Origin of the sequence: Streptomyces sp. NPDC050856 (genome assembly GCF_040653855.1) — a bacterium.
Taxonomy (GTDB): Bacteria; Actinomycetota; Actinomycetes; order Streptomycetales; family Streptomycetaceae; genus Streptomyces.
The window spans coordinates 227,173-284,621 of sequence record NZ_JBFAGV010000001.1; the positions used below are offsets into that span (position 1 = coordinate 227,173).

Genomic DNA, 57,449 nt, shown 5'->3' on the forward strand with positions numbered 1-57,449 from the left:
CGGGATGGACGGGCAGAAGCGGCTGAAGAACGCCCGTGTTCTCTGTGTGGGCGCCGGCGGGCTGGGCTCGCCCGCGCTGATGTATCTGGCCGCGGCGGGCGTGGGCACGCTCGGCATCGTGGAGTTCGACGAGGTCGACGAGTCGAACCTGCAGCGCCAGATCATCCACAGCCAGTCGGACATCGGCCGCTCCAAGGCGGAGTCCGCGCGCGACAGCGTCCTGGGCATCAACCCGTACGTGAACGTGATCCTCCACGAAGAGCGGCTCGAGGCCGAGAACGTGATGGACATCTTCCGCCAGTACGACCTGATCGTGGACGGTACGGACAACTTCGCCACCCGCTACCTCGTCAACGACGCCTGCGTGCTGCTGGACAAGCCGTACGTATGGGGCTCGATCTACCGCTTCGACGGCCAGGCGTCCGTCTTCTGGTCCGAGCACGGCCCCTGCTACCGCTGCCTGTACCCGGAGCCACCGCCGCCGGGCATGGTGCCCTCCTGCGCCGAGGGCGGCGTGCTGGGTGTGCTCTGCGCGTCCATCGGCTCCATCCAGGTGACCGAGGCCATCAAGCTGCTGGCCGGCGTGGGGGACCCGCTGGTCGGCCGCCTGATGATCTACGACGCCCTGGAGATGCAGTACCGCCAGGTCAAGGTCCGCAAGGACCCCGACTGCGCGGTCTGCGGCGCGAACCCGACCGTCACCGAGCTCATCGACTACGAGGCCTTCTGCGGCGTCGTCTCCGAGGAGGCCCAGCAGGCGGCGCTCGGCTCCACGATCACTCCCAAGCAGCTCAAGGAGTGGATCGACGCGGACGAGAAGATCGACATCATCGATGTCCGTGAGCAGAACGAGTACGAGATCGTCTCCATCCCGGGCGCCCGCCTGATCCCGAAGAACGAGTTCCTGATGGGCAGCGCCCTCCAGGACCTCCCGCAGGACAAGCGGATCGTCCTGCACTGCAAGACGGGTGTCCGCAGTGCGGAAGTCCTCGCGGTGCTGAAGTCGGCTGGCTTCGCCGACGCGGTCCACGTCGGTGGCGGCGTCATCGGCTGGGTCAACCAGGTCGAGCCGGAGAAGCCGATCTACTAGGCGTCCCGGTACGGCGAAGTACGGTGCTCGGGCCGGGCCCGGAAGGGGTCCGGCCCTTCCGTGTGCCCGGCCCCGCGCCTCAGCGTGCGCAGGTCGTGCCGTCGGCCGGCACCTCGCCCTTGAGCAGGTAGTCGTCGACGGTCCGCGTCACACAGGACGAGGTGCCGTAGGCCCCGTGCCCCTCACCCTTGTTGGTGACCAGGACGCCCACGCCCGCGCCCAGTTCGTCCGCCATCCTCCGGGCGCCCTCGTACGGCGTGGCCGGGTCGCCCGTGGTGCCCACCACCAGGACCGGGCCCGCGCCCGGCGCGCTCGCCTCCCAGGTGGCCGCCTCGCCCTTCACCGGCCACCGCGCGCACCAGCCGGCCGTGTCCCACGCCAGGAACTCGCCGAAGACCGGGGATATCCGCCGGAACTCCGGCAGCAGCGCCTTCGCCTGGGCGGCGGTCGGCCGCTGGCTGCTGTCGGCGCAGGAGATCGCCCGCTGCGCGTGCTGCTCGGTGCCGTAGTGCCCCCGCTCGTCACGGTTGTTGTAGAGGTCGGCGAGGCGCAGCAGCCCGTCGCCCCTGCCGTTCTCGGCCTCCTCCAGGGCGTCGGTCAGCCGCGGCCACATGCTCTGCCCGTACAGCGGATAGACGATGCCGGTGACGGCGAGGCTCTGGGTGAGCTCACGGCCGCCGCCGGCCGGCAGCGGCTCGCGGTCCAGCCGCCGCAGCAGCCGGGCCACGCGCGCGGTACCCGCCTCGGCGCCCTCGCCGGTCGACTCGAAGTAGTTGTTCAGCGCCCGCTGGAACCCGGTGGTCTGGTTGCGGGCGTGGCCGATCGCGTCGGCCGTCGGGTCGGTGACGGCGTCCAGCACGGTCCGCCCGACGTTCCCGGGGAACAGGTGCGCGTACGTGCCGCCCAGCTGGGTGCCGTAGGAGATCCCGAAGTAGTTCAGCTTCCGGTCGCCCAGCACGTGACGGACGACATCCATGTCCCGGGCGGCGTTGGCCGTGGTGACATGGGCGATCAGCTCGCCGGCCCGGGTGGCGCAGCCCCTGCCGAACTCGGCGCCGTCCCGCAGGAAGGCGGCCGTCTCGGCGTCGGTGTCCGGTGTGAGGTCGATCCGCGCCTCGGCGGCTGCCTGGTCCTCGTCGTCGCGGCACACCACCCCGGAGCTGCGGGCGACGCCGCGCGGGTCGAAACCGACCAGGTCGTAACGGCTGTTGAGGTCGTGGTACTGGTCGGCGAACGAGGGCAGCATGCCGACGCCGGACGCGCCGGGGCCGCCGAAGTTGAACAGCAGCGAGCCGATGCGGCGGTCCTGGTCGCGGGCCTCCTTGCGGATCAGCGCGATCGCGACCGGGTCCCCGGCCGAGGGCCGTTCGTAGTCCAGCGGGACCTCGACACTGGCGCACCGCCACTGTCCGCCGGGCGGCTCCTCGCCCTCGGGCGCCTCGCACGCGCGCCACTCGGGCCGCTGCGCGGTGAACGCGGCGGGCAGCGAGGCCGCCTGGCCCGTCGGGGGCAGGGCCGCGCCGCCGTGGTCGTCGGGCGCGCTGTCGCAGCCCGCGACCGGCCCGGCCACCAGCACCGCCGCGACGGCCAGGACCCCCGCCCGTACCCGCATGGACATGTGTTGCCCCCCAAACGTCCGTTCGCCGAACGGCCATCCTAGGCGCCGCCACCGACAGCGAGCGGCGCTACGGGCAGACCGTTCCGGCGGCCGGGACCCTGCCGTCCAGCAGATAGGCGTTCACGGCCCGCTGGACGCACCGGTCACCGCTGTTGTACGCGCCGTGCCCCTGACCCCGGTACGTCAGCTCCACCCCGACACCCTTGCCGAGCGCGGCCGCCATCGCCCTGGCGCCCTCGTACGGCGTGGCCGGGTCACCGGTGTTGCCGATGACGACGACGGGGGCCGCGCCGGGGGCGCTGACGTCGGGGTGCTCCGAGGCGCCGGGGACCGGCCACCGGGAGCAGGTCAGCAGGCCCCAGGCGAGGAAGTCGCCGAAGACCGGGGAGGCCGCCCGGAACCGGGGGAGCGCCGCCCTGGTCCGCGCCGGCGAGAAGCGGGCCTTGTCGTCGGCGCAGTTGATGGCCGCGTTGGCGGCCTGGACGTTGCTGTAGTCACCGTTCTGGTCGCGCCCGTTCATGGAGTCGGACAGGGCCAGGAGCAGGGCTCCGTCGCCGCCGTCCGCCTCGTCCAGACCCTGTTCCAGGTACGGCCAGTACTCCTTGGAGTACAGCGCCTGGGCGATGCCGTTGGTGGCCTGGGACTGGGTGAGCCGGCGGTCGCCGATACCGGGGACGGGCTTCTTGTCGAGTTCGGCGAGCAGCCCGGTGATGAAACGCTCGATCTCCCCGGGATCGCGGCCGGGCAGCTTGCACGCGTCGCCCCGGCGTACGCAGTCCCGGGCGAAGTTGTCCAGCGCGAGCTGGAACCCCTTGGCCTGGCCGAGCGCCCCCTGCTCGGCCGTCCCGGTGGGGTCCACGACGGCGTCGAAGACGGCCCGGCCGACGTTCCCGGGGAACAGGTGCGCGTAGACGCCGCCGAGTTCGGTGCCGTAGGAGATGCCGAAGTAGTACAGCTTCCGGTCGCCGAGGACCTGGCGCATCAGGTCCATGTCGCGGGCCGCGCTGGTGGTGCCGACGTGGGGGAGCAGGGGGCCGGAGTTCTTCTCGCACGCCTCGGTGAACTTCTCCAGGCCCTCCTGGTACGCCCTCTCCTCACCGGCGTCGTCCGGTGAGGAGTCCAGCGCGTAGAACGCGTCGAGCTCCTGGTCGTCCTGGCACTCCACGCCCTGGCTGCGGCCGACCCCGCGCGGATCGAAGCTGACCAGGTCGTAACGCGCGCGCAGCGGCTCGTAGTCCTTGGCGAAGGACGGCAGGGCGGTGATGCCGGAGCCGCCGGGGCCGCCGAAGTTGAAGACGAGGGAGCCGATCCGCCTGCTCCGGTCGCGGGCCTTGGCGCGGATCAGGGCGAGCTCGATCGTCTCGCCGCCGGGGTCGGCGTAGTCGAGCGGGGCGTCCATGAAGGCGCACTCCCACTGGGCGCCGCCGGGCAGCGGGGAGGGCGCGGTGCCCCCGCCCTCGTCGACGGAGGGCGCGGGGCACTTCGACCACTCCAGCTTCTGGGCGGCCAGGTCCTCGGGCCGGTCCGGGTCCCGCCCGCCCCGGTCCGTGCCGTTGTCGGAGCAGCCTGCGGCGATCAGCACGGCGGCGGTCGCGGCGGCGACAGCGGCGGCCCGCCGGGGGCGGCGGGCGGAGGCACGCCGGGGAGCGCGGATGGTCGGCATGCCTTCATCGTGCGCCCCCCGCCCGCCCCCCGCCCGCGCCGGCGGTCCATGCGGGCGACCCGCCCGGGGCGCCGCTCCCGGGGCGCCCGCCGGGGTCCGCCGGGCCTCTGCTGCCGACCGGTGCGCCCGACCGGCGCGTACCGCTCACCGGGTGCGGCGCTCCGGGTCCGCCCGGCGCGCCGCTACAGGGGTACGACCGTGATCTCCGTCGCCTTCACGCTCGCCCACACCTCCGTGCCCTCCGCCAGGCCCAGTTCCGCGGCCGCCGCCGGGGTGACCTCCGCCACCACCTCAGGGACCGGCCGCTCCTCCCCGGCCGGGGCTCCGGTGACCAGGACGCGCAGCCGGCCGCCCTGGGCGGTCAGCTCGCGGACGGTTCCCCGCCACACGTTGCGCGGGCTGCCCGAGGGCCGGGCACGGTGCAGCGAGACCGCCTCGGGGGCGACCACCGCGAGCGCGGGTCCGGCCACCGCCGCGTCGCTGGCCGTCACCAGCCGCGCGCCGCCGGCCAGCTCCAGGGCGGTGCCGCGCGCCGTGCCCGGCCACGCGTTGCGGCCGAGCATCCGCGCCACCCACGGCGAGCGCGGGTGCCGGGCCACCTCGGCGGGCTCGGCGAACTGCACGGGCCGGCCCTCCTCCAGCACCAGGACCCGGTCGGCCAGCGAGACCGCCTCCACCGGGTCGTGCGTCACGATCAGGCACACGCCCGGGAACCCGGCCAGATGCCGGCGCAGTGTGTGCCGTACCCGCGCCCGGGTCGTCTGGTCCAGCGCCGCCAGCGGCTCGTCCAGCAGCAGCAGCCGGGGCCGGGCCGCCAGCGCCCTGGCCAGCGCCACCCGCTGGGCCTGGCCGCCGGAGAGCTGCCCGGGCCTGCGGTCCGCGAGGGCGCCCACGCCCAGCCGCTCCAGCCAGCCCCGCGCCTCCCGGCGCGCCCGCGCGGCCGGCACGCCCTGGGCGCGCAACCCGTACGCGGTGTTGGCCAGTGCCGACAGGTGCGGGAACAGCGCGCCGTCCTGCGGCACCCAGGCGATCCCGCGCCGGTGCGGGGCCAGCCCCGCCACCTCGTGGCCGCCCAGCCGCAGCGATTCCGCCGTGGCCCGTGGCGTCAGTCCCAGCAGGGCCCGCAGCAGGGTGGTCTTGCCGGCCCCGTTGGGCCCGACCACGGCGACCGTCGTCCCGGCCGGGACGTCCAGTGACAGGGCGGTGAATCCGGTGACCCCGGCGTCCAGCGGCCACCTCTCGGAGCCGTACCCCCTCGCCCCGGTGTCCTCGGCGGCCGGGTCCCGCGCGGCGTCCGGCTCCGGGTCGTCCCGTTCCCCCGAGGCGGGCCGGGCCTCGCGCACCCCGCCGCCGAGCCACCGGCCGCGCAGCGCCACCAGGACCGCCGTGGCGACCACCAGCAGCAGCAGCGACACGGCGACCGCCCCGTCCGGGTCGTTCTGGAGCAGCAGGTACACCTGGAGGGGCAGGGTCTGGGTGGTGCCGGGCAGGTTGCCGGCGAAAGTGATCGTCGCGCCGAACTCGCCGAGCGCCCGCGCCCAGCTCAGCGCGGCCCCGGCGACCAGCCCGGGCCCCACCATGGGCAGGGTCACGGTGCGGAACGTACGCAGCGGGGAGGCGCCCAGGGACGCGGCGGTCTCCTCGTAGCGGGGGTGCAGCCCGGCCAGCGCGCCCTCCAGGCTGATCACCAGGAACGGCATCGACACGAACGCCGAGGCCACCACGGCGCCCGAGGTGGAGAACGGCAGGGTCACGCCGAACCACTCGTCCAGCGCCCCGCCCAGCAGCCCGCGCCGCCCGAAGCCCTGCAGCAGGGCCACACCCGCCACCGTCGGCGGCAGCACCATGGGCAGCATCACCAGGCACCGCACCAGGGCCTTGCCCGGGAACTCCAGCCGCGCCAGCACCCAGGCCAGGGGCACCCCGATGAGCAACGACAGCAACAGGGCCCAGCCCGAGACGACCAGTGAGAGGGTGAGCGCCTCGCGCACCTCGGGGGCGGTCAGCCGGCGGGGCAGGCTGCCCCAGGGGGCGTGCGCGAGGACCCCGGCGAGCGGCAGCATCAGGAAGACCACCGCCAGGGCGGCGGGCAGGACGAGGGCCAGGGGCGCCCGGCGCGACGGCGTCACGCCGGCCTCACGGCGTCCGGAAACCGGCGTCGCGCAGCAGTGCCCGCGCCTGGGCGGAGCCGAGCCACTTCACGAAGTCACCGGCCGCCCGCCGGTCGTCGGAGGAGTCGAGCGTCGCCGCCGGGTAGGAGGCCACGGCGTTCCGCGCGTCCGGCAGGGCGACCGTGCCGACCTTCCCGGCGGCGGCCTTGGCGTCCGTCTCGTACACCAGACCGGCGTCCGCCTCGCCGACCTCGACCTTGCTGAGGACGGCCCGCACGTTCGGCTCCTGGGAGACCGGCTTCACCGTCACCCCGGCGGCGTCCAGGATCTTCTTGCTGTAGCGCCCCACGGGCACCTCGGGGGCGGCGAGCACCACTTTCAGTCCGCTCCTGGAGAGGTCCTCCAGGCCGGTGATGCGTTCCGGGTTGCCCTTGGCGGTGGCGATGGTGAGCCGGTTGCGGGCGATGACGACCGGGTCGCCGGTCTCACCCCTGAGCCCGTCCATGGTGGCGGTGTCGGCGGTGACCAGGACGTCGGCCGGGACGCCCTGGCGTACCTGCGAGGCCAGCTCCTGGGACCCGGCGAACGAGAAGGTCACCTCGGTGCCGGGGTGGGACTTCTCGTACGCCGCGCCCGCCACCGTGAAGGCCTCGGTGAGCGAGGTGGCGGCGAGCACGGTCAGTCCGGTCCGCCCGGCCGCACCGGCGGGCGCGCTCCCGGCCCTGTCACCGGCCTCGGGAGAGGCCGGGCCGCCGCAGCCGGCGAGCGGAACCAGCACGGCGGCGGCGAGCACGGAGGCAGCGATACGGCGCATGGGACCCACCCTCAAGACGTCACGCACGGTCGATATGGACATTCGTGGACTTCACCCGGGCCACCGCCTCCATGCCGACCTCCAGGCCCAGCTCCTCGACGGCCTCCCGGGTCAGCAGCGACACCAGCCGGTGCGGGCCGGCCTGGATCTCGACCTGCGCGGCGACATCGCCGAGCTTCACGGCGGTGATGATCCCGGCGAAGGCGTTGCGCGCGGTCGTGTAGGGCACCTCGCCGTGCTCGTCGGTCTGCTGGGCGAGCTCCACCGCGAAGGCCGCCAGGTCGGGTCCGTCGACGAGCCGCCTGCCCGTCTCGTCCCGCCGGGTGGGCAGCCGGCCGGCGTCGGCCCAGCGGCGCACGGTGTCGGCGCTGACCCCGAGGAGCCGCGCCGCCCGCTGAGTGGTGTAGGACCGCATGTGCGGCAATCTAGGCCGTCAGTGCTCGCATGTGCAAGGAAGAATGGATGTTCCTCCTGGCAGGTGCGGGCCCTCTCATGGGAACGCGCATCCGCCCGGCACGGCAGGCGCCCGTCCCGCGCGGGCGCCCAGCCGTTCCGTACGGCAGGACACCCGCCCGGTGCGCGCCACGCCCGTCCTTCCCGGCGCCCGGCGGGCACGCCCGTCCTGCGGGGCCGATGGGCGGGCGCCGGGCTAGAGGGCTTCCCGGCGGGTCAGGAAGTTGAACGACAGCCAGCCCGGCAGCACCGGCAGCCACAGCGTCAGCAGCCGGTAGAGCAGTACGGCCGGCGTCGCGACCTCCAGCGGCAACCCCACCGCCACCAGGCCGAACGTCAGCGCCGTCTCGACCGCGCCGACCCCGCCCGGTGTCGGCGCCGCCGACCCCAGGGCGTTGCCCGCCAGGAACACCACGGCCAGGCTGGCGTAGCTCAGCGGCTGGTCGCCGCCGTCGAAGGCCCGGATCGAGGCGTCCAGGCAGAGCACGAACGCGGCGGTCAGCAGCAGCATCCCGCCGATGCCCGTGATCAGCTTCACCGGCCGCTGGAGCACGTCCAGCATGCGCGGCACCACGCCGGCGAACAGCGAGCGCAACCGGGTCGAGACGAACTTGCGCAGCGCCGGGATCGCCGTGACCACCAGCACCAGCACCGCGACCGTCAGCAGGCCCGCGATGACGGTCCTGGACGGCGTGAAGTCCTGGGTCTTCTCGGTACCCGTCAGATAGCCGAACGCCAGCAGCAGCAGGATGTGCGCGCCGAGCCCGAAGAGCTGGGACGCGCCGACACTGGCGACGGCCAGGCCGGGGCGCACCCCGGAGCGCTGGAGGAAGCGGGTGTTCAGCGCGACCCCGCCGACCGCCGCCGGGGCGACGATCTTGACGAACGACCCGGCGACCTGCGCCACCACCGTGCGCAGGAACGACACCCGCTCGGGCACGAAACCGAGCAGGCTCATCGCGGCCGCCACATAGCTGAGCGCGGAGAAGAGCACGGCGGCCGACACCCAGCCCCAGTGCGCCTGGCCGATGGTCGACAGGGGGGTCCGGGCGATCTGGGAGAGCAGGAAGTACGCGGCGATGGCGCCGGCGATGAGGCTGATGAGCGTACGGGGCCTGATCCGCTCCAGCCGGACCGGCTCGACCGGCGCCTGCGGGCGGATCAGCAGCACCTGCTGGCGGATCTGGGCCAGCAGGTCCTCCTCGCGGGCCTCGTCCAGCGCCTCGTCCAGGGCCCGTTTCTCGGCCTGTTTCTCCGCCCGCGCCGTCCTGCGGTCGGCCTTCTGGCCCGCCTGGCCCTCCTGGGCTTCCTGGAGCCGGGCGTGCCGGGCGGCCTCCGACGCCGCGAGGACCGCCTCGCGCTCGCGCTGCGAGCGCTCCCGGGCCAGCCTGCGCAGCGTCGCGCGGGTGGACCGGCTCAGCGCGATCGGCTGGAGCAGCGGCAGGCAGTCGGCCACCTTGTCGGGGCCGAGCACCCCGACCGCGGCGGCCACCGCGCGCTCGGCGCCGACGCGCAGGCCCAGCGTGGTGAGGAGCTGCGCGATGTCCATCCGCAGCACCAGATCGCCGGCGGCGATCTCGCCACCCCGCAGATCTGTGATGATCACTCTGCCGGAACGATCCACCAGGAGGGCGTCACCGGTCAGCCTGCGGTGGGCGATCCGCCGCGACTGGAGCGCCTTGACCTGCTTCCAGGCGCCCCTGACCACCTGGTCGGTGATCTCCTCGTCGGTCATCGCGTCCAGGGAACGGGCACCCAGGTGCTCGTACACCAGCATCACGGCGTCCGGCCCCAGCTCCGAGGTGGCGATCAGCTTCGGCGCGTTGGCGCCGGCGGCGATCGCCGCGTACGCCAGCAGCGCCTCCTGCTCCAGGGCCTGGCGCAGCGACTGGATGGAGCGGCGGGTGGTGATGCCGCGCAGTGTCAGCCGGCGCCACACCCGGTAGAAGAACCCCTGCGCCTGCTGCTCGCGGTCCACCACCGTGACGTCGAGCGGCGGGCCCTCCTCCAGGGTGACCAGGTAGCGCCGGCCCCGCTCGCCCTGCTCGGCGGAGTCGGGCACGTCCTCGGCGCGCATCGCGCTGACCGGGCGGAACCCCACATGGCGCAGACCCGCCAGCAGCGTCTGGCCGGTGGGGCGGACGTTCGGCGAGCCGACCGCGTACAGCGTGCCGTACGCGACCGTCCAGCCGATCAGCACGGTGAGGATGATCGAGAACGGGGTGGTGTAGCCGGCCACCAGCATCGCGAACGCGTCCAGCAGCAGCACCATCCACAGCACCACCCGCCAGCGCGGCCTGCGGGCCATGCCGACGGCGGACATGTAGGCGATGACGGGCGCGAGGTAACCGTGCACCGGGTCGGTCAGCCCGCCGCCGGACTGCGGCTGGGTCAGCGCGTCCTGGATGGTGCCGGGCGCCGCCCTGGCCACCCACAGGTCGGTGGCGAGGGTGACACCGTGCGCCAGCACGGCGGCGAGGACACCGTCGGCGATGCGCAGCCCGTCCCGCTTGATCAGCCGCTCGATCGCGAAGGCGACCGGGACGAGCAGCACGGCGATGCTGGAGACCAGGCCGGCGAGCTTGACGAACACGTCGGGCGCCTGGCCGGTGCCCTTGTTGATGTCCTGCTCAAGGCCCGACGTGGTGCCGTGGGCGAAGGCCGCGATGGCGATGACGACGGCGATCGCCAGCAGGCCGATGAGCAGCCGCAGCAGGTCGGACGGACGGTGCACCCGGGCGGCGAGCAGCGGCTCGTCCCCGGAGACGCCGTCGACACGCCCCTGCGCGTTCACCCCTGCCGGCTCCTTCTGCGCGCGCTGCTGGTGCTGCCGGTGCTGGTCGTGCCGCTCGTCGCGCACACCCGGCCCGTGCCGCCCATCGTGCCCGCTCGGGCCGTCCGGCGACTCGGCGGCGGCCGCCGAGGAGGCCGGTGGCACGCTCGCCGCTCCGGGAGGCCGCACATCCTGCCCCTTCGTCGTCTCTGTCTCTTCTTGGTCTCGTATCACCAGTCACCGCCCGGAAGATGGTGGCATGACCGGGTGGCGCCACGGTCCGGCAGGGTGTGCCGGGCCCGTTGTCGGTGCCGTGGTGCAGGATGGACCGGATGAGTGCGCAGGAGCTTCCCGAGTACGCGGAACGGGTGCTTGAAGTCGCCGAGCTGATCCCGCCCGGCCGGGTGATGACGTACGGGGACGTCGCCGAATGGCTGGGCGAGGGCGGGCCGCGCCAGGTCGGCCGGGTCATGGCGCTGTACGGCGGCGCCGCGCCCTGGTGGCGGGTCGTGCGCGCCGACGGCCGGCTGCTCCCCGGCCACGAGCCGCGCGCCCTGGACCACTACCGCCGGGAGGCCACCCCGCTGCGCGGGGCCACCGGCCCGACCGGGGGCCACCTGCCCCGCCTCGACATGAGGCGGGCCCGGTGGGACGGCGGCGCGGGCCCGGCGTCCGGCGGGGCCGCCGGGCCGGCGGCGAGTGCGGTGGCTCACACGTGACAGCTTCGTCCATCCGGGGGCGCGGCGGACAGTCCGAAAACCGTACGGAGTACGCGTAGCGTGCTCTCCGGGCGGTGCCACCATCCGCTCCCCCATCATCAGCACACCCACCAGGACCGGCGATCCACGTGAGCTCCTCCTCCACCACTCGGCGTACGCCGCACCAGGAGCCGTACCCGAACCAGGCACGGCCGGGGGCCCCCGCACGCCCGTACGGGCGCAGGGCGGGGACTCCGGGCGCGTACCGGCTGGTGCGTACCGAGCCGGCCCCGGTGAACCCCCCTCTGCTTGACGCCGCGCAGCGCGCGGTGGTTGACCACCCGGGCGGACCACTCCTGGTCCTGGCCGGTCCCGGCACCGGCAAGACGACCACCCTGGTGGAGGCGGTCGCCGCCCGGATCGCCCGGGGCACCGATCCCGAGCGCATCCTGGTCCTCACCTTCAGCCGCAAGGCGGCGGTGGAACTGCGCGACCGGATGGCGACGCGGCTGGGCGGCGCCCGGGGGCCCTGGGCCACCACCTTCCACTCCTTCTGCTACGCGCTGATCCGCGCCCACCAGGACGCCGACCTCTTCTCCGAACCGCTGCGGCTGCTGTCCGGCCCGGAGCAGGACCTCGCCGTGCGCGAGCTGCTGGCCGGCCAGCTCGACCTGGAGCGCGAGGGCCTGAGCCGGGTCCACTGGCCCGACGAACTGCGCGCCTGTCTGACCACCCGCGGTTTCGCGGACGAGGTACGGGCGGTGCTCGCCCGCTCCCGCGAGCTGGGCCTCGGGCCGCGCGCCCTGGCCGACTTCGCGGCGCGCACCGGGCGCCCCGACTGGTCGGCGGCGGCCGAGTTCCTGGCCGAGTACCTGGACGTGCTCGACATGCAGGGGGTGCTCGACTACGCGGAGCTGGTGCACCGGGCCGTGCTCCTGGCCCGTGGCGCGGCGCTGCCCCAGTACGACGCGGTCTTCGTCGACGAGTACCAGGACACCGACCCGGCCCAGGTGCGGCTGCTGCGGGCGCTGGCGGGCGGTGGCCGGACGCTGTACGCGTTCGGCGACCCCGACCAGTCGATCTACGCGTTCCGGGGCGCCGACGTGGGCGGCATCCTCGACTTCCCCGACACCTTCCGCCGCGCGGACGGCTCCCCGGCGCCGGTCGCCGTCCTGACCACCTCCCGCCGGTCGGGCGCCGCCCTGCTGTCCGCCACCCGCCTGCTCACCGCCCGGATGCCGCTGCCACGCCTGCCGGCCGACAAGGCGCGGGCCCACCGCGACCTGGCGGCCGTCCGCGGCGGCGGCCGGGTCGAGACGTACACCTTCCCCACGCCGTCCACCGAGCTGGACAACATCGCGGACATCCTGCGGCGCGCCCACCTGGAGGACGGCGTGCCGTGGCGGGAGATGGCCGTCCTGGTCCGCGCGGGCGGCCGGACGATCCCGGTCCTGCGCCGCGCCCTGACGTCCGCCGGCGTCCCCGTGGAGGTCGACGGCAACGACGTACCCCTGCGCCACGAGCCCGCCGTCACCCCGCTCCTCACCGCCCTGCGGGCCGCCGCCGCCCCGGCGTCGCCCACCGTGTCGCCCGACGCGACCCGACCCCCGCGCGCCGGGGTCCCCTCGCCCCGCGCGCCCGGGGGCACCGAGCACGCCCCCGGCGGGGCCGGGGCGCCGGCGCTGCGCGAGCCCACCGAGGGCGCGGCGTTCGCGGTCCCGACGCCGGAAGCCGCGGCGCCGGAGGTGCCCGGGCCGCAGGCCGCGGCCCCGCAAGCGCCGGGGCCGCAAGCCGCCCCGCCCGGCGCGGACGCCCCCGTCGGGGCGGCCGCGCCCACCGCGGACGCCGACGGCACCACCGACCCCACCGACCCCGGCGCCACCACCGACCCCGACGACCCCGGCGCCACCACCGACCCCGACGGCACCACCGACGCCGCCGGGTCGTGGATCGACACCGAGACGGCGATCAGCCTGCTCACCTCACCCCTCGGCGGCATGGACGCCGCCGACCTGCGCCGCCTGGGACGGGCGCTGCGCGACGAGGAGCGGGCCGGCGGCAACACGGTCCCGCCGCCCTCCGACGTCCTGCTCGCCCGCGCCCTCGCCGAACCCGAGCGGCTCGTCGTGCACGACCCCACCTACGCGCGCGGCGCCCAGCGCCTGGGCGAGCTGCTCCGCGACACCCGCGAGCTGCTCGACGGCGGCGGCACCGCCGAGGAGGCGCTCTGGCTGCTGTGGGACGGCACGCCGTGGCCGGCCCGTCTGCAACGAGCGGCGCTCCGCGGCGGCGCGGGAGGCCGCAACGCCGACCGGGACCTGGACGCCGTGTGCGCCCTGTTCGAGACCGCCGCCCGGGCCGAGGCCCGCACCGGCGGCCGGGGCGCCCTGAACTTCCTGGAGGAGCTGGACGCCCAGGACATCGCCGCCGACACGCTGTCCCGGCGGGCCGCGCGCCCCGAGGCCGTACGCCTGATGACCGCCCACCGCTCCAAGGGCCTGGAGTGGAGCCTGGTCGTCGTCGCGGGAGTCCAGGAGGGCCTGTGGCCCGACCTGCGCCGCCGCGGCTCCCTCCTGGAGGCCGACCGCATCGGCCGCGACGGCCTCGCCGAACCGCTCACCCCCGGTGCCCTCCTCGCCGAGGAGCGCCGGCTGTTCTACGTCGCCGCCACCCGCGCCCGCGACCGCCTCGTGGTCACCGCCGTCAAGGCGCCCGCCGACGACGGTGACCAGCCGTCCCGTTTCCTCACCGAGCTGGGTGTCGAACCCAGGGACGTCACCGGCCGCCCCCGCCGCCCCCTGGCCGTCGCCGCCCTCGTCGCCGAGCTGCGGGCGACGACCGTCGACCCGGCGGCGTCGCCGGCGCTCCGGGACGCCGCCGCCCGGCGCCTGGCCCGCCTCGCGGCGCTCACCGACGACGAGGACCAGCCACTCGTCCCGGCCGCCCACCCCGATCGCTGGTGGGGCCTGCACGAACCGACCCGGTCCGCCACCCCCCTCCGCGACCGGGACCGGCCGGTCGCCCTGTCCGGCAGCGCCCTGGAACAGCTCGCCAACACCTGTGCCCTCCAGTGGTTCCTGGGCCGCGAGGTCAAGGCGGACGCCCCCGCCACCGCCGCCCAGGGCTTCGGCAACGTCGTCCACGTCCTCGCCGACGAGGTCGCCTCCGGCCGGAGCCCCGCCGACCTGGCCGTCCTCATGGAACGGCTCGACTCGGTGTGGAACGCGCTCGCCTTCGATGCCCCCTGGAAATCCGCACAGGAGAAGGAGCACGCGCGCGTGGCGCTGGAGCGCTTCCTGCGCTGGCACGTCACGGACCGCGGCGGCCGTGCCCCCGCCGCCACCGAGCACGGCTTCGACGTCACCCTGGAGGCGGGCCGGTACGAGGTGCGGATCCGGGGTTCCATGGACCGCGTCGAGGCCGACGAGCACGGCCGCGCCTACGTCGTCGACTTCAAGACCGGCAAGCAGGCCCCCACCAAGGACGAGGTCGCCCGCCACCCCCAGCTCGCGGTCTACCAGCTCGCCGTCCGCGAGGGGGCCGTGGACGAGGTCTTCGGCGGACACCGCCCCGAGCCCGGCGGCGCCGAACTGGTCCACCTGCGCCAGGCCGCCCCCAAGAAGGAGGGCGGCGAGGGACTGCCGAAGGTGCAGGCCCAGGAACCCCTCGGCGGCGAGTGGGTCGGCGACCTGCTGGCCACCGCCGCCGGCCGGGTACTGGACGAGCGGTTCACCCCCTCCACCGGACAGCACTGCGCCCACTGCTCGTTCCGCGCCTCGTGCAGCGCCCGGCCGGAGGGCCGGCACATCGTGGAGTGAGCGTTGTCGGCGCGGCCGGTTAGCCTCTCTGAGGTGACCGCACGCATCACCGACCCCGAGCAGCTCAAGGAGCTCCTCGGCATCCCGTTCACCCCGGAGCAGACGGCCTGCATCACCGCGCCGCCCGCCCCGCAGGTCGTCGTGGCCGGAGCCGGCTCCGGCAAGACGACCGTGATGGCCGCCCGGGTGGTCTGGCTGGTCGGTACGGGACAGGTGGCGCCCGAGCAGGTCCTCGGCCTGACCTTCACCAACAAGGCGGCCGGCGAGCTCGCCGAACGCGTCCGCAAGGCCCTGGTGCGGGCGGGGGTCACCGACCCCGACACCATCGATCCCGACAACCCGCCGGGCGAGCCGCGGATCTCCACGTACCACGCCTTCGCGGGACAGCTGCTCACCGACCACGGCCTGCGCGTCGGTCTGGAGCCCACCGCCCGCCTCCTCGCCGACGCCACGCGCTACCAGCTCGCCGCCCGGGTGCTGCGCGAGGCGCCCGGCCCGTACCCCTCGCTCACCAAGTCCTTCCCCACCCTGGTCAGCGACCTCCTGGCGCTCGACGCGGAGCTGGCCGAGCACCTGGTACGCCCCGAGCACCTGCTGCGCCACGACGCCGAGCTGCTCACCGACCTGGCAACCGCCCGCCTCACCAACGCCGACCTGCGCAAGGTCCCCGAGGCCGCCGCCGCCCGCCGGGAGCTCGCGGGCCTCGTCCTCCGCTACCGGGAGGCCAAGCGCGCCCGCGACCTGCTCGACTTCGGCGACCAGATCGCGCTCTCCGCCGAGCTGGCCCTCACCCGTCCCGAGGTGGGCGCGATCCTGCGCGACGAGTTCCGGGTGGTGCTGCTCGACGAGTACCAGGACACCTCCGTCGCGCAGCGGCTTCTGCTGTCGGGGCTCTTCGGCGGCGGCACCGGCCACCCCGTCACCGCCGTCGGCGACCCCTGTCAGGCGATCTACGGCTGGCGCGGCGCGTCCGTCGCCAACCTGGACGACTTCCCCGAGCACTTCCCCCACGCCGACGGAACGCCCGCCGCCCGCCTCTCGCTCAGCGAGAACCGCCGCAGCGGCGGCCGCCTCCTGGACCTCGCCAACGGCCTCGCCGCGCCCCTGCGCGCCATGCACGCGGGCGTGGAGGCGCTGCGCCCGGCGCCCGGCGCCGAACGCGACGGCACCGTGCGCGTCGCCCTGCTGCCCACCCAGGCCGAGGAGATCGCCTGGCTCGCCGACTCGATCGCCCACCTGGTGCGCACCGGCAAGGAGCCGGGCGAGATCGCCGTCCTGTGCCGGACGGCGACCGACTTCCCCGAGATCCAGGCCGCCCTGGTCGCCCGGGACGTCCCCGTCGAGGTGGTCGGCCTGTCCGGCCTGCTGCACCTGCCGGAGGTGGCCGACCTGGTCGCGGTCTGCGAGGTCCTCCAGGACCCCGGTGCCAACGCCTCGCTGGTCCGGCTGCTGACCGGCCCCCGCTGGCGGATCGGCCCCCGCGACCTGGCGCTGCTGGGCCGCCGGGCCCGGCTGCTGGTCCACCGCGGCCAGGACGGCGACCAGGACCCCGACCGCCGCCTGGCCGCGGCGGTCGAGGGCGTGGACCCCTCCGAGGTCGTCTCCCTGGCCGACGCCCTCGACACCTTCCTGGAATCGGGCGGCCACGACGACGGACTGCCGTTCTCCGCCGAGGCCCGGGTGCGGTTCGCCCGCCTGGCCGCCGAGCTGCGCGACCTGCGCCGCTCGCTGGCGGACCCCCTGATGGACGTCCTGCACCGGATCCTCACCACCACCGGACTGGAGGTCGAGCTCTCCGCCTCCCCGCACGCGCTGGCCGCCCGGCGCCGCGAGACCCTCTCCAACTTCCTCGACATCGCCGCCCGCTTCGCCTCCCTCGACGGAGAGGCGACCCTGCTGGCCTTCCTGGGCTTCCTGCGCACCGCCGCCCAGTACGAGAAGGGCCTGGACAACGCCCTGCCCGGCGGCGAGAACACCGTCAAGGTCCTCACCGCCCACAAGTCCAAGGGCCTGGAGTGGGACGTGGTCGCGGTGCCCGGCCTGGTCGCCTCCCAGTTCCCGAGCGCCAGGGCGCGCGAGTCCTGGACGGCCCAGCCGCAGGTCCTGCCGCACGCCCTGCGCGGCGACGCCCCGACCCTCCCGGCCATCGACACCTGGGACGCCGGGTCCCTGAAGGCGTACAAGGACGCCATGAGGGAGCACCAGCACACCGAGGAGCTGCGACTGGGGTACGTGACGTTCACCCGGCCCCGCTCCCTGCTCCTGGGCTCGGCGCACTGGTGGGGGCCCTCCCAGAAGCGCCGCCGGGGCCCGTCGCCGTTCCTGGAGGCGCTGTACGGGCACTGCGCGGCGGGCCACGGCGAGATCGAGGCCTGGGCGGACGAACCGGAGGAGCACGCGGACAACCCCTGTCTGGAGGAGCAGGCCACCGCCCACCAGGCCTGGCCGCTCCCGCTGGACCCGGTGTCCCTGCGCCGCCGCCGCGCGGCGGCGGACAAGGTCCGGGAGTACCTGGAGTCCGGCCCCGGCCCCCAGGACGTCCCGCCGGCCGCCGGCGCCCCCCGGCCCGACGACGACATCGCGTGGCCGGACGAGAACGACCCGCCCTGGCCGGACGAGAACGACCCGCCGTGGGAGCACGACCTGCCCTGGCCGGACGAGGACGACCTGCCCGGCCCGGACGACCTGGACGCCCCGCCGCCCGAGGAGGCCATGGACCATCCGTGGCCGGAGGACCTCGTCCCCCACCAGGCCACCGCGCCGTCCCTCCCGCCCGCCCCGGCGGACGCGTCCCCCGGCACCGCCGCCGGGGACGGCGCCCGGCCGCACCCGGCGGAGGCCGCACCGGCACCGGACGCGGCCGGCGGCAGCCGTGCCGGGTCGGTGGCCGGACCCCGGGTGGCGCCCGGCACCGGGCCGGAACCCCGCACCGGGCCGGCACCCGGACCCCGGCCGGCACCCGGAGCCGGCTCCGAGCGCACCCCCGGACCGGACTCCGCGGCGGAGCTCACGCCCGAGGAGGTCCGCACCCTCGACTCCTGGGACCGCGACCTGGACGCGCTGACCGCCGAGCTGCTGCGCGCCCGCGCGACCACCCGGGACGTACCGCTGCCCGCCTCGCTGTCGGCGTCCCAGCTCGTGCGGCTCGCCGCCGACCCCGACGGCTTCGCGCAGGAGCTCGCCCGGCCCATGCCCCGCCCCCCGCAGCCCGCGGCCCGGCGCGGCACCCGGTTCCACGCCTGGGTGGAGTCGCGGTTCGAGGAACTGCCGCTGCCCATGCTGGGCCCCGACGAGCTGCCCGGCGGCGAGGTGTACGCGGGGGAGCCCGAGATCGCCGACGAGCGGGACCTGGCCGCCCTCAAGGAGGCGTTCGAACGCACCCCGTACGCCCGCCGAACCCCCGTCCGCGTGGAGGCACCGTTCCAGCTCACCCTCGCCGGCCGGGTCGTCCGCGGCCGGATCGACGCCGTCTACCGTGACGAGGACACCGGCACGTACGAGATCGTGGACTGGAAGACCAACCGCGCCCGTACCGCCGACCCCCTCCAGCTCGCGGTCTACCGCCTGGCCTGGGCCGAGCAGCACGGTCTCCCGCTCGACGCGGTCACGGCCGCCTTCGTCTACGTGCGCACGGGCGACGTCGTACGCCCCGAGGGGCTCCCCGACCGGGCCGGACTCGAGCGCGTCCTGCTCCTCGGGACGGCCGGTGGGACGGCTCCCGGCGCCGGATAGGCTCAAGGGCATGAGCCCGACCCCGGACAGCGCCGTCCAGACCGTACGCATGTATGTGGAGCAGCACCGCGCCGCCTTCCTCGAGGACCTCACCGAGTGGCTGCGCATCCCGTCCGTTTCGGCGCAGCCGCGGCACGCCCCGGACGTCCGGCACAGCGCCGAGTGGCTGGCCGCCCGGCTGAGGGAGACCGGTTTCCCGGTCGCCGAGGTGTGGGAGACGGCCGGCGCTCCGGCCGTCTTCGCCGAGTGGCCCTCGGGCGACGCCGACGCGCCCACCGTGCTGGTCTACGGGCACCACGACGTGCAGCCCGCCGCCCGCGAGGACGGCTGGGAGACGGACCCCTTCGAGCCGGTGGTCCGCGGGAACCGGCTGTACGCGCGGGGCGCCGCCGACGACAAGGGACAGGTGTTCTTCCACACCCTGGGTGTCCGGGCGCACCTCGCGCTGACCGGCCGCACCGCCCCGGCGGTCAACCTCAAGCTGCTGGTCGAGGGCGAGGAGGAGTCGGGATCCCCGCACTTCCGGGAGCTCGTCGAGCGGAACCGGACCCGGCTCGCCGCCGACGCGGTGGTGGTCTCCGACACCGGCATGTGGTCCCGGACGACGCCCACGGTGTGCACCGGGATGCGTGGCCTGGCCGACTGCGAGATCGCGCTGTACGGCCCGGACCAGGACATCCACTCCGGTTCCTTCGGCGGCGCCGTCCCCAACCCGGCCACGGTCGCCGCCCGCCTGGTCGCCGCGCTGCACGACGAGGACGAGCGCGTGACGATCCCCGGCTTCTACGACGGCGTCGCCGAGCTGACCGCGACCGAGCGCGCGCTGATCGCGGAGCTGCCCTTCGACGAGGCGTCCTGGCTGGCCGGTGCCGCCTCGCACGGCACCCTCGGCGAGGCCGGCCACACCACCCTGGAGCGCGTCTGGGCCCGCCCGACCGCCGAGGTCAACGGCATCGGCGGCGGCTACCAGGGGCCCGGCGGCAAGACGATCGTCCCGGCGTCCGCCCAGGTGAAGCTGTCGTTCCGGCTGGTCGCGGGACAGGACCCGGACAAGATCGAACTGGCCGTGCGCGACTGGATCGCCGCCCGGATCCCGGCCGGCGTCCGCCACGAGATCACCTTCGGCGCCGCGACCCGCCCCTGCCTGACCCCGCTCGACCACCCCGCCCTCCAGTCCGTCGTGCGGGCCATGAGCACGGCCTTCGACGGCGCCGCGATCCGCTTCACCCGCGAGGGCGGCTCGGGCCCGGCCGCCGACCTCCAGGACGTACTGGCCGCGCCGGTGCTGTTCCTGGGCATCTCCGTACCGTCCGACGGCTGGCACGCGCCCAACGAGAAGATCGAGCTGGACCTGCTGTTCAAGGGCGTGGAGGCCGCGGCCCACCTGTGGGGCGACCTGTCGGCCGCGCTCCGCTGAGGACCCGCGCCCGGAAAGCCGCCCAGGAGAACCCATCCACCCGGGGGAGTTGGAACCACCAGTGAGCACCATCAGCAACGGGGCGGACCACCGTCCGATCAGCCTGACCGCCCCGAGCGGCATCGACCGCGCCGCGCACCACCGCCTGGACGAGGCGTGGCTGGCGGCGGCCTGGAGCCACCCGACGACCCGGGTCTTCGTGGTCTCCGGCGGCCAGGCCCTCATCGACGACACCCCCGACGGCCGCACCGAGCTGGTCATGACGCCGGCCTTCGAGGCGCCGGTCACGGAGACCCACCGGTACTTCCTCGGCACCGACGAGGACGGCGTCAGCTACTTCGCGCTGCAGAAGGACGCGCTGCCCGGCCGCATGGACCAGTCCGCGCGACCGGCCGGCCTGCGCGAGGCGGGGCTGCTGCTCTCGCCGCGCGACGCGGGGCTGATGGTGCACGCGGTGGCGCTGGAGAACTGGCAGCGGCTGCACCGGTTCTGCTCGCGCTGCGGCGAGCGCACCGTGATCGCGGCGGCCGGCCACATCCGCCGCTGCCCGGTCTGCGGCGCCGAGCACTACCCGCGTACCGACCCGGCGGTCATCATGCTGGTCACCGACGACGAGGACCGGGCGCTGCTGGGCCGCCAGGTGCACTGGCCGGAGGGCCGCTTCTCGACGCTGGCGGGCTTCGTCGAGCCGGGCGAGTCGATCGAGCAGTCGGTGGCGCGTGAGGTGTTCGAGGAGGCCGGCGTCACGGTCGGCGAGGTCGAGTACGTGGCCAGCCAGCCGTGGCCGTTCCCGTCCAGCCTGATGCTCGGTTTCATGGCGCGCGCCACCTCGTCGGAGATCGACGTGGACGGCGACGAGATCCAGGAGGCCCGCTGGTTCTCCCGGGAAGACCTGCGGGCCGCGTTCGAGTCCGGCGAGGTGCTGCCCCCGTACGGGATCTCGATCGCGGCCCGCCTGATCGAGCTCTGGTACGGCAAGCCGCTGCCCAGACCCGGTGACGTCGCCCGGAGGGACTAGACGTTCGCGACGCTCAGCTTCTGCTTGACCTGGGCCAGCGAGGGGTTGGTCAGCGTCGTGCCGTCCTCGAAGAGCACGGTGGGAACGGTCTGGTCGCCCCCGTTGGCCTTCTCCACGAAAGCGGCCGAGTCCGGGTCCAGCTCGATGTTGATCTCGGTGTACGCGATGCCCTCGCGCTCCATCTGGCTCTTCAGCCGACGGCAGTAGCCGCACCACGTGGTGCTGTACATCGTCACAGTGCCCGGCATGGTCTCTCGTGCTCCTCTGGGTGCTGGGTGCGTTGTCGCACTGCCAGAACGTACCCGCCGACGCCGCCATTCCCGCATGTGTACGACTTGTACGACCGCGCCCCCACCCTGTGGACGACCGGCTCTGCCTCCTCCGGCGACCTGGCAGCATGGCAGGGTGACAGCAGCGACGCACTCCACTCTCTTCCCGCGGGTTCCCGGCCCGAGCCAGATCGTGGCTCCGCCGCGGGACGCCGACGCGGTGCTCGACGGGCTCGACCCCGAGCAGCGCGAGGTGGCGACCGCCCTGCACGGTCCGGTGTGCGTGCTGGCGGGGGCCGGCACGGGCAAGACGCGAGCGATCACCCACCGGATCGCGTACGGCGTGCGCGCGGGCATACTCCAGCCCGGCAGTGTGCTGGCCGTCACCTTCACCAACCGGGCCGCCGGAGAGATGCGCGGCCGGCTGCGGCAGCTCGGCGCCGGCGGCGTCCAGGCCCGGACCTTCCACTCCGCCGCGCTGCGTCAGCTGCAGTACTTCTGGCCGAAAGTCGTCGGCGGGGAGATGCCCCGGCTGCTGGAGCGCAAGGTCCAGCTCGTCGCCGAGGCCGCCGCGCGCTGCCGTGTCCGCCTGGACCGCAACGAGCTGCGGGACACCACCGGCGAGATCGAGTGGGCGAAGGTCACCCAGACCGTGCCGGCCGACTACCCGGCCGCAGCCGCCAAGGCGCTCCGCGAGGTCCCGCGCGACCCCGCGGAGATTGGCCAGATCTATGCGATGTACGAACAGCTCAAGCGGGACCGCGGCGTCATCGACTTCGAGGACGTCCTGCTGCTGACCGTGGGAATCCTCCAGGACCGGCACGACATCGCCGACCAGATCCGCGGCCAGTACCAGCACTTCGTCGTGGACGAGTACCAGGACGTCTCCCCCCTCCAGCAGCGGCTCCTCGACCTGTGGCTGGGCGAGCGGGACAGCCTGTGCGTCGTCGGCGACGCCAGCCAGACGATCTACTCCTTCACCGGCGCCACCCCCGACCACCTGCTGAACTTCCGCACCCGCTACCCCCACGCCACCGTGGTCAAGCTGGTCCGCGACTACCGCTCCACCCCCCAGGTCGTCCACCTCGCCAACGGGCTGCTCGGTCAGGCCGGCGGCCGCGCCGCCGAGCACCGCCTGGAGTTGATCTCCCAGCGCGACCCGGGCCCCGACCCGGCCTACACCGAGTACGGCGACGAGCCCGGCGAGGCCGAGGGCACCGCCCGCCGCATCCGCGACCTGATCGCCGCCGGTGTCCCGGCCGGCGAGATCGCCGTGCTGTACCGGATCAACGCCCAGTCCGAGATCTACGAGCAGGCCCTCGCCGACGCCGGAGTGCCGTACCAGTTGCGCGGCGCCGAGCGCTTCTTCGAGCGCCAGGAGGTTCGGGAAGCGGGCGCGGCCCTGCGCGGGGCCGCCCGCTTCGGCGGCAACGACCCGCTGCTGGACGACGTGGTCGACCTGCCGTCCCAGGTGCGGGCCGTGCTCTCGACCAAGGGCTGGACCACCGAGCCCCCGGCGGGCTCCGGCGCGGTCCGCGACCGCTGGGAGTCCCTCGCGGCGCTGGTCCGGCTGGCCGAGGACTTCGCCCGGGCCAGGCCCGAGGCCACCCTGGGGGACCTGGTCGCCGAGCTGGACGAGAGGGCCGCCGCCCAGCACGCCCCCACCGTCCAGGGAGTCACCCTCGCCTCGCTCCACGCGGCCAAGGGCCTGGAGTGGGACGCGGTGTTCCTGGTCGGCCTCACCGAGGGCATGATGCCGATCACCTACGCCAAGACCGACGAGCAGGTCGAGGAGGAGCGCCGCCTGCTGTACGTCGGCGTGACCCGCGCCCGGCTCCACCTCTCGCTGTCATGGGCGCTGGCGCGCTCGCCCGGCGGTCGCGCCTCCCGCCGCCCCAGCCGGTTCCTGAACGGGCTGCGGCCCGGCTCCAGGGCCGCCGGCGCGACGGGAGCGCCCACGGTCGCGCCGGGCGGCGGGGTGGAGCGGGGGAGCGGCGGTGCGCCGGGCCGCCGCAGGAGCCGCGGCCCGGTGCGCTGCCGGGTGTGCGGCACGACCCTCACCGAGGCGGGCGAGATGAAGCTGATGCGCTGCGAGGGCTGCCCGTCCGACATGGACGAGGCGCTGTACGAGCGGCTGCGGGACTGGCGCGCCGGACAGGCCGGCCTGCTCGCCCAGCCCGCCTACTGCGTCTTCACCGACAAGACCCTGATGGCCATCGCCGAGGCCGTCCCCGCCACCGACGCCGAGCTGGCCTCCATCCCGGGCGTCGGAGTCCGCAAGCTCAACCGCTTCGGCGCCGACGTTCTGGCCATCTGCGCAGGTGAGGAGCCCGAGGTGGGGGGTGTGGAGGGGTGACCGAAACTCGTCGGAAAAATAGTTTGCGCCCGTGCCAGTGATCCCCATAGGTTCTTAACCACGGAAACGGCGGCTTCTCCGAAGCCCTGTCTTCGTGCTGTACTTATCCGAATACGCGCGGGACCGGTTCCGACCGTTCCCCCTTGAGACGCCGAGAGGAGGCGATTCCAGTGATCAGCATCAACACCAGCTTCGTCAGCACCGACAAAATGACCGATCGCTCGGTCGTCTCCGTCTGCCCGCTCGGCCTCTCCACCGTTCCTGGTTCCACGTTCATCGGCACCGGTGCGTCCGGCTTCGCAGCCGTTCGCCCGGCCGCCCTCCGGTCGGCTCTGTCCGTCCTGGAGCGCAATGAGCGACCGACCAAGGCACTGGAAGCAGGAGCAGCGGTGGCACAGGCCCAGGCCTATGCCTTTGCGGCGACCGGTGCCGGAACCCAGACGAAGCAGCAGCACCACACGATGTGGGCCTTCCGTGGGCTCGAACCCTGGAGTGATCCAGCCTGATCCAGCATCAGGCCGGCGCCTTCAGGGCCGCGGAACCCCACCCGGGATCCGCGGCCCTTCTGTTTTGCCCGAACGGGCGGGACGGAGCGAAGGGGCCTCGGGACAAGCAGAACCCGGTACCAACCCACCGGCCGACCGGCCGGACCGACCAGACGAGGAAAACCGAACCGTGCAACTCGAAGCGCACGCCCCGTCCGTACCGCTTTCCGAAACGATCCCCCCGCCCGGTCTCACGGAGGACTCCGCCTTGACCCCCCTCACCGCGCTCACCGCGCTCGACGACGCCATCGAGAACCTCGGCGTACCCGTCCCCTGCCGCTCCTACGACCCGGAGGTCTTCTTCGCCGAGTCGCCGGCCGACGTCGAGTACGCCAAGTCCCTCTGCCGTACCTGCCCGCTCGTCGAGGCCTGCCTCGCCGGCGCCAAGGAGCGCCGTGAGCCTTGGGGCGTATGGGGCGGTGAGCTCTTCGTCCAGGGAGTGGTGGTCGCTCGCAAGCGGCCCCGTGGGCGCCCGCGCAAGAACCCGGTCACGGCATGACGGCCAACGTCCCGGGGACGACAGCCAAACTCCCCCTCCGCGCCGGAACCATTGACCGACCCCTCACGCACGATCCGCAGAAGCAGGCCCCGATGACCTCTTCCATGAGCGAGCCGTCCGGCTCCGCGACCCCAGCCGTCAGCACCGTTGGCGCCAACGCATCGCGCCAGAACAGGACCCGTGAGATGCAACTCATCCAAGAAGCCCTGGCCCGTGCCCATATGCAGCACCGCATGCGGGAAGCCGTGGCGGAACGCCAGGCCGTACGCCTGGTCACCGCCCGGCGCATGCAGCGCCGCGCCGAGCGCGCGTCCCTGCGCGCCCGCCGCGCGCTGGCCATGGCCGTCATGCAGTAACACCACCGATGTCACACCCCGGGGGCCGGTCCGTTCGGACCGGCCCCCCGCCGCGTCAGGCGCCGGCGGGGTGCCGGCCCGCCGCCACCGCTGGCGAAGGGACGCGCCGGTTCACGCCCGGGCCGGCGCCGGGACCGCGCCCTGGTCCTCGCCCGGCAGGAAACCGGGCAGCCACGACTCCAGCTCGTCACGCAGCCGCACCGTCGCGTTGAGCTGGCACAGCACACCGATGGTGCTCAGCGTCACCCGGTGGATCAGCAGATACGCGGGCGGCAGATTGAGCTGCTTGCCCAACTGGTGTGCCGGGGAGCGCATATCGGCCACCCGCGCCGCCTGGGCGCGCAGCCAGCCACGCGTGAACGTGAACTCCTCGGCCTCCGCCGGCTCGATGATGGGCAGCAGGTACTCCAGCACCGCGTCCGGGTCGAGATCGATCGTCTCCTTGACGAACCCCTCCGCGCGGAGCAGCTCGTACACCGACTCCGCCCGGCCCTCCAGCGTCAGCCGGAGGCAGGTGCCTATGGTCTCGGGCAGGCCGCCCGGCAGCCGGTCCACCGTGCCGAAGTCCAGCACACCCAGCCGCCAGCCTTCCCCGGCCTCCCCCTCCAGCAGCCGGAAGTTCCCCGGATGCGGGTCCGCGTGCAGCAGTCCGGTGCGCGCGGGACCCGAGAAGAGGAACCGCGCCAGCAACTGACCCGCCCGGTCACGCTGCTCCGGCGTACCGTCCGCGATGACGTCCGCGAGCGGTATCCCGTCGATCCACTCCGTCACCAGCACCTGGTCGGCCTGGTGCACCACATCCGGCACCACCACGCCCGGGTCGGCCGCGAACTCGGCCGCGTGCTCCCGCTGTGCCCGTGCCTCCAGCTCGTAGTCCAGTTCCTCCGACACCCGGTCACGCAGCTCGGCGATCAGCGGTTTGATGTCCATGCCCGGGATGAGCGGTCCCAGCAGCCGGGCGAACCTGCCCAGCTGCGCCAGGTCGGACAGCAGCGCCTGGCCCGCGCCCGGGTACTGCACCTTCACCGCGACCTCACGCCCGTCGTGCCAGACGGCCCGGTGGACCTGGCCTATCGAGGCAGCCGCCGCCGGTTTGTCGTCGAACTCCAGGAACAGCTCCCGCCATTCCTGACCGAGCCGCTGCTCCAGCACCGAGTGGACGGTACGGGTCGGCATCGGCGGAGCGGCCTCCTGGAGCTTGGTCAGCGCCGCGCGGTAGGGACCCGCGACCTCCTCCGGCAGGGCCGACTCGAAGACGGACAGTGCCTGGCCGAACTTCATCGCGCCGCCCTTGAGCTCACCGAGCACTTTGAACAACTGCTCGGCGGTGCGCTGTTGCAGCTCACGGGCGACGATCTCCGCCGACCTGCCGCCGATCCGTTTGCCCAGGCCCCAGGTGGCCCGGCCCGCGAAGCCCAGGGGCAACGCGGCCAACTTGGCGGTACGGGTGACCGCCTTCCGGGGAAGATCAGACATGAAGCCCCTCCAAAACCCAGACTGCCGTGCCGCGTTTGCCCTCGGCGCCACTGTGCCGACGGCGGTTACCCAGTCATTGTGTCCTGTCCCGTCCCGACGGCCGAGGCGCGTACCCCCTCCCTCCGTCCGGCCGCCCCGCACGCGCAGTCCGGGTGCGGCGCGATCCGTTCCGCGCGCCAGTCCAACAGGGGCAGCGACGCCTCCCACCGGGCCCCGGTACTGGCCGGCAGCTCACCGTCGAGGAAGGCCAGCGTGTGAGCCGCCGCCAGCCCCGCCACGGCCGTCGCCAGGCCCAGGTCACAGGGGGGCGGGGTGCTCTGCCGACCCGAGCGCCACTGCGCCAGCATCCGCGGCCACGCCGGGTCCAGGTCGGCCCGCTCCAGCTCCACGCACCGGGCGCACGCCGTGCCGCCCGGCAGCACCAGCGGCCCGACCACACCCGTCGCCTCGACCACCCCGGCGTACAGGTGGGGGGTGCCCGTGGCCACCCAGTCGTCGGCCGGCACCGGATCCGGGGCGTACGCCGCCAGGCCGTCGCGCGGGGCGACCACGACCAGCGACAGCCCCGGTTCCCGCTCCGCCGGCCGCCCCGCCGGCGTCGCCCGGGGCGCGCGCCCCCCGGGCGCCGACCGTCCCACCAGCCGCCGGGCCGCCACGTCCCGGCGCTCGCCCACCGCCTCCGCCGGCAGCCCCCCGGGCGCCACGTCCCAGGGCTCCACCCGCCCGCCGTCCAGCACCTCGACCCGCCCCACGCCCGACGCGGACAGCAGCGCCGCCACACTCGCCCCCACCCGGCCCGCGCCCCGCACCTGGACCCGCATCGAGCGCCGGGCGGCCAGCCGTCCGATCGCGCCGCCCGGCTCCCGGTGGACGACGGAGAGCGACGCCAGGTCGGCGCGCAGCCGGTCCAGCGCGCCGTCCTCCCTCCGCAACGCATCGACTCCCGGAGGGCCGGCCGCCGCGTCGTCCAGCAGTCCGGCTTCCTCCAGCCGGGCCAGCAGTGCCTCCAGCCGGCCGTCCGGCAGTCCCAGCGCGCGGGCCTCCTCGCGCAGTGACGGAATCCCCCGTGTCCCGTCGAACAGCCCGAGCAGGCTGCCCGTGGTCGTGTCCACGGGAGCGAGCACCACCGCGTGCGCCGGAGTGGCCCCGAACTGCACGCATTGCAGATTCCGCCAAGCCCGCCGCAACGCCGGCTTCACCCTCGGATGCATATCGGCCCCCGTCGCCTTGTCGATCACCGTCGATCGCCGTCGATCGCCGTCGATCGCCGTCGTTTCCCGTCGGTCCTCGTGATGCGGGCCGGCCGCACCGGTCCCACCGTGAGAATGCCCGGCACGGTGGAACGCCGCGGAAAGTTGTCCACAGGCCCGGGGTATTAGTCGTTCAAATGGTGCGGGCTGTGGACGGAGCACGGCCGGATGACGTCCGAACCGTTCCCGGGGCGGGACTTCCGCCGCTGACAGCGGGTAACGTCGGGGGCGTGCCCGCCGACCCCCAGCCCCGCGTGACCAGCGACCCGTCCCGCGCCCCGGGGACCGGTGCGGTCGAGGTCCGAAGGAGCTCCCGGCGCCGCCGCACGGTCTCCGCGTACCGCGAGGGCGACCGGACGATCGTGCTGATCCCGGCCCGTATGTCGGAGGCGGAGGAACGGCGCTGGGTGGGCGTGATGCTGGACAAGCTCGCCGCGCAGGAGAGCAAGCGCGTCATCGGCGACACCGAACTGGCGACGCGCGCCGAGCGCTTGTCCGCCCAGTATTTCGAGGGCCGGGCACGGCCGACGTCCGTGCGGTGGGTCACCAACCAGAACACCCGCTGGGGGTCGTGCACCCCCATGGAGGGCAGCATCCGGCTGTCGCACCGGTTGCAGGGCATGCCGGAGTACGTCGTCGACTACGTGCTCCTCCACGAGCTGGCGCACCTGTTGGTGCCCGGGCACGGGCCGGGGTTCTGGCGGCTGCTGGAGGCGTACCCGCGCACCGAGCGGGCCAGGGGATACCTGGAGGGCGTGGTCGCCGCCGGCCGCCTGCCGCACCCGCCCGTCGCTCGCGGAGAGTGACATTCACCGGTCCTGTACCGAACGTGTACCAGCTTGGCTGAATGTCGTACTCAGCCGTTAGCCTGGCGCGACGGATTGACTTTCGGGATGGGGGACGGTCGTTACGCATGGCCAGGGAATTCCAGCGCGGCCACAAGGCCAAGATCAGTGACCTGACACCCGGGACCGACCTGTACGTGGGCGTGCAGATCGCGGGCCCGGGGCTGACCTTCGACATCAGCTGCTTCGGCCTCGACGCCCAGGAGCGGCTTTCCGACGACCGCTATTTCGTCTTCTTCAACCAGCCCGCGTCGCCCGAGGAGTCCATCCGGCTGCTGGGCGCCCAGGCCGGTGACACCGAGTCGTTCCGCGTCACGCTGGACCGTGTCCCGGCGCACATCCACAAGCTCTCCTTCACCGCGACGATCGACGGCGCCGGACAGATGTCGCAGATCGGACCGGGGTACATCCGCGTCGTCGCCGGTGGCGAGGAGGTGGCCCGGTACGCCTTCGACGGCGGGGAGTTCAGCACCGAGCGCGCGGTGATGCTGGGCGACTTCTACCTGAAGGACGTCTGGCGCTTCGCCGCCGTCGGCCAGGGATTCGACGGCGGGCTGGAGGCACTGCTGAAGAACTTCGGCGGCGAGGTCGCCGACGAGGAGCCGCCCGCACAGCAGCCGCAGGCCGTGCCGCCGTCCTTCGCCCCGCCGGCCCAGGCCACCCCGCCCGCCCCGGCGCCGGGGCCGGTACCCGGCTTCGGCGCCCCCGCGCCCCAGGCCCCGCAGCCGGCGCCCTCGTTCGGCGCTCCCGCGGCCCCCGCGCCCCAGGCCCCGCAGCCGGCACCCTCCTTCGGCGCCCCCGCGCCGCCCCAGCACCCGGTGCACGCCGCGCCCACCATGGCCGGTCCAACCGTCCCCACGGCTCCGCCGCCCGCGCCCGCCCCGTACGACCGGCCGCCTCAGCAGCCGCAGTACGGTCAGGCCCCCGGCCAGGTGCCCGCACAGGCCCCGCCGCCCGGCGCCCCCGCCCCTCACGGCGGGCCGGAGCCGTACGGCCGGCCCGCCCCCCATGGCGGGCCGGACCCGTACGCCATGCCCGGTCCCTACGGTCAGCCGGCCCCGGCACCCGCCCCGTACGGCGCCCCGCAAGGCGCCCCGCACGGGGTTCCCCAGGGCATGGCCCACGGTGTTCCCCAGGGCGCCCCGCCGGGCGGCGCCGGACTGACGGCCGCGCTCCAGCCGTACCGCGAGGCCCCCACCGGCCAGCGCTGGACCGCGCAGAACCAGCAGCTCATGCGGGTCGACCTCGCCATGGGCGGGGTCCCGGTCCTGGCCCGCCAGGGCAGCATGGTCATGTACCAGGGCAAGGTGGACTTCGGCTACAAGGGCGCCGGTTTCGCCGGCCGTGTCGTCGGCAACGCGACCGGTCAGGAGATGCAGCTGATGCGCTGCTCCGGACGCGGCCAGGTCTTCCTCGCCGAGAACGGCGCACACCTGCACCCCATCGAGCTCCAGGGCGACGGCATCTGCGTCTCCGCCGAGAACGTCCTCGCCTTCGACGAGTCGCTGCACCACGAGGTCCGCCGCATCGAGGGCCACGGGATCCCCGGGGGCGCCCTGTTCACCATGCTCTTCCAGGGCACCGGCACCGTCGTGGTCAAGACCCACGGCACCCCGGTCGTGCTGCCCGTCACACCGACGACCTTCGCCGACTGCAACGCCGTCGTCGCCTGGTCGGCCGCGTCCCAGGTGATCCTCTCCAGCCAGGTCCGGCTGCGCCGCAACGCCTACCCCGGACACAGCGGGGAGACCGTCAACCTGCAGTTCCGGGGCGCACCCGGAAACTTCATCGTCGTCCAGCCGTACGAGGTCTGAGGGAGCCCGAGGAATGAACCAGCAACTCGCGGGCTTCGCCCCGAAGCCGATCGCGGCCCGGATGGAGAACCACGGCCGTTCCATGCTCAAGGTGGCCATGGTGTCCGGGCAGGACCTGTACGCGCGCACCGGATCGATGGTCGCCTACGAGGGCTTCGTCCAGTACGAGCCCAACCCGCCCGCCGCCCGGCAGATCGCCTCCCAGTGGATCACCGGCGAGGGCGCTCCCCTCATGAAGTGCTCCGGTGACGGCCTGCTCTACCTGGCCGACTACGGCGCGGACGTCGTGGTCGTCAACCTCGACAACGACGCCCTCTCCATCAACGGCACCAACCTGCTCGCCTTCGACGGCCACCTCCAGTGGGGCGTCGAAAAGGTCAAGGGCATGGCCAAGTTCGCCGGACAGGGCCTGTGGAACGTGCAGATCGCGGGCACCGGCTGGGTCGCCCTCACCTCACGCGGCACACCCGTCGTCGTCGACTGCGGCCGCGGCGAGGACGAGACCTACGTCGACCCCGACGCCCTGGTCGCCTGGTCGCCGTCGCTCAAGGTGAAGGGCAAGCGCAGCTTCAAGGCCTCCTCCCTGATCGGGCGGGGCAGCGGAGAGGCGTACCAGATGGCCTTCTCGGGCCAGGGCATCGTCGTCGTACAGCCGAGCGAGGACAGCACCGACCGCCTGCGGGTCCGGGGCTGAGGGGGAGCGAGAACACACCATGCAGAGCCCGCTTTTCAGTCACACGGAACAGCAGACCCAGGACCGGTACGCCGTCCAGAACCCGCAGCTCCTGCGCGTGGCCCTCACCGGCCACGACGACGTCCTCGCCCGCAAGGGCGCCATGGTCGCGTACCAGGGGCTGATCGACTTCGACGGCGAGTACCGGACGGAGGGCCAGCAGCGGGCCCGCGCCCACACCGGTGAGGGCCTGGACCTGATGCGCTGCTCCGGACAGGGCACCGTCTACTTCGCCAACCTCGCGCAGTACGTCCACGTCGTCGATGTCGACCAGGACGGCCTGACCGTGGACAGCGCCTACGTGCTGGCCCTGGACTCCGCCCTGCACACCGAAGTCATCGCGGTGGACAGCCAGTACGGCATCTCCGGCTCCGGCAAGTACCAGCTCAACATCTCGGGCCGGGGCAAGGTCGCGCTGATGACCTCAGGGCAGCCGCTGATGATGCAGGTGACCCCGGACAGGTACGTCAGCGCCGACGCCGACGCGATCGTCGCCTGGTCCTCGGGCCTGCGGGTGCAGATGCAGGCGCAGACGCACTCCGCCCAGGTGCGCCGCCGCCGGGGCAGCACGGGGGAGGGCTGGGAACTCAGCTTCCTGGGGCAGGGCTTCGCGCTCGTCCAGCCCAGCGAGATCATGCCGCCGCAGAACGCGGACATCGGGCAGGGCCTGGGGGCCCAGTTCGGTGTCGGACAGCACGGCGCGCACGCCCGGAACCAGAACAACGCCTGGAACTGACAGCACGCCCGTGGAGGGCGGTCGCCCTCGGCGACCGCCCTCCACGGGGCCTCAGCCACGCCTCTTCACCGCTCCGGCCCGGCTTCACCGCTGCCGCCACGACTGCGGCTTCAGCGCTCCAGCGCCGCGCGGGCGGCCTCCACCAGCCGTACGACCGACTCGTCGGCGACGGCCGCCACCTCGTCGTACCCGAACCAGCGCAGGTCCAGTGACTCGTCGCTGATCGCCGCCACCGCGTCCGGCGGCGCGAGCGCGACGTACTGCACGTCCAGGTGCCAGTGGCAGGGCGCCGGGATGGCGTGCCGGTCCAGCCGCACCGGACCGCCGGGCAGCAGGGTCAGTCCCGGGACGCCGGACTCCTCCGTGGCCTCCCGCAGCGCCGCCGCCGCGACCGTGGCGTCACCCGGCTCGCAGTGGCCGCCCATCTGGAGCCACATGCCCAGCTTCCTGTGCAGGGTCAGCAGCACCCGTCCGCGCTCCGGGTCGACGACCAGCGCGCTCGCCGTCAGGTGCCCGGCGCCGCACGCCTTCCACATCCCGTCCGGATGGTCCGCCAAGTGGTCCAGGTAGGTCCGGCGCAGCTCCGGCTGGTCCTCGTACGCCTTCAGTACGAGGACCGCGTCATCGTGCAGGCTCACTTGTCGGTGTCGTCCTCACCCTGGTCACGCCCGTCGCGGCCGGCCGCCTCGCCGAGCATCTTGTCCAGCTCGGAGAAGTCCAGGTGCTCGCGGTGGACGAAGCCGTCCGGGTCGTCCAGGTCGGAGGCGGTCGGCAGCATGTCGGGGTGCGCCCACAGCGCGTCGCGCCCGTCCACACCGGCCGCGTCCGTGAGCGACGCCCACAGCCGCGAGGCGTCCCGCAGCCGGCGCGGACGCAGCTCCAGGCCGATCAGCGTGGCGAAGGTCTGCTCCGCCGGACCGCCGGAGGCCCGGCGCCTGCGCAGCGTCTCGCGCAGCGCGTCCGCGGAGGTGAAACGGGAGGAGGCGGCCGCGTGGACCACCGCGTCGACCCAGCCCTCCACCAGCGCCAGCGCCGTCTCCAGACGGGCCAGGGCGGCCTTCTGCTCCGGCGTGTCCTCCGGCTGGAACATGCCCTGCTGGAGGGCCTCCTGGAGCTGCTCGGGGTTGGACGGGTCCAGGCCGCTGACCGCGTCCTCCAGCTTGGAGGTGTCGACCTTGATCCCGCGCGCGTAGCCCTCGACGGCGCCGAAGAGGTGCGAGCGCAGCCACGGCACATGGGCGAAGAGCCGCTGGTGGGCGGCCTCACGCAGCGCCAGGTACAACCGCACCTCGTCCTTGGGCACCCCGAGGTCCTTGCCGAACGTCTCCATGTTCAGCGGCAGCAGCGCGGCCTTGCCGGCCGGGCCGAGGGGCAGGCCGATGTCGGTCGAGCCGACCACCTCGCCGGCCAGCACGCCCACCGCCTGGCCGATCTGCTGGCCGAACATCGCGCCGCCCATGGACCGCATCATGCCGATCAGCGGGCCCGCCATGGCCTGCATCTCCTCGGGCAGCACATCGCTCATGGCCGCGCCGACCCGCTCGGCGACCGGGTCGACCAGCTGCTGCCAGGCCGGCAGCGTCGCCTCGACCCACTCCGCGCGGCTCCACGCCACGGCGGTGCTCGCCCCCGACGGGAGAGACGTCACCCCGTCCAGCCACAGGTCGGCCAGGCGCACGGCCTCCTCCACGGAGGCCCGGTCGGCCGGACCCACGCTGGCGTCCTTGGTGCCGTCCGGCGTCCCCTGCGAGACCGTCTGGCGGGCGATCTGCTTGGCCATGTCCCAGTTGACGGGGCCGCCCTCGAAGCTCAGCATCTGGCCGAGCTGCTGGAAGGCCGCACCCAGGTCGGTCGGGTTCAGCGAGCCGAACATCGCGGCGAACGGATTCTCCGGGCCGCCCGGGCCACCGCCCGGCAGGGCACCGAGCCCGAAGGGGTCGCCACCGGCACCCTTGCCACCTTCGGCGGGTCCTTTCTTCTTGCCCTCGTCGCCGTTCTCCGGCTCCTCCGGCGGAAGGCCGAATCCGAATGGGGTGTCACTCACAGGGTTCCTCGGCTCGTAGGGCCGCCGGCTTCCTGCCGGCGGCGGCTGCCCGACAACACCACCAGCGTAGACATGCGAGCCGGACAAGGGCTCGGTGCTCCGCCGGCTCGTGCCCTGCGGCAGGATGGACGCCACCTGGTGCGCACGCGTCCTTCGCGTACGTACTGAAGACAACCGCTGGAGACGCCCGGTGAGTTCCCCAGATCCACAGGTTCGCGCAGCGCGAAACCACTCAACCCAGTCCGCCGCCCGCGGCCCCGTCGTCGCGGTCACCGGTGCCGCTTCCGGTATCGGCGACCTGCTGACCCGGCGACTCGCCGCATCCCCGGAGATCAGGCAGGTCATCGCCATCGACGAGCGCCGGGGGGAGGTCCCCGAGGCCCAGTGGCACACCCTGGACGTCCGCGATCCGGCCATCGCCGAGAAACTGCGCGGCGCGGACGTGGTGGTGCACCTGGCCCTCGACCTCGACCTGGAGACCGACGGCGCCGCCCGTACCGCGTACAACGTACGCGGTACGCAGACGGTGCTCACCGCCGCCGCGGCGGCGGGTGTCCACCGGGTGGTGCTGTGCACCTCGGCCATGGTCTACGGTGCCCTGCCCGACAACGACATCCCGCTCTCCGAGGACGCCGAGCTGAAGGCCACGGCCGAGGCCACCGGGGTGGGCGATCTCCTGGAGATCGAACGTCTGGCCCGCCGGGCGCCCCGCGCGCACCCCGGCCTCAACGTCACGGTGCTGCGGCCCGCCGTCCTGGTGGGCGGCACCGACACGGCCCTCACCCGCTACTTCGAGTCGCCGCGCCTGCTGGTGGTGGCCGGATCGCGCCCCGCCTGGCAGTTCTGCCACGTCGAGGACCTGGTCAGCGCGCTGGAGTACGCGGCGCTCGAGAAGGTCGACGGGGAGTTCGCCGTCGGCTGCGACGGCTGGCTGGAGCAGGAGGAGGTCGAGGAGCTCAGCGGCATCCGGCGCATGGAGCTGCCGTCCGCGGTGGCGCTGGGCGCGGCCGCCCGGCTCCACCGGATCGGGCTCACCCCGTCCCCGGCGGGTGACCTCGCCTACACCATGCACCCCTGGGTGGTCAGCGTCGGCCGGCTGCACGACGCGGGCTGGCGGCCGAAGTGGACCAACGAGGAGGTCCTGGCCGCGCTCCTGGAGGAGGTCGAGGGCCGCCACACGGTCGCCGGTCGCCGCCTCGGCCGCAAGGACGCCACCGCGGCGGGCGCGGCGGGGGCCACGGTCGCCCTGCTGGGCACCGCGGCGCTGGTCCGGCGCGCCCGCAAACGCCGCGGCCTGTAGCCCGGCCCGCCGCGGCCGCGCTCGGCCCGGCCCGGGCCGCCCACCGGCCCCCGGCGGGTTCCCCGGCCTCCGGGCCGGCGCCTCCGGGCCGGCACCCGCGGGCTCAGCGGTCGCCGGCCCGGGCCCCGCTGGCGCCCAGGGCTGTAGGAGGGTCCAAGCCGCGCCCGGCCGGGCCGGTCGAACCGGCTATTCCGCGATGTCGGTCCGGTACGGCACGATGGACGCCATGGCACCCACCCACGACCACCCCGGCGAGAGCGCGGCGGCCGACCCGATCCGGCTGCTGGCGATCCGCGACACCCCGCTCTCCCTCGACGAGGTCTTCCGGGCCGTCGGAGACGACGCGGCCGGCGGTACCGCGCTCTTCGTGGGCACCGTGCGCAACCACGACGGCGGGGCCGACGTCGACGCCCTGGGGTACTCCAGCCACCCCACGGCCGGGACCGAGCTGCGCAAGGTGGCCGAGAAGGTCGTCGCCGACTTCCCGGTCCGCGCCCTGGCCGCCGTGCACCGGGTGGGAGACCTGGAGGTCGGTGACCTGGCGGTGGTCGTCGCCGTGTCGTGCCCGCACCGCGCCGAGGCCTTCGCGGCCTGCCGCAAGCTGATCGACGACCTCAAGCACGAGGTGCCGATCTGGAAGCACCAGCGCTTCTCGGACGGCACGGAGGAGTGGGTCGGCGCCTGCTGAGCCGCCTCCCCGGCGTCGCCTCCCCGGCGTCCCCGGCCACCCCGGCGCGCCTCCCCGCCCGGCCCCCGGGGCGCGTGTGCGACGACGGACCCTACCTCCCGCCGGCCGGATCCGCACCACGTCCGGGCGCCCGATTTGCGTAACCGCACCCCCGGCATGAGCGTTGAACCGGCGGATGGTTAATCTGCTGATCAGTCAGTGGGGCTCGCTCATGGGGACGGGAGGTCGCGATGGCAGCACTCGCCTGGTTGTTGATCCCCCTCTTCGCCGCCGTCGGCGCCGCGATATGGGGGAGCTGGGCGGCCAGGAGCCGCACCATCGAGGACGTGGCCGAACTGGCCGGCTACGCGCGCTTCCGTGACGCCATGGAGAAGTCCCACTCGGGCCGAGGCGCGGCCTGACGGTCACCCCGCCCCGTACGGACGGCCCCGGGGGTGCACGGACGTTCTCGTCCCGTACTGTCGTTCCATGCCACGCCGCACTGTGACGATGCTCGCCTCCACCCTCGTCCTGATCGCGCTGCTCTGCGCGGGTGTGTTCATCAAGGTGCCCTACTCGGAGATGGGCCCCGGGCCCACGGTCAACACCCTCGGCGAGGCCGCCGGCGAGCCGGTGCTGCAGATCTCCGGCCACGAGACCTACCCCGCGTCCGGGCATCTCAATATGACGACGGTCAGGGTCACCGGTGCGGACTACAGGATGAACCTGGTGGAGGCCGTCTACGGATGGCTGGCCCACGACAGCGTCGTGGTGCCCCACGAGACGCTCTACCCGAACGGCAAGACCGAGGAGCAGTCCACCCAGGAGAACGCCGAGGAGTTCAGCCAGTCCCAGGAGAGCGCGAAGGTCGCCGCGCTCGGGCAGCTGCGCATCCCCGTGGCCTCGCGTGTGGTGGTCGCCTCCGTCCAGAAGGACAGCCCCGCCGAGGGCAGGCTGCACGCCGGTGACGTCATCCGGGCCGTGGACGGCACGGCGGTCAAGCAGCCCCAGGACGTGGCCGAGCTCGTGACCAGGCACCGCCCGGGCCAGAACGTGGCCTTCACGATCGTGCCCGCCAAGGAGGCCGCCGCCGCGGAGAAGGCGGGACGGGCGCCCACCACCACCCAGCGCCTCACCATCAAGACCAGGAAGTCCGACGAGGGCGACCGCGCGATCGTCGGCATCCAGGCCGGGACCGATCACACGTTCCCGTTCCCGATCGACATCAAGCTGGCCGACGTGGGTGGCCCCAGCGCGGGGCTGATGTTCTCGCTGGGCATCATCGACAAACTGACCCCCGGCGACCTGACGGGCGGCAAGTTCGTCGCCGGTACGGGGACCATCGACGACACCGGCAAGGTGGGCCCGATCGGCGGCATCGAGATGAAGCTGGTCGGAGCGCGGGAGGCGGGCGCCCGGTACTTCCTGACGCCCGCCGCCAACTGCGCCGCGGCGGCCTCGGACCCGCCGTCGGGGCTCACCCTCGTCAAGGTCGAGACGATAGACGGCGCGGTGAAGGCCCTGGACCGGATCCGCAAGGGGGACACGGCCGGCCTGCCGGGCTGCTCGGCGGGCTGACCCGGCCCGGCCGTGCCCCGCGCCGGGTCAGGACTCGAACGTCGCGGCGAGGGCCTCGGCCAGACCGGGCACCAGGTCGGAGCCGGTCAGGACCTCCGTGGGGGAGTCCTTCTCGCGCAGCCGCAGCGCCGACTCGCGGGCCCCGTCGCGCAGCACCGCCACGGTCATACGGACCTCCTGGCGGTCCGGGTGAGCGGCCACCCAGGTCGCCAGCCCGGCCTCGTCGAGGCCGTCGGGGACGGACGCCTCGGCGGACGGCGGGAGCATCAGCCGCTCCACCGTCATCGCGCAGCCGGCCACCGCGTCCGGCCAGGCGATCGTGCCGAGGAACTCGTCCAGCGGCCGGTCGGCGGGGATCTCCTCCTGCTCGATCGGGGTGAGGGGGGCGGCGGCGTCGTTGCCGGCGAGACCGAGCTGGGCGGCCAGGCCGGGCTCCTGGGCGCGCAGCCGCGCGGTGTCGACGAGGGCGAAGAGCCGGGCCGGCTGGTCCCAGCCGAGACCGGCGGCGTACTCGTCGATTTCGAGCACCGCGCGGGTCAGCGGGCTCGCGGCCATCGGAGGGCCTGAGGAAGAAAGGTTGGACATGGTCAATATCCTGCCTCCTTTCGACCCCGGGACGGGAACTAGGTAAAGCCTCAGTAAGTTGCATCAGTGGGCTCTACGATCGCTGGGCCCGCTTCAGACGCCGCCGCAGGCGGCACCTGCTTCGACACGACGGAACTTCGAGGGGCGCACGTTGGCTTTCCAGATGCCGGACCGCGGCGGAGGCCCGACCGGGCCACGGATGAGAGTCGGCCGGCCGTCCCGGCGGGCCCGGACCCTGCTCATGACCTTGGGCGTGCTGGCCGTCCTGGCCATGCTCTTTGTCATGTTCGCCGGGTTCTGGACGGACTGGCTGTGGTACAGGTCGGTCCAGTACTCGTCCGTCTTCACCACCACCCTGTGGACCAAGATCGGCCTGTTCGCCGTCTTCGGCCTGCTCATGGCCCTGGCCGTGGGACTGAACATCTGGCTCGCGCACCGGCTCCGGCCGCCGCTGAGCGCGATGTCCCTGGAGCAGCAGAGCCTGGACCGTTACCGGATGGGCGTGGCCCCGTACAAGAAGTGGGTGCTCCTGGCGATCACCGCCCTGGTCGGGCTGATCGCCGGTGCCTCCGCCTCGGGCCAGTGGCGCACCTGGCTGATGTGGGTCAACGGCGTGCCCTTCGGCCAGAAGGACGCGCAGTTCCGGATGGACGTGGCGTTCTACGCGTTCGACCTGCCGTGGTACCGGTTCCTGCTCGGCTTCGGCTTCGCGGCGACGGTGCTGTCCCTGATCGCCGCCGCCCTGACCCACTACCTGTACGGCGGGCTGCGGGTCACCAGCCCGGGCGCCCGCGCCACGGCTGCGGCCACCGGCCACCTGTCGGTGCTGCTGGGTGTCTTCGTCTCGCTGAAGGCCGTGGCGTACTGGCTCGACCGGTACGGCCTGGCGGTGAAGTCCAGTGACTTCAAGGCGACGGGCAACTGGACGGGCCTGCGGTTCGTCGACGCCAACGCCTACCTCCCGGCGAAGACCATCCTGTTCTGCATCGCCGTGATCTGCGCCCTGCTGTTCTTCGCGACGCTGTGGCGCCGCACCTGGCAGCTGCCGGTGATCGGCTTCGGCCTGATGGTGCTCTCGGCGATCCTCATCGGCGGCCTCTACCCGGCCATCGTGCAGAAGTTCCAGGTCCAGCCGAACGAGCAGGCCAAGGAAGCGCCGTACATCGAGAAGAACATCGATGCCACGCGCAAGGCCTACGACATCGACCAGACGAAGCCGGAGAACTACTCGGGCAAGTCCACGGTCAAGGCCAAGGACCGGCTGCGCGCGGACGCCGACACGGCGGCCAGCTACCGGCTGGTCGACCCCAACATCGTCTCGCCGACGTTCCAGCAGCTGGAGCAGCGGCGGAAGTACTACCAGTTCCCGACCACCCTGGACGTCGACCGCTACAAGGGCAAGGACACGGTGGTGGGCCTGCGGGAGCTCAACATCAAGGGCATCCCCAAGCGGAACTGGATCAACGACCACTTCACGTACACCCACGGCTACGGCGCCATCATGGCCACGGGCACGGCGACGGACGCCAATGGCTCACCCGTCTTCACCGAGTCCGGGCTGCCCACCAAGGGTCAGGCCGGCCCGTACGAGCAGCGGATCTACTACGGCGAGAAGACCGAGCAGTACTCCATCGTCGGCGGCCCGCAGAAGGAGCTCGACTACGAGGAGAACGGCGAGAAGACCACCAGCTACCAGGGCAGGAGCGGGGTCAGCCTCGCCAACGCCTTCAACCGCGCCGCGTACGCGGTGGCCTTCAGCGAGCCGCAGATCCTGTACTCGGGCGCCATCGGCGAGGGGTCGCGGATCCTGTACAACCGCACGCCCAAGCAGCGCGTCGAGGCGGTGGCCCCGTGGCTGACCATCGACGGCGACGCCTACCCGGCCGTCGTGGACAACCGCATCCAGTGGATCGTCGACGCCTACACCACGACGAACGGCTACCCCTACGCGTCCCGTACGACGCTCGGGGACACCACCACGGACTCGCTGACCGCCGGCAACCAGACCCGCGCGGTGGTGGCCCAGCAGAACCAGGTCAACTACATCCGCAACTCGGTGAAGGCCACCGTCGACGCCTACGACGGCTCGGTCAAGCTGTACCAGTGGGACACCCAGGACCCGGTCCTGAAGACCTGGATGAAGGCGTTCCCGGGCACTGTCCAGCCCAAGGACGCCATCAAGCCGAGCCTGAAGGAGCACCTGCGCTACCCGCAGGACATGTTCAAGGTCCAGCGTGAGCTGCTCACCCGCTACCACGTCCAGGACGCCGCCCAGTTCTACAGCGGCAGCGACGCCTGGCAGGTGCCGGACGACCCGACCAACAAGGGCGGCAACGCGGTCCCGCCGTACTACCTGAGCATGAAAATGCCCGGGGACCCCGGCCAGCGGTTCGCGCTGACGACGACGTTCACCCCCAACGGACGGCCCAATCTGGGCGGGTTCATGGCGGTGGACGCCGACGCCAACAGCAAGGACTACGGCCGGATAAGGCTGCTGCGGGTGACGCAGGACGTGCCGGGCCCGGCGCAGGTGCAGAGCAAGCTCAACGGCCTGCCCGCCGTCGCCCAGTTCGTCCGCGACATGAAGGGAGCCGACTCCGACATCCAGTACGGCAACCTGCTCACCGTGCCGCTCGACGGCGGGTTCCTCTACGTGGAGCCGGTGTACGCGCAGGGCCGCAACGCCCTCTATCCGCTGCTGAAGAAGGTCGCCGTGTCCTATGTGGACGCGGACCAGCCGGCGGGCGACACCACCAAGGACACCACGGTGTTCGAGGACAACCTCGCCAAGGCGCTGAACGCGGTCTTCGGCGTGGAGGGTGAGGCGCCCACCACACCGCCGCCGCCCAGTGACCCGACCAAGCCCCCGGCCACGGGTGAGGCGGCGCTGAAGCAGGCCATCGCGGACGCGCAGAAGGCGTTCGAGGACGGCGAGGCGGCGATCAGGAAGAGCGACTGGACGGCGTACGGCAAGGCCCAGGAGGCCCTGCAGGAGGCGCTCCAGCGCGCCGCCGCGGCGGACGCCCAGGCCAAGAGGCCGGCACCGGCCGACTGAAAGCACGGGGCGCGCGCCCCGGGGCCCGACCCGCGGCGCGCGCCCCAGGGCGTACGCCCTGGGTGTGTGCCCGGGGGTGCCGTCCTGGGGTGGGCGGACTCCCTCCCGCGTCGTGGTACGGTTGGAACACAACGACGCGGGGTGGAGCAGCTCGGTAGCTCGCTGGGCTCATAACCCAGAGGTCGCAGGTTCAAATCCTGTCCCCGCTACTGAAGACGAGGGCCCGGATCTTTCGAGATCCGGGCCCTCGTCATGTGCGGGGTGGGGCGACGCGCGAAGGGCCGCCGTGATGGGGGGAGTTGGGGTGAAACGTGTTTGACTTGTCTCCCTGTGGGCATGTCGACAAAACGCTGAAGTGACCTCACTGGCTGCGATATACCAGCTGTACGCGGGTAGCGGGTGGTGCGACGATGGAAATCATGGGGGACAGGGCAACTCTGTTGGAGACAAGGCCGTTTGTGCAGCGGCAGGCCGGAAACGCCGCAGACGCGATGGACAGCGCCGTCATGGGTGCCGCGACGGACGCGGCCGTGACCGGCGCGATGACGGGCGCCACGACGGGCGCCACCGCGACGGCCGGCTCCACCGCGGACGCCGCCACCGGCAGCGCCGTGCTGGACGTGGCCGCGACGAGGAGCTCCGTGACCAGCGGCATCACCATGGACAGCGCTGCCGCGCTGGTCGGTGCCGCCTTGGACAACGCCACCCTGGACAGCGCGGAGCCCGGGGACTCCGCCGAGGTCGAGGCCCGGCACCGGCGCGCCGCCGACAGCGGTGACACCATCTCGATGAGCGTGCTCGGCGCGCTGCTGCTGCGCCGCGGGGACCTGGACGGCGCCGAGCCGTACCTGCGCGCCGCCACCGCCGACGGCGACCGGGCCGCCGCCAACAACCTGGGCGTCCTGCTCCACCAGCGCGGGTACCCCGACGAGGCCGCCGGCTGGTGGCGGGTGGCCGCCGTGGCCGGCTCCGCCGCCGCCGCGCACGCCCTGGGCCGCCACTTCCGCGAGCGCGGCGACGAGCCCGCCGCCGAGTACTGGCTGCGCCAGTCCGCCGAGCAGGGCCACGCCCTGGGCGCGTACGCCCTGGCCGACCTGCTGGAACACCGCACCGACGTGGGCGCCGAGCGCTGGTTGCGGGTCGCGGCCGAACAGGGGCACCGCGAGGCCGCCTACCGCCTGGCCCGGATGCTGGAGCGGCAGCCGGTGTCCGAGGCGGACGGCTCCGGTACGGGTACGGCGGCCGAGACCGCCGAGCAGTGGTACCGGCAGGCCGCCGCGCGCGGGCACCGGCGCGCCGCCCTGCACCTGGGCGCCATCCTGGAGAAGCGCGGTGAGCTCAAGGAGGCCGGTCACTGGTACCTCACCTCCGCCAAGGACGGCGAGCCCCGGGCCGCCTGCGCGCTGGGCTTCCTGCTGCGCGACGCGGGCGACGAGGAGAGCGCGGCCGTCTGGTGGCTGCGCGCCGCCCAGGACGGCGACGGCAACGCCGCCAACGCCCTGGGCGCGCTGCACGCCGCCCGCGGCGAGCACCAGACCGCCGAGCGCTGGTACCGCGCGGCCACCGACGCCGGTGACGTGAACGGCGCCTACAACCTCGGGCTGCTGCACGCCGCGCAGAACCGCACCGCCCAGGCCGAGCAGTGGTACCGCCGTGCCGCCTACGCCGGGCACCGCGAGGCCGCCAACGCCCTGGCGATCCTGCTGCTGCAGAGCGGTGACCCGAACGGCGCCGAGCCCTGGTTCTCCAAGGCCGCCGAGGCGGGCAGCGTCGACGCGGCGTTCAACCTCGGCATCCTCTACGCGGGCCGCGACGACGACCGTACGGCGCTGAGCTGGTACGAGCGTGCCGCCGCGGCCGGCCACACCGAGGCGGCCCTCCAGGTCGGCATCGCCCGGCTGCGCGACGGCGACGAGCAGGAGGCCGAACGCCATTTGCGGTGCGCGGCGGGCGGCGGCAGCGCCGAGGCCGCCTTCCGGCTGGCCACGGTGCTCGACGCCCGCCAGTCCCCGTCCGGGACCCCCGGCCTGGGTGAGCCACGGGCCCCGAAGAGCGAGTGCGAGGAGTGGTACGAGCGGGCCGCCCAGCAGGGCCACCGCCGCGCCCAGGTGCGGGTCGGCATGCTGGCCGCCGCGCGTGGCGACATCACCGACGCCGCCCGCTGGTACCGGGAGGCCGCCGAGGCGGGCAGCCGGAACGGGGCGTTCAACCTGGGCCTGCTGCTGGCCCGCGACGGGAACGAGCGCGAGGCCGCGCTGTGGTGGACCAGGGCCGCCCGCGCCGGCCACGGCCGGGCGGCCCTCCGCCTGGCGCTGCTGGCCGCCCGCCGGGGCGAGCTGACCGAAGGGCGGCGCTGGTGCGCCCGTGCGGTCGAGCTGGGCCCGGCCGAGGTGGCCGAACGGGCGGCGCGGCTGAGCGAGGCGCTGCACCAGGAACTCACCGCGTGAAGCAGGGGGAACAGCGTGACGCGAGTGACCCGCGCGGGCGCGTGATCCGCGTGCGCGCGCGACACCGGGCAGCCGCGTGGCGCCTGCCCGGTGTGCTCCGGGGGACCTGCGCGATGCAATTTGCGCTGGTCATCGCCGTCCCGTAAGGTTGGGTTCACCGACGCGGGGTGGAGCAGCTCGGTAGCTCGCTGGGCTCATAACCCAGAGGTCGCAGGTTCAAATCCTGTCCCCGCTACTGACAGTCGAAGGCCCGGGATCCTCCAGGATCCCGGGCCTTCGGTGTTTCCTTCTCCGCGCGCCGTGGTGGTCTCGTACGGTGCCGCTCAGCGCGGGCGCGCCGACGGCACACGCGGGCCGAAGCCCGACCGGCTAACCGGTCGCGCAGTTCGGGCAGGTGCCCCGGTAGGTGACCTCGACGTCCGAGATCGTGAAGCCGAAGCGCTCCGTGTCGGGCAGGTCCGCCAGCGGGTTGCCCGCCGGGTGGACGTCCCGGATCGCGCCGCACTGCGCGCAGACCAGGTGCTGGTGGGGGCGGTGGGCGTTCGGGTCGTACCGCTTGGCGCGGCGGTCCGTGGAGACCTCGATGACCTCGCCCAGGGACACCAGCTCACCCAGCGTGTTGTACACGGTCGCCCGGGAGATCTCGGGGAGGCGCTCCACCGCACGGGCGTGCACCTCGTCCGCCGTCAGGTGGACATGCTCCCCGTCGAGGACCTCGGCCACGACGCGCCGCTGCGCGGTCATGCGCCAGCCGCGTCCGCGCAGTCGTTGCAACAGGTCACTCATGAAAACCAGCCTAACAGGCGGGGGACTCAGTCCCGAATGGGTGTGGCTTTGGATGAGGGCTTGACTTAGACAATGTCCATTGTAGGATCGGCAACGGCATTAGCCAAGGGACAGGACATGCAGGAATTACGCAGGAGGCGCACGTGACGCAGGGACCGCTCACCACGGAGGCCGGGGCGCCGGTCGCCGACAACCAGAACAGCGAGACCGCGGGCGTCGGCGGTCCGGTTCTGGTGCAGGACCAGCTGCTGATGGAGAAGCTCGCTCACTTCAACCGTGAGCGGATCCCGGAGCGCGTCGTGCACGCGCGCGGTGCCGGCGCGTACGGCACCTTCACGGTGACCGCCGACGTCACCAAGTACACCCGTGCGAAGTTCCTCTCCGAGGTGGGCAAGGAGACCGAGGTCTTCCTGCGCTTCTCCACCGTGGCGGGCAACCTCGGCGCGGCCGACGCGGTCCGTGACCCGCGCGGCTTCGCCGTGAAGTTCTACACCGAAGAGGGCAACTACGACCTCGTCGGGAACAACACCCCGGTGTTCTTCATCAAGGACGCCATCAAGTTCCCGGACTTCATCCACACCCAGAAGCGCGACCCGTACACCGGCTCCCAGGAGGCGGACAACGTATGGGACTTCTGGGGGCTGTCCCCGGAGTCGACGCACCAGGTGACCTGGCTCTTCGGTGACCGCGGCATCCCGGCCTCGTACCGCCACATGGACGGCTTCGGCTCGCACACCTTCCAGTGGAACAACGAGGCGGGCGAGGTCTTCTGGGTCAAGTACCACTTCAAGACCGACCAGGGCATCAAGTGCCTCACCCAGGACGAGGCCAACAAGCTCGCCGGTGAGGACCCCGACTCCCACCAGCGCGACCTGCGCGAGGCCATCGAGCGCGGCGAGTACCCCTCCTGGAGCGTCGGCGTGCAGATCATGCCCGCCGCCGAGGCCGCGACGTACCGCTTCAACCCGTTCGACCTGACCAAGGTGTGGCCGCACGCGGACTACCCGGTCATCCCGATCGGCAAGCTGGAGCTCAACCGCAACCCGGAGAACATCTTCGCCGAGGTCGAGCAGTCGATCTTCTCCCCGTCGCACTTCGTGCCCGGCATCGGCCCCTCGCCCGACAAGATGCTCCAGGGCCGTCTCTTCGCGTACGGCGACGCCCACCGCTACCGCGTCGGCATCAACGCCGACCACCTGCCGGTGAACCGTCCGCACGCCACCGAGGCGCGTACCCACAGCCGGGACGGCTTCCTGTACGACGGCCGTCACAAGGGCGCCAAGAACTACGAGCCCAACAGCTTCGGCGGCCCGCACCAGACGGACCGCCCGCTGTGGCAGGCCGTCCCGGTGACGGGTGTGACCGGCGACCAGCAGGCGCCCGTCCACGCCGAGGACAACGACTTCGTCCAGGCGGGCAACCTCTACCGTCTGATGACGGAGGAGGAGAAGGAGCGCCTGGTCGGCAACCTGGCCGGCTTCATCTCCAAGGTCTCGCGCGACGACATCGCCGAGCGCGCGATCAACAACTTCCGTCAGGCCGACGGAGACTTCGGCAAGCGGCTGGAGGCCGCGGTCCAGGCCCTGCGCGGCTGACAGCACTGGATCGCTTGTCGTGGACGGAGGGGCCGGCTCCCGTACGGGGGCCGGCCCCTCCGGCGTGCGCACGGCCGTCGCTGTGCCGTGCCGCCGGTGTTCGCCCGGCGCCGCCGGTGTCAGCCGGCGGCCAGGGCGGCCGCCTCGCGCACCCGCACCGGCGCCCAGCAGCGGATGAGGTCGCGTACCGAGACGACACCGATCGGCTCGTCCCGCTCCAGCACGATCAGATGCCGGAAGCCGCCGTGCGCCATGGCCGTCGCGGCCTCCTCCAGGGTCCAGCCGGGTGCGGCGAAGACCACGTCGTTGGTGGTGTGCGCGCCCACCGTCTCGGTGTCCGGGTCCTGCCCGGTGCCGACGGAGACGAGGATGTCCCGCTCGGTGAGGATCCCGAGCCCGCTGGTGTCGTTGTCGTGGCCGAGGACGACGGCCGCGCCGACGCGGCGCGCCGCCATCAGCCGGGCCGCCTGGCGAAGGGTGTGTGCGGGTCCGATGGTCAGGACCACCGTGCTCATGGCGTCACGGACGAGCATGGACGGAGCCACCTCCTTGGTGAATTCGAGAAGGAATTCACAAGTGCACAAGTGGGGGGACTGTCAGAGTGGCAGCCATCCCGACCGGCAACAAGGGGGCGGACATCACCCGTTGGGCTGGTTCAGGTACCCGAGCAGTTCCTCGTGCAGCAGACCGTTCGAGGCGGCCGCGTTGCCACTGTGCGGTCCGGGCCGCCCGTCCAGGCCGGTGAACGTACCGCCCGCCTCCTGCACCACGATGGCGGTCGCGGCCATGTCCCACAGCGACAGCTCCGGCTCGGCGCAGATGTCCACCGAGCCCTCGGCGACCATCATGTAGGGCCAGAAGTCGCCGTACCCGCGCGTCCGCCAGCAGGCGCGCGTCAGGTCCAGGAAACCGTCCAGCCGGCCCTGCTCCTCCCAGCCGCTGAGCGAGGAGTACGCGAACGACGCGTCCGCCAGGTCCGCGACGCGCGAGACCCGCAGCCGGGTGGCCGACGTCAGGCTCCGCCCGGTGTACGCGCCGTGCCCCTTCGCCGCCCACCAGCGCCGGCCCAGCGCGGGCGCCGACACCACGCCCACCACCGGCTGGAACCCGTCCGGACCCGCCTCCATCAGGGAGATCAGCGTCGCCCACACCGGCACGCCCCGGACGTAGTTCTTCGTGCCGTCGATCGGGTCGACCACCCAGCGGCGGGGGCCGGTGCCCTCCACGCCGTACTCCTCGCCCAGGATCGCGTCGCCCGGCCGGGCCCGCTGCACACGGCCGCGGATGAGCTCCTCGGCGGCCTTGTCCGCCTCGCTCACCGGAGTCATGTCCGGCTTGGTCTCCACCTTGAGGTCCAGCGCCTTGAACCGGTCCATGGTGGCGGCGTCGGCGGCGTCGGCGAGGTCATGGGCGAGGCGCAGGTCATCGTGGTAGTCGGCCATGGGCGGCACTCTATCCCGGTGCGTTCGGGCGGGTCCGGCGCCGTCCGCGGGGACTATTGACAGTGCGTGGCCGTCCGTCAACCCTGTGCGCAGAGCCGCTCGGTCCCGGACGCGACAGCCCTGGGAGGCGACGATGCCCACCGCGCGAGAAGCACTGCTCAACGCCGCTCTGGCGGCGCTCGGCCCACTGCCCTGGTCGGCGGTACGGATGGTCGACGTGGCGTCCGCGGCCGGGGTGTCCCGGCAGACGCTCTACAACGAGTTCGGCAGCAAGGAGGGCCTCGCCAGGGCCCTGGTGCGGCGCGAGGCCGAGTCCTATCTGCGCGGGGTCGACCGGGTGCTGGCCGGCCGGCCGGACGCGGCCGACCGCCTGGTGTCGCTGGCCGAGTGGACCGTCGGCGAGGCCCGGGCCAGGCCCCTGCTGCGCGCGCTGCTCACGGGCTGCTGGGGTGAGCGGCTGCCCGCGCCGCTCCCCGCGCGCGCCGGCGCGCCCGAGACGGCCGGCGCCCCCGAGACGGCCGGCGCGCCCGCGCGACGCCGGGCCGACGCGGGCGCGCCCGCCCCCGGCGACCTCGCAGCGGCGGTACGGGACCGGTCGCTCGCCGCCCTGGCGCGGGCCGCGGCCCGCGACCGCGCCGAAGGGACGGGCCGGGACGGCCGGGGAGGGGAGGCGGAACGGGCCCGGGCGGCGGACGACCTGGCCTACCGGTGCGAGATGACGGTACGGCTGGCCCTGTCGTATGTGGTCGCGCCCGGCGGCGAACCGGGCGGAGCGGCCGCCGGGACCCCGGCCGACCGGGGCGTCGGGGCCCTGGTGCGGCGGGCGGTCAGTGGGCGGAGCCCGACAGCTGGAGACCGATGACCCCCACGATGACCAGCGTGATCGAGACGATCTTCAACGCCGAGACCAGGTCCCCGAGGAACAGCATCCCGTAGATCGCGGTGCCCGCCGCGCCGATGCCCGTCCACACCGCGTACGCCGGACCCACGTCCAGTTTGCGCAGGGAGAGCGTCAGCAGCCCGAAGCTGCCCAGCGCGAAGCAGGCGAACGCCACGGTCGGCCACAGCCGGGTGAACCCGTTCGAGAGCTTCAGACACACCGCGAAGCCGGTTTCCAGCAGACCGGCGGCCATCACCAGCAGCCACGCCATCGTCAGTGCCTCCCGCGTCGGTGACCGCGCCGTGCCACCCGGACGCTGGGTACTCGCCGCCCGGTGCTCGCTGGGTGCGATTATGCACTTACCGGGCGTCATGACCCGGGGACGTCACGCCGGTCAGTCGCCCTCGCGTCGCTCCCGGGTGGCGAGGAGCCGCCGCAGCGAGTCGAGCCGGGCCGGATCGGCGTGCCCCACCGCCACCCACGCGTCGAGCGCGCAGTCGGGCTCGTCGTGGCTGCACGCGCGCGGGCACTCCTCCGTACCCGGCACCAGATCGGGGAAGGCGTTGATCACCCGGGACGGGTCGACGTGGTGCAGCCCGAAGGACCGCACGCCCGGCGTGTCGATCACCCAGCCCTCGGCGCGTTCCAGGGGCAGTGCCAGCGCGGAGGTGGTGGTGTGCCGGCCGCGGCCCGTGACCGCGTTCACACCGCCGGTCAGCCGCCGCCGCTCCTCCGGCACGAGCGCGTTGACCAGGGTCGTCTTGCCGACGCCCGAGTGCCCCACGAACGCGGTGGTGCGGCCCGCGAGGTACTCCCGGACCCGGTCGGCGGCGGTGTGCCCGTCGTACAGCTCCTCCTGGCTGGTCACCACGTGCGGGATGTCCAGCGCCCCGTACAGCTCCAGCAGCTTCTCGGGCGGCGCCAGGTCCGACTTGGTCAGCACCAGCAGCGGCTCCAGGCCGCCGTCGAACGCCGCGACCAGGCAGCGGTCGATCAGCCGGGGGCGCGGCTCGGGGTCGGCGAGGGCGGTGACGATGGCCAGCTGGTCGGCGTTGGCGACGACCACCCGCTCGTAGGGGTCGTCGTCGTCGGCGGTGCGGCGCAGCACGGATCCGCGCGGCTCGATGCGCACGATCCGCGCCAGCGTGTCCTTCTTGCCGGACAGGTCGCCCACCAGGGACACCCGGTCACCCACCACGGCGGCCTTGCGGCCGAGCTCGCGGGCCTTCATCGCCGTCACGGCACGGCCGTCGACGAGACAGGTCAGCCGCCCGCGGTCCACGGTGAGGACCATGCCCTCCGCCGCGTCCTCGTGTTTGGGGCGGATGCTGGTGCGGGGCCGGTTGCCCTTGGGGTTGGGGCGGGAACGGATGTCGTCCTCGTCGGGATTCTTGCCGTATCGGCGCATTGTCGTCAGGCCTCGAGCATTCCGGTCCACATCTGCGGGAAGTCCGGCAGGGTCTTCGCGGTCGTGGCGACGTTCTCGATCTCCACGCCCTTGACGGCGAGGCCGATGACCGCTCCGGCCGTCGCCATCCGGTGGTCGTCGTACGTGTGGAACACACCGCCGCGCAGCGGGCGGGGGCGGATGATCAGCCCGTCCTCGGTCTCCGTGACGTCGCCGCCCAGGCCGTTGATCTCCTTGGTGAGCGCGGCGAGCCGGTCCGTCTCGTGCAGCCGCAGGTGGGCCACGCCCCGCAGGGTGGACGGCGAGTCGGCGAGGGCGGCGACCGCCGCGATGCCCGGTGTCAGTTCGCCGACCTCGCCCAGGTCCACGTCGACGCCGTGGACGGTGCCCGTGCCGGTGAAGATCAGACCCTGCTCGGTCAGCTCGCAGGAGCCGCCCATCCCGGTGAAGATCTCCCGGAGCGCGTCACCCGGCTGGGTGGTGTGCTCGGGCCAGTCGGGGATGGTCACCCGCCCGCCGGTGACCAGGGCGGCGGCCAGGAAGGGCTGCGCGTTGGACAGGTCGGGCTCCACCGTCAGGTCACGGCCCAGCAGCGCGGAGGGGGAGACCCGCCACACGTCCGGCTCGCCGCCGGTCTCCGGCTCGTCGACCTGGGCGCCGACACAGCGCAGCATGTCGACGGTCATCCGGATGTGCGGCATGGAGGGCAGCTTCGCCCCGACGTGGCGCACCTCGACGCCCTGGTTGAAGCGCGGTCCGGACAGCAGCAGGGCGCTGACGAACTGGGACGAGGAGGAGGCGTCGATGGTGACCGGTCCGCCGTCCAGCGCCCCACCGCCGTGCACCGTCATCGGCAGCGCGCCGCGCCCCTCGTCGTCGATCCGGGCCCCCAGGACGCGCAGCGCGTCGATGACGCCGTGCAACGGGCGCTCGTAGGCGCGCGGGTCCCCGTCGAAGCGGACCGGGCCGTCGGCGAGCGCCGCGACCGGCGGCAGGAACCGCATGACGGTGCCGGCGTTGCCGACGTCGACGGTGGCGGGGCCGTGCAGGCCGGCCGGGATGACCCGCCAGCGCTCGCCGGTGCCGTCGGGGCCGACGCCCTCCTCGATACCGACGCCCAGCATGCGCAGGGCCTCGGCCATCAGCAGGGTGTCCCGGGAGCGCAGCGGGCGGCGCAGCCAGCCGGGCTCGGAGGCGAGGGCGGCCAGTACCAGGGCGCGGTTGGTGACCGACTTGGACCCGGGGACGGTGACGGTCGCTTCGACGGCCCCGCTCGCGTGCGGAGCCGGCCAGAGGTCGAGGTGGGCGGGGCTTTCGGTCATGCCCACACTTTAGTAGGGACCTCGGGCCCCGGCGGCTCGCGGACCGGCCGCCCGCCACCGGCCCGCGGGCTCACAGCCCCAGCAACCAGCGACCGCCGCCGATCAGGGAGCACAGCGACACCGCGTGGAACAGGAAGAGCCACAGCGCCGCCGGCACATGGGTCAGCCGGGAAAGCTGGTCCACGTCGGAGTCCGGCGCCCCGCCGTGCCGCCGCTTGGCCTGGAGCTCGAAGACCGGCCGCACCCCGCCCAGCAGCAGGAACCACACGGCGCTGTACGCGAAGGCGGACTGCACGTCCGGGCCGGTCAGCCAGGAGACCAGCAGGAAGGCCGCGCCCGTCACGACGACGGTCAGCGCCCCGTAGGCGTTGCGGATCATGACCAGCATGGCGACCAGCAGCGCGGTGGCCACCCACAGCAGCAGCGTGACGCGGTGCGCCGCCAGCAGCCAGGCACCGCCCAGGCCCAGCAGGGAGGGCGCGGTGTAGCCGGCGGCGGCGGTCAGGATCATGCCGAGACCGGTCGGCCGGCCCCGGCTGACGGTCAGGCCGCTGGTGTCGGAGTGCAGCCGGATGCCGTCCAGCCGGCGGCCGGTGAGCAGCGCGACCAGCCCGTGCCCGCCCTCGTGGGCGATCGTGACGGCGTTGCGGGAGATCCGCCACAGGACGTGCGGCCCGGTCACGGCGAGGGCGGCGGTGGCCGCCACGACGACGAGCCAGACGTCCGGGGGCGGCTGGGTGCCGGTGATCCGGTCCCACAGCGCTCCGAGGCTGGTGCTGTTCATGGTGCGGGCGACTCCTGGGGTCTTGGCGGACGGGCGAACGGGCGGACCGGCGGACCGGCGCACGGGACGGGCTGCGGGGACCCCTGGAACCTAAGCGGGTACCCGGCTCCCGGAACAGCCCGCCGCCATGGCGGTGTTCCGCCGTAGGCTCGTGGCGCACACATATGAGGGGTGGTAGCCAGATGTGCGGACGGTACGCGGCCAGTCGCCGGCCCGAGGATCTCACCGGGCTCTTCCAGGTCGAGAAGTGGGAGCCGGAGGAGGCCCTGGAACCCGACTGGAACGTGGCCCCCACCAAGGAGGTCCACGCGGTGCTCGAACGCCCGGTCAAGGGCTCGGACAGCCCCCGGCCGGTACGGCAGCTGCGCACCCTGAAGTGGGGACTCGTACCGTCCTGGTCGAAGACCCCGGAGGGCGCGGCCCGCATGATCAACGCCCGGGCCGAGACGGTGCACGAGAAGCCGTCCTTCCGGCGGGCCTTCGCCGAGCGCCGCTGCATCCTGCCCGCCGACGGCTACTACGAGTGGGTCACCGGCGCCGGTGAGCGGGAGCTGGAGGAGCAGGGCAAGCGGAAGCGGCCGCGCAAGCAGCCCTACTTCGTCGCCCCGGCCGACGGCTCGGTCTTCGCGATGGCCGGCCTCTACGAGTTCTGGCGGGACCGCACCCTGCCCGACGACCACCCGGCCGCCTGGTGGGTGACCTGCTCGGTCATCACCACCGAGGCGGAGACCGGCCCGCTGGGGGTCGCCCCCGCCGACGGCCCGCGCTCGCTGGCGGACATCCACCCGCGCATGCCGCTGATGCTCACCGAGGACCGGTGGGACGCCTGGTTGGACCCGGCCCGCACGGACCCGGACGACCTCCGCGGCCTGCTCGCCCCGCCGCCGGAGGGACTGATGCGGGCCTACCCGGTGTCGACGGCCGTCAGCAACGTCCGCAACAACGGTCCCGAGCTGCTGAAGGAACTCGCCGCCCCCGAGGAGGAGACCCTCTTCTAGGGCGCCGCCCGGCAGGATGGACGCCGTGAAACAGCGCACCGAGACCGTTCCCACGTCCGCCGGCGACGCCCGCGTCACCTGGTACGGCGCCGAAGGCGCCGCCCGCCTGGTACTGGCCCTCGGCCACGGGGCCGGAGGCGGCGTCGAGGCCAGGGACCTCCAGGCCCTCGCCGCCACCCTGCCCGCGGCCGGGATCACCGTCGCCCTGGTCGAGCAGCCCTGGCGGGTCGCCGGGCGCAGGCTCGCCCCCGCGCCGGCCCGGCTGGACGAGGCCTGGCGCGACGTGTGGCCCGCGCTGCGCGCGCCCGGCGCCCCGGTGGTGGCCGGGGGGCGCAGCGCCGGCGCCCGGGTCGCTTGCCGCACCGCCCGTGAACTGGGCGCCCACGCCGTACTGGCCCTGTCCTTCCCGCTGCACCCGCCGGGCAGGCCGGAGCGCTCCCGGGCGGACGAGCTGCTCGGCGCCGGGGTGCCCACCCTGGTCGTCCAGGGTGGCAACGATCCGTTCGGCAGGCCGGGGGAGTTCCCGGAGGGCGGTCACGAGCTGGTGGAGGTGGCCCACGCGGACCACGGTTTCGCCGTGCCGAAGCGGTCACCGGTGAGCCAGGAGGAAACCCTGCGGACGATCACCGAGGGAGCCGGGAAGTGGCTGGCCGGGCTGCGGGAATGCCGGCCGGGGCGGTGACGTTGTGACGGGCGTCGATGAGAGTGAACAAGCCAGCAGAGGGAGTCCGTCGCATGGGTTCGACCATCTGCCCGAACCGGTCGCACGCCGTTGAGCTGGACTGGACGGTCCTGCCCGCGGCCAGGACCGCTCCCGCCGGGGCGCCGGGTGGACCGGGTGGAGCACCGGGCGGAACAAAACGAAAGGGACTGGCGCCGGAAGGTCGACTATTCTCCGATTCGAGCGGGTCCGCACTCGGTCCCGCAACAGCGCTGGAGGAGGTGGGTCCGGTCACTGGGACCGACACAGGGACCGACGACGGCCCCGAGGAGACGACGGCCGAGCGCAACGCGCGCTTCGAGCGGGACGCCCTCGGTTTCCTCGACCAGATGTACTCGGCGGCGCTGCGCATGACGCGCAACCCCGCGGACGCCGAGGACCTGGTGCAGGAGACGTACGCCAAGGCGTACGGGTCCTTCCACCAGTTCCGTGAGGGTACGAACCTCAAGGCGTGGCTGTACCGGATTCTGACCAACACCTTCATCAACTCGTACCGCAAGAAGCAGCGCGAGCCCCAGCGGAGCGCCGCCGAGGAGATCGAGGACTGGCAGCTCGCCCGCGCCGAGTCGCACATGTCCACCGGCCTGCGGTCCGCCGAGTCCCAGGCGCTGGACCATCTGCCCGACTCCGACGTGAAGGAAGCCCTCCAGGCGATCCCCGAGGAGTTCCGCATCGCCGTGTACCTGGCCGATGTGGAGGGCTTTGCGTACAAGGAGATCGCGGACATCATGGGTACACCCATCGGTACGGTGATGTCCCGACTGCACCGTGGCCGCCGCCAGTTGCGCGGCATGCTCGAGGACTACGCCCGCGAACGCGGGCTGGTACCCGCGGGCGCCGGAGAGTCGTCGAACAACGGGAAAGGCTCGGGCTCATGAGCTGCGGAGATCCGCACGAGATGGAGTGCTCGGAGATCCTGGAGCATCTCTACGAGTTCCTGGACCGCGAGATGCCCGACAGCGACTGCACCAAGTTCGAGACGCACTTCGAGGAGTGCTCGTTCTGCCTGGAGAAGTACGGGGTGGAACAGGCGATGAAGAAGCTGGTCAAGCGGTGCTGCGGGCATGACGACGTACCCACTGACCTGCGGGCCAAGGTCATGGGGCGCATCGAGCTGATGAGGTCGGGGCAGACCCTGCCCGGCAAGGACCTCCCGCTCGCGTCCCAGGAGTGACCCCGCCGGGCCCGGCTCCCCCTCCACCGGGCCCCGCGCCGGCCGCCCCCGGGCCGCCGGCACCGCCTGGCCGGCCGGACGGCCGGGCCGCACCCTCCCGCTGCCACGCCGCACCACCCCGCGCGCTCGCGTCCGCCGTCGCCCTGACGTCGCCCGCCGGTCACCTCCGCGTCACCCAAAGGTGCTAATCGGCTCCGACCCGCCGCTGTGATCATCGCAACTCGCTAGCCTGACGGACGATCTGCGAGGCCGGTCGGACGGCGGGTGAGGAGGCGGGGCGGTGGCGGGCATGGCGGCGGTGGCGCGCGCGTACCTTCCGGGCACGGCCGGGCCCCCGGTGGCCGTCGCCGGCCGCGTCACCCTCGCGCTGTGCGTGTTCCTGCCGCTGCTCGCGGCCTCCCCCGTCCCGGCCGCCCCCGCCCGGTGGCCGGTGCTCGCGCTCCTCGCCGCGCTGTACGCCGTCTGCGCCCGGCTCGCCCGGCACCCCTTCCTGGGCACGGCTGCCGACGGCCCGCCGGGCCGGGGCGGCGGGATCTGCCTGCCCGTCCTGCTGGCCGCGGCCCTGCTGCTGCCGCCCGCCGCCGCGGCCCTCGTGGCCGTGCCGGGCGCGCTGCTGGCCCGCCCGGGGGAGCGCCGGACCGGCCGCCGGCGCGTGAGGCGGATCGCGCGCACCCGGCGCGTCGAGCGGGTCCGGCGCACGGGCCGGCTCGCCGTCGCCACCTGGGCCGCCGCGCAGGCCGCGGCCCTGCTCGACGGCCCCCAGGCGGCCGGCCGGCCGGACTTCCCGTACGTCCTGCTGCCGGCCGGTGTCTCGGCCCTCGTCTTCTGGCTGGTGCGCACCGCCCTCGACGGCCCGGGCAGGGGCCGCCGCCCGTCGCCCGGGTCACCGGTGCCGTACCTGGTGCACGGCCTCGCCGGGCTGATGATGGCGGTGCTGTGGCGCAGCCCCTACGGCTGGCCCGCGGCGCTGACCGTCCTGCTGCCCGTCTGCCTGTCCTGCTGGGCCTTCGCCCAGTGCCGGCGGGAGCGCGCGGCGCACCGGGCGACCATCCGGGCCCTGGTGGAGGCGGTGGAGCTGAAGGACGCCTACACCCGGGGCCACAGCGAGCGGGTGGGCCGTGCCTCGATGCTGATCGCCCGGGAACTGGGCATGGACGAGTCGCGCATGGAGGTCCTCCGGTTCGCCGGGACCCTGCACGACATCGGCAAGCTCGGAGTGCCCACCCGGGTGCTGCGCAAGGACGGGCCGCTGACCCGGGAGGAGCGGCGGATCATCGAACAGCACCCGCACCACGGGCGCGAGATCGTGCGCGGCATCGGCTTCCTCGACGAGGCGAGTGCCGCGATCCTGCACCATCACGAACGGGTGGACGGCAGGGGCTACCCGCACGGCCTGAAGGGCGAACAGATCCCCGAGGTGGCCCGGGTGGTGGCGGTCGCGGACGCGTTCGACGCGATGACCTCCAACCGCTCCTACCGGCGCGCCCGGCCGGTGGCCGCCGCGGTGGCGGAGCTGGAGCGGTGCGCGGGCAGCCACTTCGACCCCCGGATGGTACGGGCGCTGGCGCGCGCGCTGGAACGGCACGGCTGGCCGGCGCCGGCCGGCCACGGCGAGCCTCCGGCAGCGCCCAGCCGAAACGTCCCTCCGGCCCGTCCCCCGGCGCGCGGCGCGGCCCCCGGGCCCACCCGGGGCGGTGCCCGGTGACCCCCACCCGCACCCCGCTCACCGCGCGCCTGACGCACACGCTGGCCGCCGCGCTCGCCGCCGGCGGGCTCGGGTGGACCCTGTGGCACGGGCTCGCCGACCCCGGAGTGGCCCTCGCCTTCGGGCTGCTGGTGGCCGCCGGTGAGCTGGTCCGCGGCGGTCCCCGGCCCGGAACCGGGACCGGCCCCCCGCCCGGAGCCGGGGCGCCGGCCGGGCCGGTGGAGCCGTGGGGCAGGGAGCCGGCTCCCCTCGGTGCCGCCGCCGCCCTCGCCTACGCCCTGCTGGGGGAGTGCGCGGGGCGGCCCACCGGGCACGGCACGGCGCAGGTCGTCGCCGTCGTCGTCGCGGGTGTCCTGGCCGGATCCGTACCGCGGGTGGCCAGGGGCCACGGGCCCACCGCCGACCAGGCGGCCCGGCGGGTGCTCACCGTGGGGTGCGCCGCCGCGTGCTTCCAGCCGCTGGCCGACGGGAGCGGCTGGGCGCGCGGCCTCGGCCAGGGCCCGTACCACGCCCTCGTCCTGCTCCTCCTGCTCGCGCTGACCGGCCTGGCCGACGCCGCGCTGGGCGCCCTGCTGCTGCGGGCCCGCACCGGAGGCCCCCGCCGCTCGCTCCTGCGCGCGGAGCTGCGCGGCCTGCTCGGCATCGGCTCCGCCGTGTGCGCCACCGGCGCCGTGCTGGCGCTGGCGGTGGCCGTCGCGGGCCTGTGGGCGCTGCCCGTCGTCTGCGTACCGCTGCTGTTCACCCAGCGGTCGCTGCGCCGGTACGCCGCCGTGCGCGCCACCTACCGCGAGACCATCGCCTCCCTGGCGCGTGCCACCGACGTCGCCGGGTACACGCGGCCGGGACATGCCCACCGGGTGGCGGCGCTCAGCCG

At 73.7% G+C, this 57,449-nt stretch carries 47 protein-coding genes and 2 tRNA genes (2 of these 49 only partly in view); 30 read left to right on the forward strand and 19 right to left on the reverse strand.

Annotated features, from left to right (window positions below; genetic code table 11):
- Positions 1-1,090, forward strand: the 3' portion of a protein-coding gene (gene moeZ / locus AB0H53_RS01055) for an adenylyltransferase/sulfurtransferase MoeZ (RefSeq protein ID WP_362105164.1). It extends 89 nt beyond the left edge of the window; 1,090 of the gene's 1,179 nt are visible here — the last part of the coding sequence; its start codon lies off the left edge, out of view; it ends in the stop codon at positions 1,088-1,090.
- A 79-nt stretch (positions 1,091-1,169) separates the two neighbouring features.
- On the opposite strand, the gene AB0H53_RS01060 is transcribed toward moeZ, so the two are convergent.
- From AB0H53_RS01060 to AB0H53_RS01085, 6 genes are all read right to left on the reverse strand, one after another.
- Positions 1,170-2,708 carry an alpha/beta hydrolase gene (locus tag AB0H53_RS01060; protein WP_362105167.1) on the reverse strand — a complete coding sequence of 513 codons (1,539 nt, stop codon included), beginning with the start codon at positions 2,706-2,708 and terminating at the stop codon, positions 1,170-1,172.
- 67 nt (positions 2,709-2,775) lie between these two features.
- On the reverse strand, positions 2,776-4,371 hold the full coding sequence (locus tag AB0H53_RS01065; RefSeq protein WP_362105170.1) for an alpha/beta hydrolase: 1,596 nt from the start codon (positions 4,369-4,371) through the stop codon (positions 2,776-2,778).
- Positions 4,372-4,553: 182 nt separating this feature from the next.
- Positions 4,554-6,500, reverse strand: coding sequence for an ABC transporter permease (locus AB0H53_RS01070; RefSeq protein ID WP_362105173.1), 1,947 nt, complete (start codon positions 6,498-6,500; stop codon positions 4,554-4,556).
- Positions 6,501-6,507: 7 nt separating this feature from the next.
- Positions 6,508-7,296, reverse strand: coding sequence for a molybdate ABC transporter substrate-binding protein (gene modA, locus AB0H53_RS01075; RefSeq protein WP_362105175.1), 789 nt, complete (start codon positions 7,294-7,296; stop codon positions 6,508-6,510).
- A 19-nt stretch (positions 7,297-7,315) separates the two neighbouring features.
- Positions 7,316-7,711, reverse strand: coding sequence for a helix-turn-helix transcriptional regulator (locus AB0H53_RS01080; RefSeq protein WP_362105178.1), 396 nt, complete (start codon positions 7,709-7,711; stop codon positions 7,316-7,318).
- A gap of 234 nt (positions 7,712-7,945) precedes the next feature.
- Positions 7,946-10,756 carry a lysylphosphatidylglycerol synthase domain-containing protein gene (locus AB0H53_RS01085; RefSeq protein WP_362105181.1) on the reverse strand — a complete coding sequence of 937 codons (2,811 nt, stop codon included), beginning with the start codon at positions 10,754-10,756 and terminating at the stop codon, positions 7,946-7,948.
- A 98-nt stretch (positions 10,757-10,854) separates the two neighbouring features.
- Here AB0H53_RS01085 and AB0H53_RS01090 point away from each other — a divergent pair, with 98 nt between their 5' ends.
- The 5 genes from AB0H53_RS01090 (at position 10,855) to nudC (ending at position 21,205) form a co-directional block, all read left to right on the forward strand.
- Positions 10,855-11,241 (forward strand): MGMT family protein, encoded by a 387-nt coding sequence (locus tag AB0H53_RS01090; protein ID WP_362105184.1) that lies wholly within the window; start codon positions 10,855-10,857, stop codon positions 11,239-11,241.
- A gap of 251 nt (positions 11,242-11,492) precedes the next feature.
- On the forward strand, positions 11,493-15,038 hold the full coding sequence (locus AB0H53_RS01095; protein WP_362105624.1) for a UvrD-helicase domain-containing protein: 3,546 nt from the start codon (positions 11,493-11,495) through the stop codon (positions 15,036-15,038).
- Between the two features lie 33 nt (positions 15,039-15,071).
- Complete coding sequence (locus AB0H53_RS01100) at positions 15,072-18,770, forward strand: UvrD-helicase domain-containing protein (RefSeq protein ID WP_362105187.1); 3,699 nt, start codon at positions 15,072-15,074, stop codon at positions 18,768-18,770.
- A 10-nt stretch (positions 18,771-18,780) separates the two neighbouring features.
- Positions 18,781-20,187 carry a dipeptidase gene (locus AB0H53_RS01105; RefSeq protein WP_362105190.1) on the forward strand — a complete coding sequence of 469 codons (1,407 nt, stop codon included), beginning with the start codon at positions 18,781-18,783 and terminating at the stop codon, positions 20,185-20,187.
- Positions 20,188-20,248: 61 nt separating this feature from the next.
- A complete protein-coding gene (gene nudC / locus AB0H53_RS01110) occupies positions 20,249-21,205 on the forward strand; it encodes an NAD(+) diphosphatase (protein WP_362105192.1) in 957 nt (318 codons plus the stop codon).
- Here nudC and AB0H53_RS01115 read toward each other — a convergent pair.
- Entirely contained in the window at positions 21,202-21,453 is a 252-nt protein-coding gene (locus AB0H53_RS01115) for a mycoredoxin (RefSeq protein ID WP_362105195.1), read from the reverse strand. The two genes, nudC and AB0H53_RS01115, sit on opposite strands and share 4 nt — an antisense overlap.
- Positions 21,454-21,529: 76 nt before the next feature.
- Between AB0H53_RS01115 and AB0H53_RS01120 the strand changes: the two genes are divergently transcribed.
- The 4 genes from AB0H53_RS01120 to AB0H53_RS01135 all read left to right on the forward strand — a co-directional run bounded on the left by AB0H53_RS01120 (position 21,530) and on the right by AB0H53_RS01135 (position 25,230).
- Complete coding sequence (locus AB0H53_RS01120; protein WP_362105198.1) at positions 21,530-23,830, forward strand: ATP-dependent DNA helicase UvrD2; 2,301 nt, start codon at positions 21,530-21,532, stop codon at positions 23,828-23,830.
- A 170-nt stretch (positions 23,831-24,000) separates the two neighbouring features.
- Positions 24,001-24,336: a hypothetical protein gene (locus AB0H53_RS01125; RefSeq protein ID WP_362105201.1), complete on the forward strand. Its 336-nt coding sequence runs from the start codon at positions 24,001-24,003 to the stop codon at positions 24,334-24,336.
- Positions 24,337-24,505: 169 nt separating this feature from the next.
- The gene (locus tag AB0H53_RS01130; RefSeq protein WP_362105203.1) at positions 24,506-24,874 is read left to right on the forward strand and encodes a WhiB family transcriptional regulator; all 369 of its coding nucleotides are present in this window, start codon (positions 24,506-24,508) and stop codon (positions 24,872-24,874) included.
- Positions 24,871-25,230 (forward strand): hypothetical protein, encoded by a 360-nt coding sequence (locus tag AB0H53_RS01135; RefSeq protein WP_362105206.1) that lies wholly within the window; start codon positions 24,871-24,873, stop codon positions 25,228-25,230. Before AB0H53_RS01130 ends, AB0H53_RS01135 begins: the two co-directional genes overlap by 4 nt.
- A gap of 111 nt (positions 25,231-25,341) precedes the next feature.
- Here the strand turns inward: AB0H53_RS01135 and AB0H53_RS01140 are convergent, their stop codons facing one another.
- On the reverse strand, positions 25,342-26,706 hold the full coding sequence (locus AB0H53_RS01140; RefSeq protein WP_362105209.1) for an AarF/ABC1/UbiB kinase family protein: 1,365 nt from the start codon (positions 26,704-26,706) through the stop codon (positions 25,342-25,344).
- A gap of 65 nt (positions 26,707-26,771) precedes the next feature.
- Positions 26,772-27,917 carry a TOMM precursor leader peptide-binding protein gene (locus AB0H53_RS01145; RefSeq protein WP_362105212.1) on the reverse strand — a complete coding sequence of 382 codons (1,146 nt, stop codon included), beginning with the start codon at positions 27,915-27,917 and terminating at the stop codon, positions 26,772-26,774.
- 269 nt (positions 27,918-28,186) lie between these two features.
- Between AB0H53_RS01145 and AB0H53_RS01150 the strand changes: the two genes are divergently transcribed.
- The 4 genes from AB0H53_RS01150 (at position 28,187) to AB0H53_RS01165 (ending at position 32,084) form a co-directional block, all read left to right on the forward strand.
- Positions 28,187-28,762 (forward strand): M48 family metallopeptidase, encoded by a 576-nt coding sequence (locus AB0H53_RS01150; RefSeq protein ID WP_362105215.1) that lies wholly within the window; start codon positions 28,187-28,189, stop codon positions 28,760-28,762.
- A 107-nt stretch (positions 28,763-28,869) separates the two neighbouring features.
- Positions 28,870-30,615 carry a TerD family protein gene (locus AB0H53_RS01155; protein ID WP_362105218.1) on the forward strand — a complete coding sequence of 582 codons (1,746 nt, stop codon included), beginning with the start codon at positions 28,870-28,872 and terminating at the stop codon, positions 30,613-30,615.
- 13 nt (positions 30,616-30,628) lie between these two features.
- Entirely contained in the window at positions 30,629-31,309 is a 681-nt protein-coding gene (locus tag AB0H53_RS01160; protein WP_362105221.1) for an AIM24 family protein, read from the forward strand.
- Between the two features lie 19 nt (positions 31,310-31,328).
- A complete protein-coding gene (locus AB0H53_RS01165) occupies positions 31,329-32,084 on the forward strand; it encodes an AIM24 family protein (RefSeq protein WP_362105223.1) in 756 nt (251 codons plus the stop codon).
- 110 nt (positions 32,085-32,194) lie between these two features.
- On the opposite strand, the gene AB0H53_RS01170 is transcribed toward AB0H53_RS01165, so the two are convergent.
- Together AB0H53_RS01170 and AB0H53_RS01175 are read right to left on the reverse strand one after the other, a co-directional pair.
- On the reverse strand, positions 32,195-32,722 hold the full coding sequence (locus AB0H53_RS01170) for an NUDIX hydrolase (RefSeq protein WP_362105226.1): 528 nt from the start codon (positions 32,720-32,722) through the stop codon (positions 32,195-32,197).
- Positions 32,719-34,128, reverse strand: coding sequence for a zinc-dependent metalloprotease (locus AB0H53_RS01175; RefSeq protein WP_362105229.1), 1,410 nt, complete (start codon positions 34,126-34,128; stop codon positions 32,719-32,721). Before AB0H53_RS01175 ends, AB0H53_RS01170 begins: the two co-directional genes overlap by 4 nt.
- A 190-nt stretch (positions 34,129-34,318) precedes the next feature.
- Here AB0H53_RS01175 and AB0H53_RS01180 point away from each other — a divergent pair, with 190 nt between their 5' ends.
- The 4 genes from AB0H53_RS01180 to AB0H53_RS01195 all read left to right on the forward strand — a co-directional run bounded on the left by AB0H53_RS01180 (position 34,319) and on the right by AB0H53_RS01195 (position 37,673).
- Positions 34,319-35,428: an SDR family oxidoreductase gene (locus AB0H53_RS01180; RefSeq protein ID WP_362105232.1), complete on the forward strand. Its 1,110-nt coding sequence runs from the start codon at positions 34,319-34,321 to the stop codon at positions 35,426-35,428.
- 226 nt (positions 35,429-35,654) lie between these two features.
- A complete protein-coding gene (locus tag AB0H53_RS01185) occupies positions 35,655-36,116 on the forward strand; it encodes a molybdenum cofactor biosynthesis protein MoaE (protein WP_362105235.1) in 462 nt (153 codons plus the stop codon).
- A 230-nt stretch (positions 36,117-36,346) separates the two neighbouring features.
- A complete protein-coding gene (locus AB0H53_RS01190; RefSeq protein WP_362105238.1) occupies positions 36,347-36,517 on the forward strand; it encodes a hypothetical protein in 171 nt (56 codons plus the stop codon).
- 67 nt (positions 36,518-36,584) lie between these two features.
- Positions 36,585-37,673 (forward strand): PDZ domain-containing protein, encoded by a 1,089-nt coding sequence (locus AB0H53_RS01195; protein WP_362105241.1) that lies wholly within the window; start codon positions 36,585-36,587, stop codon positions 37,671-37,673.
- Positions 37,674-37,700: 27 nt separating this feature from the next.
- On the opposite strand, the gene AB0H53_RS01200 is transcribed toward AB0H53_RS01195, so the two are convergent.
- Entirely contained in the window at positions 37,701-38,258 is a 558-nt protein-coding gene (locus AB0H53_RS01200; RefSeq protein WP_362105244.1) for a PPA1309 family protein, read from the reverse strand.
- 163 nt (positions 38,259-38,421) lie between these two features.
- Here AB0H53_RS01200 and AB0H53_RS01205 point away from each other — a divergent pair, with 163 nt between their 5' ends.
- The 4 genes from AB0H53_RS01205 to AB0H53_RS01220 all read left to right on the forward strand — a co-directional run bounded on the left by AB0H53_RS01205 (position 38,422) and on the right by AB0H53_RS01220 (position 43,995).
- The gene (locus AB0H53_RS01205) at positions 38,422-41,313 is read left to right on the forward strand and encodes a UPF0182 family protein (RefSeq protein WP_362105627.1); all 2,892 of its coding nucleotides are present in this window, start codon (positions 38,422-38,424) and stop codon (positions 41,311-41,313) included.
- Positions 41,314-41,448: 135 nt separating this feature from the next.
- Positions 41,449-41,522: transfer RNA gene (locus AB0H53_RS01210), tRNA-Met, on the forward strand.
- A gap of 201 nt (positions 41,523-41,723) precedes the next feature.
- Positions 41,724-43,760: a tetratricopeptide repeat protein gene (locus AB0H53_RS01215; RefSeq protein ID WP_362105247.1), complete on the forward strand. Its 2,037-nt coding sequence runs from the start codon at positions 41,724-41,726 to the stop codon at positions 43,758-43,760.
- Between the two features lie 161 nt (positions 43,761-43,921).
- Positions 43,922-43,995: transfer RNA gene (locus AB0H53_RS01220), tRNA-Met, on the forward strand.
- A gap of 134 nt (positions 43,996-44,129) precedes the next feature.
- Here the strand turns inward: AB0H53_RS01220 and AB0H53_RS01225 are convergent.
- The gene (locus AB0H53_RS01225; protein ID WP_362105250.1) at positions 44,130-44,546 is read right to left on the reverse strand and encodes a Fur family transcriptional regulator; all 417 of its coding nucleotides are present in this window, start codon (positions 44,544-44,546) and stop codon (positions 44,130-44,132) included.
- A 143-nt stretch (positions 44,547-44,689) separates the two neighbouring features.
- Here AB0H53_RS01225 and AB0H53_RS01230 point away from each other — a divergent pair, with 143 nt between their 5' ends.
- On the forward strand, positions 44,690-46,141 hold the full coding sequence (locus AB0H53_RS01230; RefSeq protein ID WP_362105253.1) for a catalase: 1,452 nt from the start codon (positions 44,690-44,692) through the stop codon (positions 46,139-46,141).
- Positions 46,142-46,260: 119 nt separating this feature from the next.
- Here AB0H53_RS01230 and AB0H53_RS01235 read toward each other — a convergent pair whose 3' ends face one another.
- Positions 46,261-46,674 carry a CBS domain-containing protein gene (locus tag AB0H53_RS01235; RefSeq protein WP_362105256.1) on the reverse strand — a complete coding sequence of 138 codons (414 nt, stop codon included), beginning with the start codon at positions 46,672-46,674 and terminating at the stop codon, positions 46,261-46,263.
- A 105-nt stretch (positions 46,675-46,779) separates the two neighbouring features.
- Positions 46,780-47,583: a histidinol-phosphatase gene (gene hisN, locus AB0H53_RS01240; RefSeq protein WP_362105259.1), complete on the reverse strand. Its 804-nt coding sequence runs from the start codon at positions 47,581-47,583 to the stop codon at positions 46,780-46,782.
- Between the two features lie 133 nt (positions 47,584-47,716).
- Here hisN and AB0H53_RS01245 point away from each other — a divergent pair, with 133 nt between their 5' ends.
- On the forward strand, positions 47,717-48,445 hold the full coding sequence (locus AB0H53_RS01245) for a TetR/AcrR family transcriptional regulator (RefSeq protein WP_362105262.1): 729 nt from the start codon (positions 47,717-47,719) through the stop codon (positions 48,443-48,445).
- Here AB0H53_RS01245 and AB0H53_RS01250 read toward each other — a convergent pair.
- The 4 genes from AB0H53_RS01250 to AB0H53_RS01265 all read right to left on the reverse strand — a co-directional run bounded on the left by AB0H53_RS01250 (position 48,411) and on the right by AB0H53_RS01265 (position 51,977).
- Positions 48,411-48,734, reverse strand: a complete 324-nt coding sequence (locus AB0H53_RS01250) for a multidrug efflux SMR transporter (RefSeq protein WP_362105265.1) — start codon at positions 48,732-48,734, stop codon at positions 48,411-48,413. The two genes, AB0H53_RS01245 and AB0H53_RS01250, sit on opposite strands and share 35 nt — an antisense overlap.
- Before the next feature lie 123 nt (positions 48,735-48,857).
- Positions 48,858-49,871 (reverse strand): ribosome small subunit-dependent GTPase A, encoded by a 1,014-nt coding sequence (gene rsgA / locus AB0H53_RS01255; RefSeq protein WP_362105268.1) that lies wholly within the window; start codon positions 49,869-49,871, stop codon positions 48,858-48,860.
- Between the two features lie 5 nt (positions 49,872-49,876).
- Entirely contained in the window at positions 49,877-51,193 is a 1,317-nt protein-coding gene (aroA, locus tag AB0H53_RS01260) for a 3-phosphoshikimate 1-carboxyvinyltransferase (RefSeq protein ID WP_362105271.1), read from the reverse strand.
- 70 nt (positions 51,194-51,263) lie between these two features.
- Entirely contained in the window at positions 51,264-51,977 is a 714-nt protein-coding gene (locus tag AB0H53_RS01265; RefSeq protein ID WP_362105274.1) for a M50 family metallopeptidase, read from the reverse strand.
- A 182-nt stretch (positions 51,978-52,159) separates the two neighbouring features.
- Here AB0H53_RS01265 and AB0H53_RS01270 point away from each other — a divergent pair, with 182 nt between their 5' ends.
- The 6 genes from AB0H53_RS01270 to AB0H53_RS01295 all read left to right on the forward strand — a co-directional run.
- The gene (locus AB0H53_RS01270) at positions 52,160-52,975 is read left to right on the forward strand and encodes an SOS response-associated peptidase (protein WP_362105277.1); all 816 of its coding nucleotides are present in this window, start codon (positions 52,160-52,162) and stop codon (positions 52,973-52,975) included.
- Positions 52,976-53,000: 25 nt separating this feature from the next.
- On the forward strand, positions 53,001-53,657 hold the full coding sequence (locus tag AB0H53_RS01275) for an alpha/beta family hydrolase (RefSeq protein WP_362105280.1): 657 nt from the start codon (positions 53,001-53,003) through the stop codon (positions 53,655-53,657).
- Positions 53,658-53,917: 260 nt separating this feature from the next.
- Positions 53,918-54,574, forward strand: a complete 657-nt coding sequence (locus AB0H53_RS01280) for a sigma-70 family RNA polymerase sigma factor (RefSeq protein WP_362105283.1) — start codon at positions 53,918-53,920, stop codon at positions 54,572-54,574.
- Complete coding sequence (rsrA, locus tag AB0H53_RS01285) at positions 54,571-54,870, forward strand: mycothiol system anti-sigma-R factor (RefSeq protein WP_362105286.1); 300 nt, start codon at positions 54,571-54,573, stop codon at positions 54,868-54,870. The genes AB0H53_RS01280 and rsrA overlap by 4 nt, the downstream gene beginning before the upstream one ends.
- Before the next feature lie 280 nt (positions 54,871-55,150).
- A complete protein-coding gene (locus tag AB0H53_RS01290) occupies positions 55,151-56,575 on the forward strand; it encodes an HD domain-containing phosphohydrolase (protein ID WP_362105289.1) in 1,425 nt (474 codons plus the stop codon).
- A gap of 29 nt (positions 56,576-56,604) precedes the next feature.
- On the forward strand, positions 56,605-57,449 hold the 5' portion of the coding sequence (locus AB0H53_RS01295; protein WP_362105630.1) for an HD domain-containing protein. 433 nt of this gene lie beyond the right edge of the window; 845 of the gene's 1,278 nt are visible here — the first part of the coding sequence; its start codon is at positions 56,605-56,607; its stop codon lies beyond the right edge, outside the window.

Bases quoted from the DNA above. Each gene is read 5' to 3' on its own strand.
- AB0H53_RS01190 (WP_362105238.1), top strand. From the start codon at position 36,347: ATGGCAGCACTCGCCTGGTTGTTGATCCCCCTCTTCGCCGCCGTCGGC.
- AB0H53_RS01195 (WP_362105241.1), top strand. From the start codon at position 36,585: ATGCCACGCCGCACTGTGACGATGCTCGCCTCCACCCTCGTCCTGATC.
- AB0H53_RS01135 (WP_362105206.1), top strand. From the start codon at position 24,871: ATGACGGCCAACGTCCCGGGGACGACAGCCAAACTCCCCCTCCGCGCC.
- AB0H53_RS01245 (WP_362105262.1), top strand. From the start codon at position 47,717: ATGCCCACCGCGCGAGAAGCACTGCTCAACGCCGCTCTGGCGGCGCTC.
- modA (WP_362105175.1), bottom strand. From the start codon at position 7,296: ATGCGCCGTATCGCTGCCTCCGTGCTCGCCGCCGCCGTGCTGGTTCCG.
- AB0H53_RS01065 (WP_362105170.1), bottom strand. From the start codon at position 4,371: ATGCCGACCATCCGCGCTCCCCGGCGTGCCTCCGCCCGCCGCCCCCGG.
- aroA (WP_362105271.1), bottom strand. From the start codon at position 51,193: ATGACCGAAAGCCCCGCCCACCTCGACCTCTGGCCGGCTCCGCACGCG.
- AB0H53_RS01155 (WP_362105218.1), top strand. From the start codon at position 28,870: ATGGCCAGGGAATTCCAGCGCGGCCACAAGGCCAAGATCAGTGACCTG.
- AB0H53_RS01205 (WP_362105627.1), top strand. From the start codon at position 38,422: ATGCCGGACCGCGGCGGAGGCCCGACCGGGCCACGGATGAGAGTCGGC.
- AB0H53_RS01185 (WP_362105235.1), top strand. From the start codon at position 35,655: ATGGCACCCACCCACGACCACCCCGGCGAGAGCGCGGCGGCCGACCCG.
- rsrA (WP_362105286.1), top strand. From the start codon at position 54,571: ATGAGCTGCGGAGATCCGCACGAGATGGAGTGCTCGGAGATCCTGGAG.
- AB0H53_RS01200 (WP_362105244.1), bottom strand. From the start codon at position 38,258: ATGTCCAACCTTTCTTCCTCAGGCCCTCCGATGGCCGCGAGCCCGCTG.
- rsgA (WP_362105268.1), bottom strand. From the start codon at position 49,871: ATGCGCCGATACGGCAAGAATCCCGACGAGGACGACATCCGTTCCCGC.
- AB0H53_RS01140 (WP_362105209.1), bottom strand. From the start codon at position 26,706: ATGTCTGATCTTCCCCGGAAGGCGGTCACCCGTACCGCCAAGTTGGCC.
- AB0H53_RS01060 (WP_362105167.1), bottom strand. From the start codon at position 2,708: ATGTCCATGCGGGTACGGGCGGGGGTCCTGGCCGTCGCGGCGGTGCTG.
- AB0H53_RS01090 (WP_362105184.1), top strand. From the start codon at position 10,855: ATGAGTGCGCAGGAGCTTCCCGAGTACGCGGAACGGGTGCTTGAAGTC.
- AB0H53_RS01105 (WP_362105190.1), top strand. From the start codon at position 18,781: ATGAGCCCGACCCCGGACAGCGCCGTCCAGACCGTACGCATGTATGTG.
- hisN (WP_362105259.1), bottom strand. From the start codon at position 47,583: ATGGCCGACTACCACGATGACCTGCGCCTCGCCCATGACCTCGCCGAC.
- AB0H53_RS01270 (WP_362105277.1), top strand. From the start codon at position 52,160: ATGTGCGGACGGTACGCGGCCAGTCGCCGGCCCGAGGATCTCACCGGG.
- AB0H53_RS01235 (WP_362105256.1), bottom strand. From the start codon at position 46,674: ATGCTCGTCCGTGACGCCATGAGCACGGTGGTCCTGACCATCGGACCC.
- AB0H53_RS01165 (WP_362105223.1), top strand. From the start codon at position 31,329: ATGCAGAGCCCGCTTTTCAGTCACACGGAACAGCAGACCCAGGACCGG.
- AB0H53_RS01160 (WP_362105221.1), top strand. From the start codon at position 30,629: ATGAACCAGCAACTCGCGGGCTTCGCCCCGAAGCCGATCGCGGCCCGG.
- AB0H53_RS01215 (WP_362105247.1), top strand. From the start codon at position 41,724: ATGGAAATCATGGGGGACAGGGCAACTCTGTTGGAGACAAGGCCGTTT.
- AB0H53_RS01120 (WP_362105198.1), top strand. From the start codon at position 21,530: ATGTGTACGACTTGTACGACCGCGCCCCCACCCTGTGGACGACCGGCT.
- AB0H53_RS01080 (WP_362105178.1), bottom strand. From the start codon at position 7,711: ATGCGGTCCTACACCACTCAGCGGGCGGCGCGGCTCCTCGGGGTCAGC.
- AB0H53_RS01225 (WP_362105250.1), bottom strand. From the start codon at position 44,546: ATGAGTGACCTGTTGCAACGACTGCGCGGACGCGGCTGGCGCATGACC.
- AB0H53_RS01265 (WP_362105274.1), bottom strand. From the start codon at position 51,977: ATGAACAGCACCAGCCTCGGAGCGCTGTGGGACCGGATCACCGGCACC.
- AB0H53_RS01115 (WP_362105195.1), bottom strand. From the start codon at position 21,453: ATGCCGGGCACTGTGACGATGTACAGCACCACGTGGTGCGGCTACTGC.
- AB0H53_RS01250 (WP_362105265.1), bottom strand. From the start codon at position 48,734: ATGGCGTGGCTGCTGGTGATGGCCGCCGGTCTGCTGGAAACCGGCTTC.
- AB0H53_RS01145 (WP_362105212.1), bottom strand. From the start codon at position 27,917: ATGCATCCGAGGGTGAAGCCGGCGTTGCGGCGGGCTTGGCGGAATCTG.